This is a genomic window from Methanonatronarchaeum thermophilum, assembly GCF_002153915.1.
Lineage (GTDB): Archaea > Halobacteriota > Methanonatronarchaeia > Methanonatronarchaeales > Methanonatronarchaeaceae > Methanonatronarchaeum > Methanonatronarchaeum thermophilum.
On the sequence record NZ_MRZU01000003.1, the window covers coordinates 322501 to 380171 of the forward strand.

Consider the following 57671-nt stretch of genomic DNA (forward strand, 5'->3'; position numbering starts at 1 on the left):
CGATGTCTCTTGTTAGGTCTCCGTCCCATATGCTTGGGATTCTGTATTCTTGTGCTTGTAGTGGGTTTGGTAGGTGTCTTATTACCATGTTTAGTACGACGCGGTGTAGTGGTGCTTTTTTGTGTAGTTCGACGTGTTCTTGTTTTTTAGCGTGTTGTATTAGGTCGTTGAATGTTATTCCTGTTTGTTCCATGTATGGTAGGCTGAGTGCCCAGTTGTATAGTGCTGAGCCGAATGCGACGCTTCCGTCGTTTACGTTTACTTTCCATTCTTTTGCTCTTTCTTCGTCTTCGATCATTCCGGTTATGTGGTCGTTTACTTCTTTTATTACGGAGACGAATTTTTTCTGCATTTCGTCGGCGGATAGTTCGAGTTCGTTTATTAGTCTGTCTATTTTGTTTATGAAGAGTGTTGGTTTTACGTTTTCTTTTATTGATTGTCTTAGGACGGTTTCTGTTTGTGGCATGCATCCTTCTACTGCGTCTACGACTACGACTGCTCCGTCGACTGCTCTCATTGCTCTTGTTACGTCTCCTCCGAAGTCTACGTGGCCTGGTGTGTCGATTAGGTTTATTAGGTATTCTCCGTCATCGAAGTCGTGGACCATGGATACGTTTGCTGCGTCTATTGTGATTCCTCTTTCTTGTTCTTCTTCGTCGAAGTCCATGAAGAGTTGTTCGCCGGCGAGTTCTTCTGATATCATACCTGCTCCAGCGAGTAGGTTGTCTGTTAGTGTTGTTTTTCCGTGGTCTATGTGGGCTACTATTCCTATGTTTCGTATTCTTTCTCTGTTGTCCATTAATCGCTTTACTTTCTGTACCATTTTTTCTTTTCTTCCCATTGTTTTCACCGTTTTTTTGTTTTTATCTGGCTGCTTTTGCGACTCTTTCTTTTTCTTCTTTTTTCTTGACTGCGTAGCTTGACATGTCTTGGTTGGATGCTTTGATTATTTCGTCTGCCAGGGATGCTACTATTCCTTGGTCTTTTTTGAATGAGGATTTTTTTGCGCCGTCTGCTATTAGTGTTAGTGATACGTTTACTCTTCTTTGGGAGGATACGTCTATTGGTTTTTGTATTGATATTCCTCCTTGTTTTAGTCGTACTGTTTCTTCTCTTGGTCCTGCGTTTTCTATTGCGTGTACGAGTAGTTGAACTGGGTTTTCTCCTGTTTCGCTGTGTATTTTTTCGAATGCTTCTTTGACTATTTTGAATGCTTTGTTTTTCTTTCCTGTGTTTTCGTGGCTTCTCATCATTTTGTTTATTAGTTGTTCTACTATTGGTATGTCTGATTTGAATTTGTCGTTTGCTTTTCTACCGCCTGAGTGTGGGAGAACTACTTCGTCGAGGTTTATGTATCTCTCTAGTCCTTCGTCTGTTACTTCTACCTCTGTGAGGTCGTACTTTCCAAATAGCTTTGTCATGTGGTTTACCTCATTGGTTTTTCTTTGTTTCCTCTAACGAGTTCTTCGAGTGAGACGCCGTTTACTTTTATTACTTTGAATCGTACGCCGGGGATGTCTCCCATTGAACGGCCCATTCGACCGCCTATTCCTTCTATCAGTACTTCGTCGTGTTCATCTATGAATGAGATTGCGTTGTCTCCTGGACAGAAGGCTGTTAGTTGTCTTCCGTTTTTTACGAGTTGTACTCTTACACATTTTCTTATTGCTGAGTTTGGTTGTTTGGCTTCGATTCCTACTTTTTCGATTACGATTCCTGTTCCTTGTGGTGCTCCTTCTAGAGGATCTGCTTTTTCGTCTAGGTTTAATACTCTTCTTTGGTAATCTTTATCGCTCCATCTATGTTTCTGTCGGTCTTTTTTTAGTTTTCTAGCTGCATACATTCCTTTACCCATTTTATCACGTTAGTTTAGTTTTGTCTTTAAGGCTCAATCTTAATGTACTGTAGAATCAAGATAGCTTTTCAGTTTATTGTGATTAGAACCTAAAATATCTTTTGACTCTTAGGTGTTTTGGTTCTTTTTTCCTTTTGTTAGGTTGTTTGAACCAATTTTATTTCCAAACGGTTTTTTGTGGTTGTTTGCTTGTTTTTGTTGTGTTTTTTGTTTGGTTTTTGAGTCTTGTTTTTTTATAGTAATATTATGTCGTTTATGTTGTAGTGTCTGTCTGCTAGTAGTTTGGCTTTTTCGATGTTTCTACCGTTTTTGCCGATTACTAGTCCTTTTTTGCTTTCTTTGACTTCGATTTCTGCTTTTTTGCCTTCTTCTCCGTTTACTATCTCTATTTCTTCGACTTCGGCTGGTGATAAAGCGTTTTCGATGAATGGTGCGGGGTTTTCTGCGTATTCTACTACTTCTACTCTTTTTCCTACTGTTTCTCTGAATCTTTTTATGTTTCTTCCGCCTTTACCTATTGCTAGTCCCATTTCGCCTTGGTTTACTACGAATATTACTCTATCGTTTTCTTCGTCTACGTAGCAATCTCTTGCTCCTGCTCCTGTTAGGCTTTCAAACAATGCTATGTATCTTATTTCGTCTGATGATAGTTTTACTTCACTCATTTATCTCACCAGTGAGTTCTTGGACTCCTAGTATTCTTGATTTTCCGGGGTCTATTATTGATAATGCGGCTACAGAGTGTGGTCTGCCGCATAATGCCCCTAATTCATAATTAGATGTGTTTAATTCGATTATTTTAATTCCTTTTTCTTTCGCGAGCTGGGTTATCTCTATGTCTATGTTTTTTGGGCAGTTGTTTGCCGTTATTATCAGCTCTGCTGTTTCTTCTTCTAGTGTTTTTATTGTTTCATTTGACCCTATTTTCACTTTTCCTGTGTGTATAGCGTCTTCAATAGCTTTTTCAAAATCCAAAATTTAACCCTCCATTGATTCCATTTCTAAGTCTACTACGCCAGTTCCAAGTTCTATTGGCTGGCCAACTATTACATTTTCAGGTATTCCCTTAAGTTCATCTGACTGTCCTTTTTTGCCGGCGTTTAAAAGGTGTTTTACTGTTACTTCGAATGCTGCTCTTGCGAGTACGCTTTCTTTGTCTCCGCTTACTCCGTGTCTTCCGATCTGTTTGAGTCTTCCGGTGGTTGTCATTACGTCGGCTACTAACATTATATGTCTTACGTTTACTTCTAGTCCTTGTTCTCTCAATGTATCCATTGCTTCGTTTATTAGGGCTTGTCTTGCTGCTTCTATCCCTAATGCGTTGTTTATTTCGTGTACGTCGTTTGTTTTTGTTTTTTGTGAGTCTACTCCATCGAGTTTTAGTACTTGTTTGAATGCGGATCCTTCTGTGTATACTGTGTATTCGTCGTCTTCTTTTCTTATTATTGCTCGTTTTATGCCGTCTATTCCTGCTACTTTGATTTCTTTGAGTTGTTCTACTGCTCTGAGTAGTTCTCTGTATGATGATTTTTTGGTTCTTATGACGATTTTTTTGTTTTCTTTTGTTACGTCTAGGTTTATTTCTGATTCTATTATTTCTACTACTTGGTCTTCTGTGAGGTCTCTTCGGTCTAGCATTGTTTCGTCTAGTTTGAGTGTGATTTTCATTTGTGATGGGTTTGGCTCGATTTCGGCGATGTTTTTGATTTTTGTTTCTTCTATTTTCCATCCGATTTTTCGGGCTTTGTTTCTGTCTTTGGCGTATTCTTCCTCTAGTTTAACGGTCATCATTGGGCTGGATGGTGTTTTTCTTGCATCGACGATCTCTATCAGTCTTGGTAGTCCGAGTGTTACGTTGATTTCTGCGACACCTGCGTAGTGGAATGTTCGCATTGTCATCTGTGTTCCTGGTTCTCCGATTGATTGTGCTGCGACTGTTCCGACGGGTTCTCCATAGTCTACTTGTTTTTCTTGGTATTGTTGTAATGCTTTTTCTAGTACTTTTTCGAGTTCGCTGTCTGTTAAGTTGTTTTCTATGGCTTTTTCGTTTATTTCGTGGAGTATTTTGGGGGGGAGTTTTCCGTCGTATTTTTTTATTGGTTCTTTGGTCATTTCTCTGCCTCCATTTTTACTTCATCTATTATTCCTTCTATGTCTACTGGGTCGCCTCTAAAGCTTTTGCTTGGGTCTACTCCGTCTTCTCCGTATTCGAATTGTATTATGTCGTCTGAGGTGTTTCTCACTGTTCCGTCTTCGCTGATTTTTAGGTCTTGTAGTGAGTTTATTAGTCTTCTTTGCATGTATCCTGATTGGGCTGTTCTTACAGCTGTGTCTACGAGTCCTTCTCTTCCACCCATTGCGTGCATGAAGAATTCTGTTGGGGATAAACCGTCTTTGTAGCTTGAGTATACGAATCCACGTGCTGTTGCTCCAAGGTCGTCTCTTTCGAATGCGGATAGTGTTCTTTTTTCGTATCCTCTGTTTATTCGTTCTCCACGCACTGATTGTTGTCCTACGGAAGCTGTCATTTGTGTGAGGTTAAGCATACTTCCTCTAGCTCCTGATACGGCCATCACAACGCCTGCGTTATCCATTCCGAGGTGTTGTTCTGCGACTTTCCCTGTTTTGTCTCTTGCGTTTCCTAGTGTTTGCATGATTTTCATTTCGAGTGTTTCTTCTATTGATCGGCCTGGTATTGGTTCTAGTTCTCCTCTTTCGTATGTGTCGACTAGTTTATCAACTTCTTCTTCGGCTTTTTCTACGATTCTTTCTATCTGGTCTTCTGCTTCTTTTGGTAGGTCTTCATCGTCTATTCCGATCGAGAAACCGAATTTTGTTATCGATCGTATTGCTAGTCTTGTTACGTCGTTTAGGAATTTTAGGGCTCTATCGCTGCCGTAGTCTCTTACTACTCTGTCTAGTATTACTCCGCTGAATGCTCCGAATGCTTTTTCGTCTATTACTCCTGATTTTAGTTCGCCGTTTTCTATTTTGATGTATGCTTCGTTTTCGCATTCTATTTGTTTGCATTCATTGCAGTTTTCGCATAACTCGCCTCGGTATTTTAGGCTGAGGTCGTTGGGTAGTACTTGGCTGAATATCTGTTTTCCTGTCCAGTATTCTTCTCCGTTTTCTTTTGTCTGTGGTTCTGGGAGGCTGTATATGTCTGCCATTCTGAGTAGTTCTATTGCGTCGTCTTTGTCGAGGTGTGTTCCTTTTCTTGTAAGCATGAATGACCCTGTTATGTGGTCGTGGATTCCTCCTATGATTGGTGCTCCGAATCTGGGTGATATTAGGTGTTCTTGCACTTCCATTAGGACTTCTGCTTCGGCTCTTGCTTCTTCTCCTTGAAGTACGTGTAGGTTCATTTCGTCTCCGTCGAAGTCTGCGTTGTATGGTGGGCAGACGCATAGGTTTATTCTGAATGTTTTCCCTGGCATTACTCGTACTCGATGTCCCATTATACTCATTCTGTGTAGTGATGGCTGTCTGTTGAACAATACGATGTCACCGTTTTTTAGGTGTCGGTCTACTTTCCAACCTACCTCTACTTTTTCGGCGACCATCTCTTTGTTTTCTTCTGTGATTTTTTGTTTTCGTCCGTCGAGTCTTTTTACGTAGTTTGCTCCTGGGTGTGTTTGGGATCCACGGAGTATGGTTTCTCTCATTTTTTCGATGTTTCTCTCTGTCACTTCTATAGGTATTGTCATTTCTTTTGCTATCTGTGTTGGTACTCCGAGTTCGTTTACCGATATGTTCGGGTCGGGTGATATTACTGTTCGTGCGCTGAAGTTGACTCGTTTTCCTGAGAGGTTGTTTCGGAATCTTCCTTCTTTTCCTTTTAGTCTCTGGCTGAGTGTTTTTAGTGGTCTTCCTGATCTGTGTCTTGCTGGTGGTATTCCTGAGACCTCGTTGTCGATGAATGTTGTTACGTGGTATTGTATTAACTCCCATAGGTCTTCTATTACGAGTTGTGGTGCTCCTGCTTCTCGGTTTTCTTGGAATCTCTGGTTTATTCTGAGTATGTCCACCAGTTTGTGTGTTATGTCGTCTTCGGATCTCTGTCCTGATTCGAGTGTTATTGATGGTCTTATTGTTACGGGTGGTACTGGCAGTACTTCTAGAACCATCCATTCTGGTCTGGCGCTTTCAGGGTCTATGTCCAGTACTTTTACGTCTTCGTCAGGTATTTTTTCGAGCCATTCTCTTATGTCTGAGGGGGTTAGTTTTTCTCCGTCTTCGTAGAATGTTGTTGGTTTTTCGAATTTTATTTTGTTTTGTTCTCGACCACATTTCTGGCATTCTTTTGTTTTTCTTGCTTCTCGTATTGCTTTTCGAACGATTTTTTTTACCGGCTCGTTCATCTCCTTCATTTGTTTAAGTTCTTTGACTATGGTTTGTTTTTCTTTATCTGTTAGTAGGAGTGTTCCGCATTCACGGCATGTTACTCTTAATAGTCTCCTTAGGTCTCTTGCATAACCACTGTGGATTACGGGTGCTGCGAGTTCAATTCGACCGAAATGGCCTGGACATTCACCTGGCCGTCCTCCACATGTTTTGCATTCTAATCCGGGGTCTATAACTCCTAACCGCCGGTCCATCAATCCCATTTCGATGGGATATCCATCATCATCGTATGTATCGGGGGTGATGATTTTGGTGACGCTCATTTTTCTTATTTCTTCTGGGGATAGTATGCCAAAATTAACACTTCTAATACGTTTAAGCGGGGTGTGCATTTCTAAAAACTCCTTTATATTTTGTCTTCCAGTGTTAGCCGGGGCATTATGCCCATGCTTTTTATTTCGTCTAGTAGGACTTTGAATCCGTAACTTAGTTCTACTTTTGACATTGTGACGTCTTCACCGCATACTGGACAGTATGACATGTTTCTTTTTTTGTCGAAAACGGCTATGTGTCCACATTCTTCGCATACCAACTCTATTACTCGGTCTGATTCGTCTAGTAATCTGTCTTTTAGGGCCATTGATGCTCCATGCGCTATTAAGCAGTCTCTCTCCATCTCTCCGAACCTGAGTCCTCCTTCTCTTGCCCTTCCTTCTGTTGGTTGTCGTGTTAGGACTTGTACTGGTCCTCTTGACCTTGCGTGGATTTTTCCTGAAACCATGTGGTATAGTTTTTCGTAGAAGATTGCTCCGGTGAATATGTTTGCTTTTATTCTTTTTCCTGTTCGTCCGTCGTATAATGCTTCTTTTCCTGTGTGGCTGAATCCGTTTTCCATTAGTTGTTCTCGTAGTTCGTCTTCTGTTTCACCGCTGAATGCGGTTCCATCTACTTTTTCTCCTCTTAGAGAGGCTACTTTACCTCCTATCATCTCGAGAACGTGTCCTACTGTCATTCTGCTTGGTATTGCGTGTGGATTTACTATTAGGTCTGGAACGATTCCTTGTTCTGTGAATGGCATGTCTTTTTGTGGGACTATTTTCCCTATGACTCCTTTCTGTCCGTGTCTTGATGCGAATTTGTCACCTAGTTCAGGTATTCTTTCGTCTCTTACTCTTACTTTTGCTAGTCTGAGTCCTTCTTCTGTTTCTGTTAGTATTACTGTGTCGACAACTCCTTTCTCGTTGGATCTCATTGTTTCGCTGGTTTCTTTTCGTTTTTGTGGTGACAAACCGAGTTCTGTTGGTTCTTCAAGGAATCTTGGTGGTGATGTCATTCCTATTAGGACGTCGTTTGGCCCTACTTCTGTTTCAGGGTTCACTAATCCGTCTTCGTCTAGGTGTTTGTATGCTTCTTCTCCCCGGGCACCCCTTACTTCTGGGTCTGGTATTTCGAACCTGTTTCTTTGTCCTCCGGGATATCTTCTTTCTTCACCTTCGTACATTCTATAGAAATGGCTTCTTCCAAGGCCTCTCTCTACTGAATTCCTATTAAATATGATTGAGTCTTCTATGTTGTATCCACCGTATGAGAGTACGGCTACTATGAAGTTTTCTCCTGCCGGCCTTCTGTCGTAATCGATGTGCTCCATGACTCGTGTTTTCACCAATGGCATTTGTGGGTAGCTTAGTAGGTGGGCTCTTGTGTCTGATCTTAGTCTGAAGTTTGATTGGGGTAGTCCTAAAACCTGTTTTACCATACCTGCACCCATTGTGTTTCTTGGTGATGCGTTGTATTCGGGGTATGGTAGCATCGATGCGGATATTCCGAGTATGAGTGCGGGGTCTATCTCTAGGTGGGTGTGTTTTTCTGTTATCTCTTCAGGTTCTATTGCTACTAAACAGTCTTCTTCCTCTTCAGCATCTATGTATTCGATTACTCCTTCTTTTAGTAGGTCTTCCCACTCGTAATCTTCGTTTTTAATTCCTTTTATGTGTTCTTCGGTTATTGCGGGCTCTCCATCGTTTACAACTATCAATGGACGTCGTGCCCGACCTGAATCTGATCTTATTATTATTTCGTTTGTTTCTTCTTGATATGAAACATTAACATCTTCTGGAACCTCGTTGTTACGTCTTTTCTGCCTGAAGTTCTCAACGAACTTCTGGGGTTCATCGTGTGTGCCTACGAGGCTTCCGTTTAGAAATACTTTTGCGCCTTCCATTTAGATCCTCTCTTTAGCTTCTCTCTATTCTGTTTAGTCCTAGGTCTGACAGGGCGTTTTGTATTCTGTCTTCTGGTGCCCCGCTTGTTAGTTCTACGGACATTGCGTAGTTGTTTACCAATCCACAGTTAGGTCCTTCTGGTGTTTCGTTTGGACATATACGTCCCCAGTGTGTTGGATGTAGGTCTCTTGCTTCGAAGTGGGGTTGTGACCTTGATAGTGGTGATACCACTCTTCTTAGGTGTGCAAGTGTTGACATGTGGTCTGTTCTGTCGAGTAGTTGGGAAACACCTGTTCTACCTCCTACCCACTCCCCTGTCGCCATTGCGCTCTGTAGTCTTTGGGAGAGGACATCTGGACGTACCGATGTTTTTACTCTTAGTTCTCGGTTTCTGGTGTTTGCCCGCTCTAATTGATACTTAACGTCTTTTACAAGCCGGTTTAAACTGACTCTGAATAGGTCTTCCATTAAGTCTCCGGCGAGTTTTAGTTTTTTATTACTGTGGTGGTCCTTGTCGTCTTCATCTCTTCTTCCCAAAGCGAGTTCATAACAGGATTCAGCCATACGACCAAGGTAATGTGCTTTCATTATTCGGTCTTCCGGTTCTTTACCAATGTGTGGCAGTAGGTAGTGTTCCAATACATAGTTCGCTCTACGTATCCTGTACTCCTTCGCTTGGCCTGCTGCAACTCTCTTACCTATAACCGATATTGCTTCATCTTTATCCTCAACATCGGCTTCCTCGAGGTTTTCAAACATATACTTAACTATTTCAGAGTCTTGTGAAACAGCTTTAGATATCTGTTGATCTGTTTCCATTCCAAGCGCTTTCATTAAAGTTATGAAGTTTATTCTACCTGAAAGTCCTGGGAAAGATACTTCGAGTAATCCCTCTCGGTTTCTCTCAACTATTATAAGAGCTCTATATCCTTCTTTTTTAGAAAAAGTCTTAGCAACCTCTATTTCATCGCCATACCTATCGTTTTTCTCAACGATAATCCTGTTAGGAGCAAGGTCTTCAAGTGTAACGAGAACTCTTTCAGACCCATTAATTATAAAGTAACCTCCAGGGTCAAGCGAATCTTCACCTTTCTCTATCAACTCTTCTTCATCTAAACCATGTAGGTTGCATTTTTTAGACCTCAACATGATGGGGAGCGCCCCTACCTCAACCCACTCAGCCTTTTTCTCCTCTTCGTTTTCAACAGGAATCATCTCAAGCTTAATCGGTGCCGAGTAAGTTATGTTCCGTATTCTCGCTTCAGTCGGGAACAACTTACTAGTTGAGCCATCCGCCTCCCGAACAATAGGGTTTTCAACCTTTATCTGACCAAGCCTAACATTGAAACAACTGATTTCTTCATCTTCAATATCAGTCTCAATAACTGCTTGTTCATCAATAATTCTCTGAAGTCTGTTTTCTAGAAAATCATTAAAAGACTCTATATGATGGCTAGCAATGCTTTTCTCATCTAAATACGCTTCAGTTAGTTCTGTAAAGCTCAAAATATATCTCCCCCTATCTCTTCATCTACAACAAGACGGTATAAAATAGCCTTACCCGCAGTAGGACTGTCTCTAGTAATTCTCAAAATATCTCCCGATTTAGCCCCAATCTCCTTAACAACAGGGTCGGATTTCAGGATTTTAGGAAGTTTTTTGGCATCGATATCATGTTTTTCTAAGATTTCCTGGGCTTCCTCTTCAGGAACAATCTCATGCCTAGGAACTAGGTCGTGATCCATAACGTTGTATTTTTTACCCATAGTATCCACTCATCTCAAGTTTATTCAATAATAACAATACAAATAGCAAGTTAAGCGGGCTCGAGGGGATTTGAACCCCTGACCGTCTGGTTAAAAGCCAGACGCTCTGCCGAGCTGAGCTACGAGCCCATCTATAAATTCGGACCAACCTTTCAAAACAAGATGGCTTTCCAAACAATACATTCAACACAAAACTAGGCCTTAGCATGCAACCTCAAACTTTTGTTTTATCCAATATTAAAACTTCCTATATTTGAGTGACCTAGAGCCCTATATAACTATCCCATACCAACCAACCTCACAAACAACCAAAACCACACACAAACAAAGGACATAACCACTAATTCTTTGTATAATATAATAATTACGGTTAAACAACCAAAAAAACCCAAAAACCACCCACCAAATAACTCTTATAAACCAATCTAACCTAAAAACCAAACCAAACATCATTGATATGAAATCCAAACAACCAGACCTGGTGTTTTATAAGACACATTTTCAATACAAAATAAAACTCCTTACGGAAGTGCGAGGAGAAAGCCCCGCCCTTCAGGGCAGGGAGGATGTCAAATTCCATCCAACCCAGTTAGGAATAGATCCGAGAAATACATTTTGACTACATCCATTCATTCTTTTCTGGGGTTGATAGACTAAATGGTGAAGCTTCAACACCGATCCTATATGTGCTTAAACTTATTTACCCACCTTCTATCTATACCTTCAATATTTAGATTTTAGTTAAGTGCTAGAATGAGAAAAAAAGGTATGGACTGAAGAACAAAAACACTTGTTGATGTCGATATGTGTATAGCTGTACCTGGGAAGGTTGTTGAGATTGATGGAAATGAAGCAACGGTTGAGTTCGAAGGTGTAGAGAGGACTGTTAGGATAGATTTCTTGGATGATGTAGAGGTCGGTGACTACGTTCTTAACCATGTAGGGCAAGCTATCCAGGTCTTACCTGAAGAAGAAGCCGAAGAAAGACTAAAACTATTTAGGGAATACCTCGATTCATATGAAGAGGCTGCCGAACAAAAATAATTTCATTTAATTACTATTTATCTGTTATTCGTTAGGTATCTGGGTTTTAGTTTTGTATTTTAAGAACTGGTTTGATAAAAATGGATTCAAAGAAGGAGTTAGCAAAGAGTTTTTCGAATAAAATAGATGATAAATGCCCTAAAGATGGTTTAAAAGCTCTTCATGTATGTGGAACTCATGAACAATCAATATTGAAACATGGTTTGCGTTCAATAATACCAGGGAGGTTGGAGCTTAAAATGGGGCCTGGATGCCCTGTATGTGTAACGCCTGCGAAAGAAATCGATGAAGCAATCTGGCTCGCTGAAAACGATGTGACTATAGCGACTTTTGGAGACATGCTTCGTGTTCCAGGTACCGATAAAAGTCTTTTCGATGCTAGGTCTAAGGGACATGATGTTAGGATGGTATATAGTATTGAAGAAGCAATCAAGATTTCAAATGAAGTAGATGAGGTTGTTTTCTTTGGGATAGGTTTTGAAACAACAGCACCTTCTAATGCAGCAGCCGTTTTAAATGGCCTACCAAACAATTTCTCTATTCTGACTTCACATAGGTTGATACCTCCAGCAATGGAGGCTCTGCTTAATATAGAAGGAGTTGATTTTGATGGGTTTATAGCTCCAGGACACGTATCAACGATAATAGGAACAAAAAGCTACAACGTGTTCTCACAAAAATATGGGATGCCCGTAGTAGTATCTGGTTTTGAAGCCCTTGACATATTATATGCCTTATTGAAATTAACTGAACAGGTTGACGCCAACACCTCTAAAGTTGAAAATGCATATGAACGGGCGGTTAACGAAGAAGGAAATCCAAAAGCACTTGAAATGTTGGATAAAGTCTTTAAAACAATAGATGCAGATTGGAGAGGTATAGGGACAATACCCGGCTCTGGCCTTGAAATTAAAGATGAATATAGTCGATACGATGCTAGAGTGAAGTATGATATTGATATAGAAGATTCAAGAGACATACATCCGGGATGTATGTGCCACCTAATATTGACAGCCAGAGGCAAACCAACCGACTGTAGTCTTTTCGCAAAAGAATGTACACCACAAGACCCACGAGGTCCTTGCATGGTAAGTCGTGAAGGGGAATGCAATATTTGGTATAAATATGGTGGTAAAGATAGGGAATCAAAAGATTGAGGAAAAGAGGTTATTAAATGCATGAATTCAGTGTAGCTGAAGCTATAGTTGAAAAAACACTTGAGATAGCGGATCGGGAGAAAGCAGAATCTGTAGAAAAAATAACTATCCAGAAAGGAGATCTAGCACACATAAACAACGAACAACTGATCTTCTGCATAAATGCAATCAAAGAAAAGATTGAGATGTTGGACAAAGTTGAAGTTGAAATCAAGACAGTAAATGTAACTATAAACTGTAGTTGTGGATATTCAGGTGAAGTAGAACCAAAAGACCACATAACCGACATAATAATGGCTTTAAACTGTCCTGAATGTGGAAAACCAGATCCCGAGATAAAAGAAGGACGCGAGATAACTATAGAGAACATTGAGATAAAAAAATAAATAAACCTAATGTTGAAAGGTGGTCTAAAATGACTGTAAACAAAAAACAAGAGAACAAAATAACAATAGAACATGGGGCTGGAGGCCAAGTAATGGACAGCCTCATCAAAAACATAATATTAAAACACACCGACAAAAAAAATGGAGGTATAGGGCTCCACGACCTAGATGACGGTGCCTCAATACCTCACAACAATGAAAACATAGTTATAACGACCGATAGTCACGTGGTGAGACCTATTTTCTTTCCTGGAGGCGACATAGGGCGGCTAGCAGTTTCAGGAACTATAAACGACCTATCAGTGATGGGTGCGAAACCAATAGCCCTCACCTCTGCATTAATACTAGAAGAAGGACTTGAAATCGAGGTTGTTGAAAAAACAATCAACTCACTATTCAAAACCGCACAAGAAGCCGAAGTAGACATCGTAACCGGTGACACAAAAGTTATGGAAGCAGGGGAACTGGACAAAATAATTATAAACACAACAGGAATCGGCTACACCAACCACCCAATAAGTGATAGCGGATTAAAACCAGGTGATAAAATAATACTAACAGGTTCGGTTGGAAACCACGGATTATCCATATTAAGCCATCGAGAAGGATTCAACTTTAAATCAAACATAAAATCCGACGTCAAACCCATAAACAAAATAATAGACAAAGCACTTGAAATCGGTGGTGTCACAGCAATGAAAGACCCAACCAGAGGTGGACTATCGAAATCTATCAACGAAATGGCCTCCAAAGCCAACGTAAACATCGAATTAAAAGAAAATAAAATACCAATAAAAAAAGAAGTAAAATCAGCATCTGAAATACTCGGTATAGACCCCATGTCCGTAGCCAACGAAGGAATAGCAATAATAGGTGTAAAACCCGAAAAAGCAAATGAAATCCTTGAAAAACTCAAAAAAATAGATGGTGCAAAAGATACAGCAGTAATAGGAACTGTTAAAGAAGGAAAAGGCAAGGTAACACTAGAAACAACGATAGGTGGAAAAAGGTATATCGAACCTCCAGCAGGCGACCCAATACCAAGAGTCTGCTAAAACAAAAACCAGTCTACAGAAAAAATAGATTTACCAATAAAAAATAAAAAAACGTGATGGGATTTATATCTTTTAATAAATCCCTGTCTTCTTTTTAAAGTTCTTGTTTTGTTAACGCCATTACATCCGAGGGTTTTTTACTTACATTACCCATTTTAACGCCAACCAATCTTTTCACTTTTCTATCTGAGCATATGTCAAGTAATCTTTGTGTTATAACTCCATCGAAAATAACTGTTTTTACCGAACCATTTCCTTCTTTTATGCTTTTCGCTAGATCTCTAACTGCAACCTCTGAAATGACCTGCGAGTTCCCATCCAACATCTTTGCTTTAAGGGTACCTTCCACCGATTGTAATGTTTCGTCATAAAGCTCCCGAATTGTCTGAGGTTCTTGTTCAGTTTCAATTGTTTCAGTGGTTTGTTCTGCGTTATCTTCGTAATCAACATCTTCCTGTTTTTTTTCTTGCTCTTTCTGACTTGCCTTAGTTTTCAGTTTATTTTTACTTTTCTTCGCTTTCTGAAGACCTTTTTTAGCTTTCTGAAGTATCTTACTTCTTTTACCGTTGTTTTGTTTCGACAACTTTCTTTGCACTTCAGTTTTCTGTTTTTCTTCAATCTCATTCAGTTCTGGTTCATCCAACTCCGGTTCATCCAACTCCGGTTCATCCTGTTCTGGTGGTTTTTCTTTGGCGCTGTCTTTTGGTGTTTTGGATTTTTTACTGAGTCTGATTTCTTTTTTGATTTGTGAAACAGGTTTTTTCTTTCTTAGCGCTTCGAGAACTTCGCTGTGGTCTAGTTCTTCTACTTGTTTTCCGTCAGGCGCTCTAGCTACATAATCGATTTTAGCTCTCTGTAACAGTTCTTTTAGGATTAGGTCTCCTCCTCGATCTCCATCTAGGAATGCTGTTACTGTTTTGTTTCTGCATATGTCTTCAATTTGATCTGGCATATCGGTGCCTTCGATTGCTATTGAGTTTTTTATGCCAAAATCTAGTAGGTTTAGAACATCAGACCTTCCTTCAACAATCAGTATTGCGTCTGAAGACCTTACATTTGGACCTGAATTTAAGCCTTTGTATGTGGTTATTCCAGTTTCCCCGAAAGACCTTTTCACTGTTTTAGCTATCTCTTCGTCTTCCATCTCGGTCTCTTCGAACATATTGGAAAGTATTTCTTTAGCCCTATCGACGATTCTATCTCTTTTTGTCTCCCTTACATCTTCTACGTCCGTTACACGTATGTTTGCTTTACACGGGCCTATTCTTTCTATTGTTTCTAGTGAGGCTGCTAGTATGGCTGTCTCTATTTTGTTTAGGCTTGAAGGTATCAATACTTCCCCGTTAGACCTTCCATCATTCGAACTGATATCAACCTTTATTCTACCTACTTTACCTCCTTTCTGAAGCTCCCTCAAGTCTGAACTATCACCTATCAAACCCTCCGTTTGGCCAAATATCGCGCCAACAACGTCTGGCTTCTCTACAACTCCATTTGCTTTGATTTGAGCATGAATTAAGTATTTTGCTTCTCCAAAATTTTGCATAAGAATTCCTCCTGATAGTGGGAATTAAAGATAGAATTGATCTATTTCGGTATCTATTTCGGTTCTTATTAACCGATTCACAACCTATAAATGAATAATTAAAACATTTTTTGATTTGAAACATAACTCCCACAACTGGTTATAGATAACTTCTATAAAAATATAAAATATTTGTAGTTTAATATGAAACCCAGTATTTAAAAATTAGATGAATAGGAGGTCTTTGAAATATAAAAAACAAAAAATAAAGAAGAAAATTTAAAAATCTCATATATCACAAAGTTTTTGATTAGGCTTAAAACCTACTAAACCATAGATAATTACCTAAACACTGTGGATATCTAATTCCTGTATATCTAAAACCTAATATCTAAAACGCGGTGTTATTGGAGTTTAGTTTTCAATCGGTTATGGTTTTATGTATAGGTCGTATGGATATTTTTTGGTTTAGTTTTTGTGTTTTTCTATTTCTTGGTGGATGAGGTCTATAACTTTATCTATTGATTTTTCAACCTCTGGTGATAGGTCCATTGTTACTTCTGTTCTATCGACATATCCTACCTCTATTCCGAATATAGTTATTTCGGGTACGCTTCCTAGTTCGTCTGCGACCTTTAGGGCGTCTATGAAATCTAGGTCGTGAGCTGAGATATTGATTTTGCCTATGTCTTTCACTTCATCGACGTTTAGTTTACTGACCTCTCCTTTTTCTCCACCGAAATTTAATGCATCTATCACGATCAGCCTTTCATATCTATCCAGTATGTTGAGTAGACCGAAACCTGCAGTGCCTCCGTCGATAACATCTACATTTTCTGGTACTTTATTATCCAGTCGCTGTACAACTCTTATTCCGACGCCATCGTCGCCTAAAATTAAGTTACCTAAACCCAGTATTGCTATGTCCACCATTTTAACGAACCTAAACCTATTAATTGTAATAAACACTAATCATCTGGATTTAACAAATAGTTTTTTTATTTTTTTCATGTCAAGAAGACCCTTTCCTCACTAACGAAGTGAGTTAGGGAGGGGTAGTTGACTTATTTTAGAGTGTATCTGGAGTTATTTAGTTGGTGTGGTTTATTTGTATGTAACCAACCAGGGGTCGGGTGGCCTGTGGAACTCTCGCTGTTCCCTTTTAGAAAAATAATGTTGGTTAAAAAAGTGGTTTAAAAAGTGTGTTGTGGGTTATCTCCGTTTGGAGATAACCTTTTTTTGTTTATTTTTTTATTTCGGTGTATGATTTTTTGTTTGGGTCTTCGGTTCCACGGTAGAACATTGCTTTTACGTATTCCCAGGCTCTTGGGTCTGCAAGGTTTATCCATGCGTGGTATATTACTTCGAAGACGAAGTACCATGCTGCTAGTACGTGGAGTGTTCGGGCTACTCCTAATGCTGATTGGGTTGGTGCTAGAGTTCCTATTACTGCCAGTGTTAGAGCGTCGAGCCATTCTACAATTGGTGTTAGTATTCCGAATTCTTGTATTGTTGGGGCCCACATTGAAATTCCTGTTAGGAATACTATCAAGATGAAGATTGCTTCTATCATGATGAATGGTTTCCAGAATGGGGCGTGCATTGTTTCGTGTTTTTTTTCTTTTTCGTTGTATACGCTGAATGGTTCGTAATCTGATTTTCCGACATAGTTTAGAAGTGTTTTCTTCATTCTACGTAGGTCATCTCGATTTATTAGGTATGCACCGATTTTTCCTTCAAATAAGTGAAGTAGTATGTTGTACACCAACAATACCCAAGCGAATAATAGTACTACTGCAAGCCATAGGTGGAATTCTCTGAACCATGCGATACCGAAATCACCGATTAATGGGTCTAGCCATCGGGAGCCATAATAGATTACGAATCCTGTTATGATTAACAGGACTACAGATAGCATGTGGAGCCAGTGTTGGATGATCTCGTTTACACCGTATCGGTGTATTAAATCTCCTTTTTCATCAGACATTTAGGTCCTCCATACATCAAACTTATTATTGTTTCCATCTGGACCTATTGTGTGGACGGCGCATGCTATACATGGGTCGAATGACCTTATGGTGTGCATCATTTGAACTGGGTTTTCTGGTATCTCTGGGAGTCCTCCCCATTTGTCTGGCCCTATGCTTTGTATTGCTTTTTCGTATGGGCCTTGTAATCCATCTTGGCATCTTGGGGTCATGTTCCATGTTGTTGGGACGACTGCTTGATAGTGTTCGACTTTGCCGTTGCTGTCGGTTCGTATGTAATGTGTTAATGCGCCTCTTGGTGGTTCGAATAGGCCTAATCCTTCGCTGTCTTTGCCGTTGCTCCAATCTGGTTCTTCGTAGAAGTTTCCGTCTAGGTCTACTGATGTGACCCATTCTAGTAGTTTAGGTACGAATAGTACTAGGTTGTGTATTCGTGCGACCATTCTTGTGAATGTGTTTACTGGGAATGCATCGATTTCTTCCCATTCGTCGCTTGTTGCTATTGATGTGATCAGTCCTGTAGGGTCTCCTATAACCATTCTTGCTAGGGGTCCTACTTCAACTGTTCTCATTTCACCGTTTAGTTCATATCGTGGTGCTTTGGACCAAGAGTATTTTTCGTCTGGGTCCCATACTCCGAAGTCTTCATCTTCAAGGTCTGTTAGTGGTTCGGTTAATCCTTCTGATGGATGGCCTCCGGTGTCGTCTTCGTAGAATGCACGGCTTACGTCTTCTGTTATCTGGTCTGTGTCTACTTCTTGTATCCCTGCATCCATGTCTTGTAGGTCGAATATTCCACTTTCAATCCAGCTTTCGTCGTATTCTTCATATCCTTCAAAGCTCATTAGTAGGTCGTCGGTTACTCCATATCTATGCATCTGGAGGTTTGTACCGCCTTGTAGGTCGTTTAAAGCTCCGTATTTTAGGAACAATGGTACGTCTCCCAGTCCTTCTGTTCCTTTTTGATCTTCTAGTTCGTTTATCCATTCTAGGATATCTGCGAGGGGTGTGTCACTTTCTCCCCATTCTTGTACTAGATCGTACCATGTTTCCCAGCTTACTGGGTCTCGTGGTCTTCCTAATGCGTATTGTTCTACGAAATCTACTACCTGTCCCCATGATGCGGCTATTTTTGATATATCGTTGCTGTCAGGTTTTGAGGCTATTCCTCCAGGAACGAATGTTCTTGGGTGTGGTGCTATTCCGTTTATGATTCCTACTACTTGTGCGATGTGTTTTCTTGTTTCAACTGCTTTTAGGTATGATTCTCCTGGTCCGAGTGGGTCGTTTATTGCTGGGAATCTTTTTTTCAATTCGTTTTTAAGTGTGTTGTCAGGGATTAATCCGTTGTCTCCAACGTATCTTGGGTTTGCTAGGTCTGGTAGTTGCAGCGCGTACACGATTTCGGCATGGTCTTCGACGTTTTGTGCCCCGTTTGAGATATCTCTCATCAATGCTCCTTGTTCTGGTGGCTGAACTTCATATATTTCTTCTAGTGCTCGTGTAGCTGCTTCGGCGTGTGCAAGATGGCATACTCCGCAGATGCGGCTCATTATATGTATTGCGTCCACTGGGTCGTGGCCTTTTATTATGTTTTCAAAACCTCTGAATAATGTTCCTGAGCTGTATGCAGAGTCGTCTAATACATTTCCATCATCATCTACTTCTGCTCGAATTTTAAGGTGGCCTTCTATTCTTGTGAATGGATCAATTACAACTTCTTTTGACATGTTTTAAACCTCTTTTCTGTTTATTCTTGTTCTTTTTCTCCCATCGCAACTCTTCTTATAGCGTGGGCAGCTATACCAACCGCTGTAACTGCTCCGGCAACTTTAACGAAGTCATTTAAATCGAATCCAAGCAATGATGGTAGTCTCTGAACAGGTTCACGGAAGGGTTGGAATGCTTCTGGGAAATCTGGTTCTGTACAGGCTACACATGGCCCCAGAGCCTGCATACAGTAGGTTGTTCCTCTATGCCATTTCTCTTTAGGACAGTTAGCATATGTTACAGGTGCTTTACAACCAATCTTCCATAAACATCCTTCTTCACCGTATGTTTCGGCGAAAACACCGTTTCCATAGAAACCTCGGAGTGTACAGTAATCGTGTTCAATTGTTCCATAGATATCAAGTGGCCTATGGTAGTCATCCACCCAACCTCCAATGTCTTCAGGTGCTGGAAGTTTATCTAACAATGCTGCTACAACAACGGTCATAAGCCAATGTGGGTGTACTGGACAGCCTGGTACATTGACAACTGGATATCCTAGTTGGGATTCGTAGTCTTCTCCTAAAAAACCACCCAGTTTTTTTCCATCGAACTGTAACCCAACTGCTCCTGTGTTTCCTCCTTCAGCTCCAGGTATTCCACCCCAACAGGCACACGCACCCAAAGCTATTGATATCTGTGCATTTTCCGCAACTTTTTCTAGTTTGTCTATAAATGCTTCACCATCTGACCTACAGTAGTTGCCGTTCATTGCTTCTTGAACAGAACCTTCCAGTATCAAGATATACTCTTCTTCTTCCTCTAAAATCTGATCAAGAGCATAGTTAGCGTTGTATTCCTCTTCAACCGGCTCACCATCTACAGTAATACCAAATTGATATCCAATCGTTTCGTGATATCCTAAATCTACATTATAATCTCCTATACCCATTATTGCTTGAGCAACTGTTGGTTCTTCCGAGTTTAGGAATGAGATTGTACATCCTGTACAGTCTGCCCCTTGTAGCCAAACTACTTTAGGTGTTGCTTCATCATTTATAGCTTCAACGATATCCGTACTGTAGTGCCCTATAAAAGTGGCAGCTCCTGTTAAAGCAGCTAGTTTTAAAAACGAACGCCTACTTATATCCATTAAATCTATGTTTTCAAGGTTAATACCATCTTCATCTTCGACTTTGTGATTCACTAACTGAGAATCAATGTCCTCTTTCATTTTTAGAAATACCTCCCTAAATAATTATACATAGTTTCCCCATACAAAATATCTGAAAAGATATTAAATACCTTACGGTTATTATAGAAAGAATTTTATTAAAAATAAGGGTTAGCATAGTTTAATTGAACAAATTAAAAACTACAATAACTTTAAAAACGAATCTTAAGTTTATAAAAAAAATTATTTAAAACAATTAGATATAAATAAAAAATAAGTTGAGGAAGGTGTTTTCTGATTCCTCCATTTAAAGAACTGGCCGGTATTCACCGAAATAGTTGATTGGCGTCAATAGGTTTTGGCTATTAGTATTTTGTTTTCACCTGCTTCACCACATTTTATGCAACTATCGGTTGCTTCGCTGTCGACTACAGAACCTAGTATATCTGCAGATAGTTCTTCTTCAAGTTCCTTTCCGCAGGTTTTTTTGCCACACCAATCAGCAATGACCGCTCCACCATCCGAAAGTGATTTAACTCCTTCGTTAGTTGTTTCTATCTCCCTCACGTTTTCGTTGAAGTTATCTTGTGCTTTCTTAGCAATCTCCCTATCTATCTTTTTAAATTCGTCTTCGACATTTTCAACAGGGTTTTCAAGGCTTTTTTGTTTTTTATCTCCACTGTTTCTTCTAACAAGTGTCATCACTTCGTTTTCAAGGTCTCTTGGACCTATTTCAATCCTAAGTGGTGTTCCTTTCAACTCCCATTTATAGAATTTCTTTCCAGGCCTATCCTCTGATTCATCTATCTCAACCCGTATGCCCGCGCTATCCAGCTCTCTCTTCACATCTCTACAGGTTTGAAGGATCTCTTCTTCATCTTCATCACTGAATATTATTGGGATAACCACTACTTGGGTTGGAGCGTATTTTGGAGGGAATATTAAACCTGTATTGTCTCCATGAACACCTATTACTGCAGCCACACATCGCGCACTGATTCCAAAACAGGTTTGATGAACATACTGTTGTTCTCCCTCTTCATCTTCATACTGGACATCAAATGTTTTAGAGAAGTTTGTTCCAAGGTTATGTATCGTTCCTATCTGAAGGGCTTTACCATCAGGCATCAACGTATCGAAAGCTATAGTGTATTCAGAACCAGGGAATTTATCCCAAGAAGGTCTTTTACTCACAAAATACGGTATGCCTAAACTATCAAAAAAACTACTATATATCTCTATCGACTCTTCTATCTGCTTTCTAGCTTCCTCCGGTCCTTTATGAGCTGTATGAGCTTCTTTAAAACTACTGATCTCTCTTTCCCTTATCAAAGGTCTTGTGTGTTTTGTTTCATACCTAAACGTATTAACTATCTGATATATCTTAAACGGGAGGTCTGTATGCGACCGTATCCATTCAGCAAACAATGGATACATAGCGGTTTCAGAAGTAGGTCTCAACGCCAACGGTTCATCAAGCTCGTTTTTACCAGCCCGATCTATCCAAAAAACCTCTTCTTCAAAACTAGCTACGTGTTCAGATTCTTTTTGAAGATTAGCCTCCGGAATCAACAAGGGAAACCTAACTTCATCATGACCCGTCCCCTCATGTAACCTTTTAAGTTCATCATACACAAGGTTTCTAAGCTTAAAGCCAAAGGGATGCCAAGTATAAAGCCCTTTAACCGGATACCTAACATCTACAATATTCGCTTTCTTTAAAATCTCGTTATACCAATTGCTGAAACTTGATTTTTTATCGATTTCACCAGCCATTTTCTCACTCGATAGGTATTATAGTCAATTATTAAAAAAAGATTTGCAAAACAAATAAAAAAAACATCTAAAAAAACCTTAACCCCGAAAACAAAAATTGTATATTTTCTAAACAAAAAAAGAAATCAAAAAAAAAGAAATAAAATATTACTGGATCATGCCAGAAAAAAACCAGTTCTTAACACAAATCACCAACTCAAATTAAAAAGTTAATTCAATAACTATTTGTACATTCCAATTTCAGGTTTTGAAGTTAAATTATTTATTTGTCTACTAAACAAAAAGCATCGCGAGTTCCCCCTACTGTGGGAGGGTGGTATGTCCAGGTCGGGGAGCGTACCCCACCCAACCTCATCCCGCTCGCTCGCCAATCAGGGAGCGCTAACGCACGGCTTAGGGGAACATAAAAGGCTCCAGACCACCGCACCCGAAGCTGTTTACTTTCTTAAACACCCAACGTCAATCTTAATGTATTTCTTATAGCTGGTGCTAATCCAAGAACGAGTATAGCAAGCAATACTAATGTTTTTAGTTCAACATCCTCTTCTTTACCTTCTTTAAAAACTGAGTCAACCAACCAGATAACCGTTAATATCACAAGTATTTTAAGAGGAAACATTACTCCGGCTGTCCCTGTTAATTCAATCAGGTAGGCGGGCAACACATGTTTTTCTGTTGCCCCTAACCTTTCAATTCCAACAAAGGTTGATGAAGCATCGAATATATGTGACCCGAAAATCAGTAGGTACATGTTGTCGAGCAGTATTTTATAGTTAGCCCATCTTGCGATTATATACGCTAATCCAGTTATTGTTAAAGTAACTACAATAATCTCAAAAGGTATCGAAAGCCTAGTGTGTTGTGAGCCGACCGCTATATACGATAGATATATAGTTAAAAATAAAGCTAAAATACAGCCAACAATGAAGACCGTTTTGTTTTGTGAACCTTCTATAAACTCTTTTTTACGAGAAAAAGAAACAACAACCAACACTAAAAGTGTTATAAAAGCAACTAAAAAATAAATCAATGGAGTTATCAATAGATAGTTCAAAGGTTCATGTACGACACCTGCATCTTCAACCACCCTCAATCCAGAGCCAATGAAAATAAAAGGAACCAAAGAATAAATAAAACCCCTATCAAGCTTAATTTCAAGTTTCTGCAGTATTTTTAAGGATATGAAGAGAAATATTACTAACAAAATAGCCCAAGTGATGGTGTTTACAGGGTTATACCCTGCATCCTGAACTATCGGCTGGATATAATAGTTATCAATGAATTCAAGTATTCTATCTATCATTAGTACACCTATCGTATATTGTTGATTCGCCTATATTGTAATTGTGTTGAGTGATATTGGATGTTATCTGAGAAATCAAAGTCAATGAAATTACCTCGGAATGTTCTTATCGGACATAAAGTTATAGAGCGCTCCGGGGAGTTATGTCAAGGTTTAGGGTTGAAAGGAAGAGTTATAGTAGCCACAGGCCCTAAAACACGTAAAGTGGCTGGACAATGGACTGCCGACACACTAGAAGAAAATGGTTATGAACCAAGCATCATTGAAATTCAGAAAGCCAGCCATTCAGAAGTTGATGAAGTTGTTAAGATAGGGAAAAATCTTGAAGTAGATTTTATCATAGGTGTAGGAGGGGGTAAAGTAATAGATGTAGCTAAAGTAGCTTCATCAAAAATAGGAACCCCATTTATAAGTGTTCCAACAGCTGCCTCCCACGATGGAATTGCATCAGGCCGAGCAAGCATTATTGATGGTGAGGACAAAGTTTCAGTAGAATCTACACCACCAAACGGAATAATCGCCGACACATACATACTCGCAGAAGCCCCCTGGAAACTAACTTGCGCAGGATGTGCAGACATCATATCCAATTACACCGCAATTAAAGACTGGGAGCTTGCAAGAAAACTTAGAAACGACGAATACAGTAGTTACGCAGCAGCATTATCTAAAATGACTGCCGAAGAACTCGCTGCAAACAGAGATTCAATAAAAAAAGGCCTTGAAGAGTCCGCTTGGATAGTTGTAAAAAGCTTAATATCTTCAGGAGTAGCTATGAGCATAGCCGGTTCATCACGACCAGCTTCAGGAGCTGAACACAAATTCAGCCACATGCTCGATAGGATCGCACCAAACCCAGCGTTACATGGAGAACAATGTGGTGTAGGCTCAATAATGATGATGTACCTTCATGGAGGCGACTGGAAAGACCTTAAATACATCCTAAAAGAAATCGGTGCTCCTGTAAATGCTAAAGAACTCAACATAAAACCTGAAACCATAATAAAAGCATTAACAAAAGCACATAAAATACGTCCAGAAAGATACACCATACTGGGCAATGAAGGCTTAACAGAAGAAGCCGCAAAAAAACTAGCAGAAGAAACTGAGGTGATTTAAATTACAGACAAAGTTAAAAGAAAAGTCACATTATCCGGAGCAAGGACATCAAAAATAGGAAACGAATTCGTTTTTCTAGGTCCAACCCCTGAATGTGAAAACTGTGACCTAAAAAACACTTGCATGAATCTTAAAGAAGGAAGAAAATACAGAGTAGTAAACATAAAAGGAGAAAAAACAAGAGAATGCCCACTACACGATCAAGGAGTAAAAGTCGTAGAAGTAATCGAATCCCCAATAATAATGGCAATACAAAGCGACAAAGCATTCAAAAGTTCAAACCTAAAATACAAACCAATAAACTGCGATAGACTCGAATGCAAAATGTACAAAGTATGCAACCCCGAAGGAATCGAAGAAGGAGAAAAATTCAAAATCAAAGAAATAATCGGCGACCTACCAGGAAACTGCGAACAAGAAATAGACCTAAAACTCATAGAAGCCAAAGTACAAACAAACCAGAAATAAAAAAAACAAACATAAAAAAACAAAATAGAAAATAGTTACCACTTATTTTTAAAAAAAAACGTTGGAGATAGAAAATATGGAAGAAGGAGATTTTGTAAAAATAAACTACACAGGAAAGATCGAGGACAACATTGTATTTGACACTACATCTGAAGAAGTAGCAGAAGAAAACAACCTAGACCTAGATGTAAGTTATGGCGCCAAAACCATCATACTAGGAGCCGGCCACATGGTCGATGGATTAGAACAAGCATTATTCGATGCAGAAATCGGAGAAGAAAACAAAGTCGAAGTACCACCAGAACTAGGTTTTGGAGAAAGAAAAGACGAGTTAGTCCGAAGCTTCCCAAAAAGAGAATTCGAAAAAAAATACCAACAAAACCCACAAAAGGGAATGCAGGTTGAAATCGAAGGAAGAAAAGGAGTAGTAATCAGTGTAGTTGGAGGAAAAGTAAGAGTAGACTTCAATCACCCACTAGCCGGAGAAACACTAAACTACGAATACACAGTAGAAGAAATAATCGAAGAAGACGAAGAAAAAATAAAAGCACTAATCTCACTGTTTGTAGACAACCTAACCGCCGACGAATTCGACCTAACACTCGATGAAGAAGTAGAAATAAAGGTACCAAGACACGCCAACTACAACATGATGTGGATATACTCAAAACCAAGAATAGTCGAAAACATCATCGAATACATGGATTACGACAAAGTGCGACTTATAGAAGAATACACCGACGAACAAGAAAACCTAGAAAACATAATGGACACCGAAGAACCAACAGAAATAAAAGAAGAAATAAAAGAAGAACAACAGAAATAAAAAAACAAAAAAAGGGGTTAACCCCCCTTTTCACTAAAAAACCTAAACCACATAAATCCAAAAATACTCTCCAAACCTATTTCATAATTGATTCTAAATGCCCAACAAAAACAAAAACATAGAAGTAGAGATAAAAGCAGAAATCAAAACCCCCATAAAAAATCTAGAAGAAAAAATACTAGAACACGGAAGTTATGTCAACACCCAAACACAGAAAGACATATACTTCAACCATCCATCACGAGACTTCGCACAAACAGATGAAGCCCTAAGAATAAGAAAAACCAACAACAAAACATACCTCACCTACAAAGGAACCAAACTAGATAAAGTAAGCAAAAGCCGAGAAGAAATAGAAACTCCAATATCAAACTACAGTAAACACAAAAAAATACTAACCAAACTGGGTTTCAAACCAGTAGAAGAAATCAAAAAAACCAGAAAAAAATACAAAATAAACCAATACAAAATACTAATAGACAAAATCGACGAACTAGGAACCTACATCGAAATAGAAACAGAAACAACACCAAACCAATACAAAAAATCACTAGAAGGCGCAAAAAAACATATAAAAAAACTAGGATTCACCGAAAAAGACTACATCCAAAAATCATACCTAGAGATGAAACTAGAGAAAACAGAACAGTGAACTACCTCTACCTTACCAATTTGCGTTCGTGAGGAAGGGGTTTCAACGAAGTTAGAATTACAGCTTCTCAAGTTGAGGAAACTGAATTTATTGGTATAAGCTTCATTCTGTAACTCGAATTCTATCCTTTTTCCCTCCAGAAAGACACAAAAACATGTTCAAGTGTAATAAGACTGGTGACATACTCCCCTCCCTAAAGGAAGAGGGTCTTAGCCCTGTTTTAAGATAAATTAGAACAGCGAAGGAAAAACCAAAGAAAAACTGGAAGACCCGCCTTCAGGTCAAGGAGGATGTCACTTAATCACTAATAAAATCGACATTTATTTCATCGTTTATTTCAACTATAGCTGCATTTCCATCTCTAATGGCTCCAGGATTAACAACCATTGTTTCACCCACATATGCTGTTCCTCTGGCTTCATGTATATGGCCTGATAGAACCAGCCTTGGTTTAAATTTCTCAACAATCTTTCTAACACCCTCGCTTCCTGCATGAACTCCAGAAGTTAAGTCTACGGTTTTTTGTGGGGGTGAATGACTTATCAAAACCGTTTCACCTTCTTCAAGTTTACTGAATATGTTGTTGAGAACTTCATAGATTTCATCTTCTTCTAACTCTCGTGGTGTATCAAAAGGAGTAGGGTTTGAACCACCTATTCCTACAAAAAACAAACCATTTTTTTTAACCCAGTCTTGGTCAACAGATTCAACCTGACTGTCTAAAACAATTTTTATTTCATCTGGATCACAGTTACCAGGAACTCCGATTACTACTTCAAAACGAGTTTTAAGTAGTTTTAAAATCTCTACCGCTTTTTGAGACGGTCCAAAATCAGTTATATCTCCTAAAACTGTAACTAAGTCAACTTCATCTACTTTATCGACAACTTTCTCAAGTTTACTTATTTTGCCGTGAATATCAGAGATTACAAGCATCTTCATAATAAAAACACTCCTAAACTTCTAGTTTATATTGTCAAGTTTAATTATTAGATACAAACCTAAATACCTATTTTATTAAACAAATCAAGTATTCAAACTTAAATGGTTTATCTATAATTTGTTTTTTATTGTTTTTTTCTTTAAACTATATGAGCGTGTTTATCTGAAATTTTTTTATACAATTAGGGCGAAGACATTTCCTCTTTAAGAAGAGAACACAGCCCAATATTTTTTTTAAACAACTATACACATACCTCATCAAATGTCGAGTTCACGACAAACCCTAAATAAAGATAGTTTCAAACCTTCAAAACCTCCAAATACAAGCCAATTGCCAACAAAAAACCAATAACCATCAACAACATGCCTACTATTCACATACTCCCCGCTCTGAAGGACAGGGCTTCCAGAGAAGGTTGTTGATTTAACCTAAACCTTATTCTCTATGGTGTTGACACAACACCACTACTCTCCACCCCCAATTTGGTTTCAAGCATACCCATACCTGCCTTTTTTAGTCCATACTTGTTGTTTTGTGGACACGTTTTGATCAAGCAATAGTCTACTGCTACTTAAAAATTTATTTTTGGCTATTATATCTATAGGGCTTGTATCCCCTCCCTAGGAAAAGGGGTCTTAGCCCTGTTTTAAGATAATTCACTAATCATAGAACAAAAAAGAATGAATGGAATGGAAAGCTTCATACTTTAAATCGAGGCGAAAGTCATTTTGGTATCATTCCATCTAGCCAGCTTTCAATCATTTGTACTAGTACTTTTGAGAAACCTGTTTTCTGGCTCCATATAGCTGATTCATATTCTGGTTGATGAATTTCTTTTTTTTGGTTTATTACGCTGAGTAATGTTGTATCGCCATCTGCGACTACAACTCTTCCTCCGGTGTCTTTTCTTTGGATGTTTTTGGGGGTTTTGACTAGTTTTATGTTTTTGTTTCCGTTGAATTTGGTAGGGGATTCTTGGTTATTGGTTAATATGTTTATTTTTACTCCTTCTTTGCTTTTTTCTTTTGTTTTTTCTATTATTTCTTCGCTAAAAAGGTTTTCTCTAGATATGCTTATTATTATGTATTCTCTGGCGTCTTGTATGATCTCGATTATTCTTCTGGTTACTGTTTCATATCCGTGTATTGTCCAGACGTCTTCTTTTTCTTCAGTTTCGTCAAAAAGGTCCGACTGGACATTTTCTACGTATGATAGGGCTGTTTGTTTTTTATGTTTGAATTCTTGGTCTAGTTTTTTTTCGGCTTCATCTATGCCTACTGGCCGGAATTTCATTGGTTTCGATCTCTGTATCTCTATCAATCCTTTTTTTTCAAGTTGTTCAGCTGCTCCGTATATCTGTGACCTTGGTACGTCTGAAACTCGGTATATTTCTCTTGCGGTTCCTCTGCCGAGTCTATGTAGTGCTATGAATGTTTTTGCTTCATAACTCGATAAACCTAGGTCTTCAAGGTTTTTTATGGCTTTATTTTTGTCAATTTTTGTTTTAGGTAGATTAGACATCTTATACACCTTTTTTAACTATTATTTTAAGTTATACATTGTTTTTAGTTTTGTTTTTCGGGTTTTTTGGGTTTTGTATATTTTTTTATTAATTCTTGGGGGTTCTCTGTTTTTACGTATAGACTCCATATTTTTATTAGGCTTGGAAGTACTATCACGCTTGCTAGGAATGCGTAAAATATTGAGAGTGCTGCTACCAATCCGAACTCTCTTAATGGAGGTATGATGGAGAAGATCAATACTCCAAAGCCTGACATTGTGGTTGCAGCGCTACCTAATAACGCGCCTCCTGTTCCTAAGACTGTTTCGTTAATGGCATCATCGACTTCTCTATCTCTCTCTTTTGTTTCTATATTGAATCTCTCTGTTATGTGGATACTGTACGCTACTCCTAGACCGATTGTTAGGCTTGTTATTGTGCCGGTTATTACATTGAATGGTATGTCAAGTAGGTACATCGTTCCTAATATCCATGCAACCGCTAGTAGGACCGGTAGTGTTGTAATTAATCCTAATATAGCGCTTCCTGAGGTATATCGGTAGAATGTCATGAGGAAAATTATCACTCCGATCAATGCTATTGCTAGTCCTTCAAAAACTGTTCCTAATACTTCATCCTGTATTGTGTACATTACGATTGGTGTTCCAGTTGCTGTTACTTCAACATCGTCTATGTAGTTGAATGATGCTATTTCTCTCATTTCTTCAGTGATTTTTTTATCTGTGGCTTCGCCTAAAACTGAAACTGTGATTAACGCGGCTTTATAGTCGTCTCCTACTTTATGGATTACCTCTGATGCTAAGTCGTCTTCAACTTCAAATAGCTTGTCGTAAACGGTTGTTACGTTTGTATCTGGAATTCCATCTCCAGTGGTATCTGCTTTATGATAGGTTTGATTGAAAGATTCATTTGTATCTTTGACATCCTGCATTACGGTTAGAGGGCTTTTGATTTCTGGTTCACCATCTGGCCTGATAAAAGTTACTTCGGATTCTTCGATTAATTCCTTAGATTCGTTAAGCATCAATAGGAACTGGGGGTGTGTTGTATTTCCCTCATAAAGAATTTCTGCGTTTTGACCTGCACGCATGAAGTTCTGGTTTATATATTCAACGGCTTCTTTTGTGTGATATGAATCTTCATCTAAGAATATAGAAACCAGAGCTGAATCATCATCTGGAAGGAAGTCTTCTTCTTCGAAGGTTGTGTCAACTTGTAAAGCACCTACGACTCCAACTCCGGCTAGAAAGATTGCTAAAACAACTATGGTTGTATATTTCTCTCTTGATAGTTTGGCGCCGTATCCAAGGATTTTTGTTAGAAAGCCTCCCCCTTTACCGAAAGCCTTGAGGTCACGGTTTTTTCCTTTAGATTCAAGATAACTATCTACCTCAACTTTTATTGCGGGAATAAAAGCTCCAAATATGATTAATGCTGAAAAAATTCCGAATGCGTTAACAATTCCGAATTCACGGACCGGTGGTATATCGCTTGTTAGGTTTGCAAGAAAACCTATTGCAGCGGTTATTGTAACAAGAGTTAAAGCAAAAACCACAGCGGATATAGCTGTTTTCATAGATAAACTGATTTCTTCTTCCTCTGAATCAAATAGGTCGCGTAAAATTGGTATTGAAAGTAATATACTGCCTAAAAAACTCACATCTTTACTGCTTTTCTCTCTCTGTTCACGATAACGCATAAAGACATGGATGGCGTAATCGATACCTAAACCTATCATTAATGCAGGTACTGCTACAAACATCTGATTAAACTTGATTCCAGATATCCCTACGAAACCTAATGTCCACACGATTATTAGGCCTATACCAAACATCCCTAACAAAATGTCGATAAAGTCACGATATACCATTATAAGTAAACCAAAAACCAAGAGGATGGCTAATGGCCCTATTATGGATAAAGTGTCCTCCATTGCTCTGTCGATTTCCTCATTAATTAAGGAGCCTGATAATACGAGTACATCTTCATCGGTTTCTTCTTCGGCAATATTTTTTATCTCTAACTGAACATCTTCTATACTTTCAAAACCATATAGGTCTTCGAGATAGCCATTGTCTTTTACCTGTATTATCATCATACGGGATTCGGATTCTAAACTCCCTTCAACATAATCTTTTGGAAGAAGCTCGTTGATTTCTTCAAAATCCCCATCAGCATCTAAAACGGATTCTAAAGCATCGTAGAACTCATCATCACTCATATTTTCAACGATTTCTATCTGGTTTTCTATGGACTTTGTATGTATATCGGCAATACCTTCTTCTAGTAAATCTATCTCTTCTTGAAGTTTGTCGATTTGAGTTCCTGTTTTATTCAGGTTTTCCTGCAGTTGCTCGGCTTCATTGAGTTGATTTGAAAACGTTTCATTTAGTTGTTCAAGCTCCTCGGATTGGTCAACTATTTTTGGTATCTCATCAGATAGATAAAAAATAACTTCACCGTTAAAGAGAGTTATTCTACCCTCTCTAACTTCGTTTTCAAAATCACTAAGCAACCCCTCTTCATCGATATCAACGGTGGTAACAACTTGACCATCTACAAACTCAGTTTCTATTTGAATGTAATCTTCAAGTTCTTCCATCTCTTCTTCTAAGTCCTGAAGTGTTGGATTATGTACTTCAACTACCTTAATTGAATCAAGGTCCTCTTCAAAAGCCGTTTCAAATTCACTCCAAGAATCATCGACATTTTGGCCTGAATCTTTGATGATATCCAGAGAACTTTCGATTGTATCTATAGAATCACTAATATTCGCTGTATGATTTTCTACCGCGGCATCATTCCCATTATTTAAGTCTTGTGTTTCATTGATTTTTGTATTGTTGTCCTCAATTTTATCGAGGTATTCTTGGGTTAGTTGATAGTTTTCGTCTGTACGGTTTTCTGGATCTGTAAATTTCTGTACAACGTCATTCAGTTTTTCTGAAAGGTTTGTGATGTTTTCAGTTGCGTTTACTATGTTATCATCGTTTTCGGGAATTTTTTCTATTTGTGTTGCGTTGTTGTTGATGTTTTGTTGTTTTAGTTCGATTGTATCGATGTTTTGATGGATAGTGGTTTCATTTGTTATTATTGAGTTGATTATGGGTGTTATTTTATTTACAAAATCTTCGATGTAGGGTTCATTGAAGTTTATTTCTGGTTCTTGTGTGGTTTCGTTTATTTTGATTTCTTTTATTTCTTTATATTCTTCTATCGAGTCGATTGTATTGTTTATTTCTTCATTTAGTTCTTTTAGTTCATCGGTTGTGTCATTGAGGTTTTCTGTTTTGTTTTCAAGTTTGGTCATGTTTTCATCTAGTTGGTCGGTCATTGAGGCTAGTTCGTCGTATTTTTTGTCTAGTGTTTCAGTTTTGTTTTCAAGTTCGGTGTGGATTGGTATGAAGTTGGCTATGTCTGTAATCCCATTTTTTTCTATGCTTTGGTTTATTGCGTAGTTTTCTTGTATTTTTTTCTGGAGTTGTAGTGAGTTTTCTAGTGAATCTCTTGTCAGTACGTTATCTCCTTTGAAAACTAGCTGCATTGTTTCTATGTCTTCATCGTTTGTGTTGGCGGTGGTCATGTTTTCAGATATGTATGTCATTTTCTCTGTTTCTTTGTTGTCAACTTCGAACTCGTCTATGTCTGTTGTCATCTCGATGTTTAGTGCTCCTACGGCCATTATGAGGCTGATTATAAGTAGGACTATGATTACGGTTTTTCTCTGGTTTATTATGAAGTCGGTGATGTCGTCTTTTCTGACCATGAGGTTTCAAGAAAAAATTCTTCCTGTTGATATATAATTACTTCCATGTATGTTATTATTTTAATAACAACACAACAATTTGTTTTGTATTGCATTGCAGATTGAGATATTCTATCAGGTTTGATGGAAAGACATTTAAAAATAAAGAGATAAAGGATTTCGGTAATTTATGATAATAATTGTTAATAATCATGGCCAGTTTACTCATTTGATACATAGGTCTCTCAGAGATATTGGTGTAGAAAACAAGTTGGTTCCCAACACGATACCAATTGGCGAACTATTGGATTTAAATCCATCTGGAGTTATCCTAAGTGGTGGACCTGATATAGAGAAAACTGGAAATTGTAAAGAGATTATCAGAGATCTTGATGTGCCTTTATTAGGTATTTGTCTTGGCCACCAGGTTATTGCTGAAGCCTTAGGTGGAGAGGTTGTTTCCGGTAATTCTGGAGGTTACGCCGAAGTTGATGTTGAAATTTTGAAGAAAGATGGTATCTTTAGTGGTTTAGGTGATAAAACGGTGCTTTGGGCCTCACATTCCGATGAGGTTTCTAAGCTTCCTGCCGGTTTTGAGGTTACTGCGAGTTCTGATGTTTGTGATATTGAGGGGATGGCGCATACCAAGAAACCTATTTATGGTGTTCAAGGGCACCCTGAGGTTGCTCACTCTCCCGATGGGATACAGATATTAAAGAATTTTGTTGAATTATGCAGAGATTATTGATTAATACGGTTTTTATCTATGTACTTTCAGTAAAACTTATATATATAACAACGTTAACTTCAATCGTTGGTCAAGAGTTGCTCAATCCAAATACCTAACCAAAAACTTAATAAATAATAATGATGAATCGGTTGTTGTATACATAAATCTTACATAAAGAATTATGATCTAATAAATATTTTTTCTCTTTAACCGGAGAAGGAGAGGGAATCTATTTTCATTCCCCCTTTCACACCTCTCCTTCCTCCAATATCTAAAAAACCAACAAACTTTCTTAATAAACTAAACACAAAACTAAATAACCTATACCTAATTTTTGATTTTGAATAGGAATTAATAAGATTTTCTATTTGGTGTTTATAAGTTTTTACTCTATTTAGGTTCAAGTTTTTTTAGATTGTTCTATTGAATTCTAGTGATTCGATTCCTTTGGTTTGTTCTTCGATTATAATTTCTATAACTAAACCAGCTGTTTTTGATGTAATTTTTTTACAATGCATGATGTGGGCTCTATTGTATGTTTTATAGAACTTTTCTGTGATTTCATAGCACTCAGTGGATCCAAATTGTTTTATAAATCTATCTGGTAGTTGGTTGAATATTTTATAGATTCCTTTATCTCCAATTCGATCGTTTTTAGTGGCATTTATTGGTTGGTCGTAACCGTATAATAAAGAGAGTGCCATTGTTCCACCACTTATGGCTCCACACATAGAGCCATGTTTCCCTACTCCTTCCCCAAACCCAGTTGCTAATTTGACTATACATTTTGGTAGGGCTATCTCATAATTAAATTCCGTTTTTAAGATTTCAATAGTTGTTTCAAAAACAGATTCTGCGCAGTTGTAGCCATGCATGTATTTTTTCATGGCTTTTTTTTCAGCTTTTTTTATTATCTGTTTCTTTTTGTGTTTATCTATATCTTTGATTTTTAAGTTGGGTCTATCCATGTTTACCTACTGGTTTATTAAGAAAAAGTTATGAATTTTTATTTAGATTTTCCATGTAGGGATTGTGTTAAGTGTGGTTTTAGGGGTTTTAACCTGAAAATTTTGTTTTATGTGATTTTTTCAGCTTTGTTTTTGTGAATAATCAGTGTATGTTCAGCTTGAGATACTTTGCTGTTTTCTTTGTCGTATAGGGGTGCGTAGCTTCTTAGAGCTCCTTTTTGTGTTAGTTTTTTTAGAGTGTAATCTAGTTTTTTGTGGTTCTGGTTTTGAAGCCATCTTTTGGCGAACGGTAGTGTTTTATATTGTTTTTTTATTGTTTTGAGTAGTTTTCGAGCTCTTCTGTTTCTTGTTTTTGTTTTTTTGTTTTTTAGGCTGTATATTTCAGAGCTTCCTCGTTCTCTTACTCTTCCAGATCCGTTTGTTGCGAATGGTTCGATTGCGATTACCTGGCCTTCTTTGAGTTTATGATTGTTGTTGGTTTTTACGTTTGGTATTGATGGGTTGACATGTGTGTTCCATTGATTTAGACCATGGCCTGTTAGGTTTACTACGGGCTGGAGGTCTTGCTTTTTTATTTCGTATTCTATTGCACTACTTATCTCGTTTATTGGTGTTCCTGCTCCGTTATCTGCGATTTCGATAGCTTTTTGTAATGCTTGTTCGGTTGCTTTAACTATTTTTTCGTTGTCTCCAAAGTCTAGTGTGAATGCTGAGTCAGCTATGTACCCGTTTATATGTACGCCAATATCTATTTTTACAAGATCCCCTTTTTGTATTTTTGTTTGGTCCTGGTAAGTAGGTGTGTAGTGCGCTGCTAGGTTGTTAATAGATATGTTGCATGGGAATGCGGGTTTACCGCCTTTATCTTTTATTTTGTTTTCTATGGTTTCAGCTATTTCTATTACTGGACTGTTGATTTTGATTGTTGGTTTGATTTCTTTTTTAACTTCTCTGAGTATTTTTCCGGCTTCTCTAGTTTTTTTGTGGTTGTCGTTTGCCATTTTATTTCTTTTTATGGTTTAGTTTTATTCTTCTGTTTCTTGTTCAGATGAGAAGATTTCTGTTAGTTCTTGATCGCCTTTTTCTGTTACTTTCAAGTTTATTTGTGTGATTTCATCGCTTAATTGGTTTCCTCTTACTGTTTTTCTTTTTCTTTGACCGTCTCTTGTTGGATTGAATCCTTGTCCACCGCTTACTAATACTTTTTTCCGTGCTGGACCTTGTATGTCTCTACGCATTGGTATGCCGTCAGAATCACTTCCTCCAGTTATTTTTAGTTTGTATCCAGTTAATCCGAGTTGTTCTCCATTAATCTCTTGCCCTATCTGTTTACCTATAAGAGTGTTGCCTTCGGTTCCACTGATTTCTTTTTGATATGTCTTTCCATTTTCGGGGTTTGATATTACGAGTTTAAATTCTACCATTTTTTCACCTTTTTTTATCAGGTTGCTGTTTCCTGAAATCTTAAATACAAATGCTAAATGAAATATTATTAGATTAAGTTAGATTAGATTAAGTTAGGTTATGTTAGATTAGATTAGTTTGGTTTGGGTTTGGTTTAGATTGCCCAAAATTTGTTTTGTTTTCGTTTTATTTCTGTGATTTCTTGGAATGTTTGTTTTTCTGGTTCGGTTAGTTTGTCTTTTAGTTCTTTTTCTATTATTTTTGCGTGTTTTTCTGGTATGTCAACGTATAGTATGTCTCCTTCTTCTATTTGTCTGCCGACTGTTGGGCCTGATATGGATACTGCTACTTCTTTGCCGGCTTCTGCTTTGTTGGCTTTTTCTCCTCTGTCTTGTATTTCTTTTAGTTCGCCGATTGGTTGTCCGTTTTTTTTCATTAGTCTGTATCCTGGTCGTATGTTGCTGTGTACTTTTACTCCGACGATTGCTGGGTTGTTTTGTCTGAATGTGTGGTCTGGTAGTAGTTCGATTTTTCCGGGGCGTATGATTTTTTCGAGTCTTTGTTTTTCTCTTTTTTGTTTGATTTCTTGGACCCATTCTTCGTATTTTTCTATTAGTCTGTAGATTACTTTGCTTGTGAATATTTCTACGTCTTTGTTTTTTGCGTGTTTTTTTGCTTCTGGTATTGTGTTTACGTCGAATGCTAGTATTACTCGGTCTAGTTTTTCTTCGATTGTTTCTGCTTCTACTACGTCTCTTTTTGAGACGTCGCCTATTGTTGCTTTTCGTATGTTTATGTTTGATTCTTTTAGGTCTTTTACGATTGCTTCTAGGGATCCGATGGTGTCTGCTTTTACGATTACGCCGCTTGTTTCTGTTTCGATTAGTATTTCGTTGACTTGGGATTGCATTTCTTGTTTTATTTTTTGTTCGTTTTGGTTGTTTATTACTTGGAATGGATATCCTGCAAATACGTTGTCTAGGTTTGGGGCGACGATTTTTATTCCGGATGCTGCGTCTACTTTTTGGGCTTTTTGGAATTTTTGTCCGGTTTCTCTGATTTCTTGGGTTGGTTTGGGTTTTAGTAGGCTTCTGATTTTTGTTTTTATTGGGTTTTGGTGGCTTCCGATTAGTATTTGGTCTCCTACGTTGATGACTCCGTCGTAGAGGATTACGTCTATTGTTTTGCCGAGTCCTTTTTCTTCTTTTACTTCGAGTACTGTTCCTTTTCCTGGTTTTTGTGTTTCGACTATTAGGTTTTGTTGGAAGTATTGTTGTGCGACTCCGACTAATACCATTAGTAGGTCTGGTATTCCTTCTCCGGTTTTGGCGCTTATGGGTATTATTCCTACTGTGTTGCTGTAGTCTTTTACTCGGTCGAATCTTTCTGATTGGAATCCTGCTTCGTGTAGGTTTCCTACTATTTCGTAGATTTTTTCTTCGAGTTTGGTTTGGGTTTTGTTTTTTTGTTTGGTTATGGATTTTTGGAATGGGCTGTTTTGTGTTGTTTGCCATCCGGGTATTTTGTCTATTTTGTTTAGTGCGACTACGAATGGGGTTTTGTATCTTTTTAGTATGTCTAGTGCTTCTTCTGTTTGTGGTTGGAATCCGTCTGTTGCGTCAACGACTAGTACTGCTATGTCGGCGAGGGATCCTCCTCTTGATCTTAGTGATGTGAATGCGTGGTGTCCTGGTGTGTCTATAAAAAGTAGTCCTGGGACTTTGAAGTCTTCTTTATTTAGAAGTGGTCCACATAGGTTGTCTATTATGTCTATTGGTATTTCTGTTGCACCTATGTGTTGGGTTATTGCTCCTGATTCTCTTTCAGCAACTGTTGACCCACGTATTTTATCTAGTGTTGTTGTTTTACCGTGGTCGACGTGTCCTAGCATACAGACGATTGGCGTTCTTATGTTTTCCATTATTAGGGCCTCTATTTATGTTTATATTCTGTGTTTGCTGTTTTCACTGTCTTCGTTGGTGTTGTGTTTTGGTTTGATGTTGGGTTCTGTTGTTTTTTGGTGGGTTTTTTAGTGGTAGGGGGCGATTTCGTCTATTAGGTCTTGGTGTGCGATGAATATGCGTCGGCAGCAGTATCGTTCTATGTTGAGGTCGTCGAGTATTTCTCCTGGGTCTTCGTTGTTTTCTCTTCTTTCTTTGAATTCTTCCCATGAGCTTGCTATGACTTTTCCGCAGGTGAAGCATCTGACTGGTATCATCATTTGGTGTTCACCTGTATGATTTTTGTCTTCGGGCTCTTGCTCCTCTTCCACCGGCTTTCTTTCTTTCTTTTTGTCTTGGGTCGTCTATTAGGAAGCTTCTGTCTCTTTCTAGGAATGCTTGTTTTAGTTCGTCGTCTTCTGTGTATTTTACTAGTCCTTTTGCTATTGCTGTTTTTGCTGCGTCTGCTTGGCCGGAGATTCCTCCGCCTTCTACTTTGATTTTTATGTCTATGTTTTCGGCTTTTTCGCCTGCTATTAGTAGTGGTTCTTGTATTCTTAGTCTTCTTAGTTCGGGTTCTATTATTTCGAGTGGTTTGTGGTTTAGGTATACTTTTCCCTCACCTTCTTTGAGGGTTGCTCTAGCTATTGCGTTTTTTCTTTTTCCGCTTGATTGTACAATTTTATCCATTTTAAGACCAACCTAGGTATTTGCTGATGTCTTCTATTCTTAAGTAGTTGTTTCCTCTTAATTCGTTTATGTATTTGATTTCGAGGTTATTGAATTCGGTGTTTTCGTATTCTACTGGTATTCCCATGTTTACTTCGATGTTTTTTAGTGCTTTTTTACCGCTGGGTTTTTTGGGGAGCATGCTTTTTATTGTTCTTTTGACGATTCTGTCTGGTGTTCTTGGGTAGTGTGGTCCCCAGTCTTTGCTTCCTCTGTCGTATCTTTCTTTGTATTTTTGGTAGATTTGTTCTTTGTTTCCTGTTACTGCTATTTTTTCTGCGTTGACTATGATGATTTCTTCTCCGTCTAATGCTCTTTGTGATACTTCTGTTGCGAGTCTTCCTAGTATTGCGCCATCGGCATCTATGATTTTCATTTTGTTCACCTCGTTGTTTATTTTATGATTTTTATTTCTGTTCCGGAGGGGTTTTGTTCCATCAGTTCTGTGATTGTTATCGGTTTGGCTCCGGCTCTTTCGAGTTTTTCTTTTGCTGTTTGGGAGAATTTGATTGCGGCGATTGTTAGTTCTTTGTTTATTTTTCCTGCTCCTAGGACTTTTCCTGGGACTATTATTTGTTCTCCGTTTTCGGCGTGTCTTTCTATTTTGCTTAGGTTGACTTCTGCGTAGCTTTTTTGGGGTTTTTCTAGTCTTTTAGCTATGTCTCTCCAGATTTTGGTTTCGTTTTCTCTTGATTTCTTTTTAAGTTCTTCTATTAGGTTTAAGATACTTGGATTTTTGTTTTTAATCATAATATCATCTTGATAGTGTTTTTTATTCCGGATTTCCCGTTTTTTGGTTCGGGATTGACCCGGGTTTTTGTTTTTAGTATTCTTGGAGTTCTTTTTCGTTGAAATATAGGTTTAGTTCTCTTTCTGCGTTTTCTGGGGAGTCTGCTGCATGCACTATGTTTTCGCTGATTTCTAATCCATAATCGCCTCTTATTGTGCCGGGTTTGGCTTCGCTGGGGTCTGTGGCTCCTATTAGGTTTCTTGTTACTGAGACTGCGTTTTGACCTTCTATTGCCATGGCTACTATGGGTTTTGACGTTATGTATTCTATTAGTTCGTTGAAGAAGTCTTTGTTTTTGTGTTCTTCGTAATGTTTTTCTGCTTTTTCTCTGTCGAGCCATATCATTTTGAGGCCGACTATTTTCAGGTTTTTGTCTTCGATTCTTTTGATTACTTCGCCGACGAGTCCTCTCTTTACTCCATCTGGTTTTACGGCTAGGAATGTTCGCATTTAATCACCGGCTGCCCACTCTGTGTCTTTTGATTTTCTACCTAGCTTTACCATGTTTTTCTCGCATTTTGAGGAGCAGAAGTAGTATACTCGACCTGAGTTCTGTATGTGCATCTTGCCTCGTCCAGGTGGTATTGAGTCGTTACAGAAACTGCATTCTCGGTCTTTTACCAACTTTATCACCTTGCTGATATGTCTTTTGCTTCTCTGGATGTGTCGATTAGCATTAGTATGTCGCCTTCTCGGACTGGTCCCATTACGTTCCGAGTGATTATTCGGCCCTTGTTGTTGTCTCTTAGGATCCGGCATTTTACTTGTACTGCTTCTCCGTGCATGCCGGTTCTTTCAAGGACCTCTATAACCTCTGCGGGTGTTGCTTGGTCATCCGTCATTTTTATCAAATATTTTTTGTGTTTTGTTTTTTATTTATTCGTTACGTCCGGTTTTTTTGCCGGGATGTGGTGTTTTGTTTTATTCCTTGAGTTCGTCTGTTTTTTCTGAAATTTCTTTTATTAGGTCTTTGGCTTCACCACTGTCTACTATTGCTACGGATGCTGAAGCTACGTTGTTTAGACCTGCTGCTGCTCCGAGGTCGTTTTGGCTTGATACGTATACGAATGGTACTTCGTTTTCTTCTGCCAGTATTGGTAGGTGTGCTACTATCTCTTCTGGCTCTACGTCTTCTGCTATTACTGCTAGCTCGGATAAACCGCTTTCTAGCGATTTGGTTACTTCGTTTGTGCCTTTAGAAATCTTTCCTGTGTTCTTTGCTATTTCTACTGCTTCTAACGCTTTGTCGGATATCTCTTGTGGAACATCAAATTTAACATATACCTTGGACATTAGATTACCTCCTTTAGACAAATTGTCATCATAATTCATCGGTTGCTTACATTTTCGTCGCCGTACCGAGATAGATTTGGTATGGCGCCGACAAAAATGCACTTTCAACCTTATTGAACCTTTTGCCTATTAACTTATTTGGGCTATTTTTGTTTTTGCCCAGAGGACCTTAGAATAAGGATCAAGTTAATGGAAAAGGATTTAGGTTGCTTTAACCGATCCACACAACTCATATCTCCAGAAATATATACTTCTTTCGGTGGTGTTGGGTGTTTTTTGTTTTATTGGTTGGTTATCGATGTGCGTAACATGCTTTGTATGGGTTTTTTTGGTCTATTCTTACGAATCCGTATCTTTCAAACTGTATGGTTTGGTTTGGTTTTAGTTTTTTTATTGTTTTTTCTGCAACGCCTTTTTCTGTTTTTCCTTGTTTATCTATTTTGATTGGTATGTTGTCTTGTGTTGTCCATTGTATTATTTGGGCGCCTTCTTGCAGTACTTTTAGGCTGTTTCCAATGTATTTTGCGGTTCCTTGGCCCGTTATTTTTATGTTGTATAGGTCTTTTAGCCGTATTATGTCGTCTTTTTGCATTTTGTCTGCGTCTTTTTGAGGTATTAGTATTTTTGGGTTTTTTGGTACGTTTATCTGTCTGGTTTCTTCTCTGTCTGGATGTATGGGTGGTGTTGCGGTGTATTGTTCTGCGTTTTCTATTTTTATCTCTGTTGGGTTTGGTACGAAGAAATATCTGTCTGCTTTTTTGTCTATTATTTTTCTGTTTTCTGCGTATAGGGTGGTCCAACTGAATTTTGAGTTTACTTCAGATACTCCTAGTGCTTTCATTGATTCTCTGATTGCTTTGGGTTGTATGCCTCTTTTTTTGAGTGCTTTTAATGTGCCTAGTCTTGTGTCGTTCCAGCCTGTGTATTTTCCTTCATCTATTCCTTTTTTTATGTTTCTTGTTGATAGTTCGACTCCTTCTATTGAGAGTGTGCCGTGGTGTATGTATTCTGGTTTTTCCCAGTTGAAGTAATCGAAAATGAATTCTTGTCTTATTTTGTTTGGTATGTGGTCTTTGCCTCTGATTATGTGGGATATGTTCATTAGGTGGTCATCGATGGCGACTGAGAAGTTCATTAGTGGGTATGCATTGTATCTGTCTCCGTATACTGGGTGTTTTTGGTCTACTACTCTGAATGCTGGCCATTCTCTTATTGCTGGGTCTGGATGGTTGAGGTGTGTTTTTATTCGAACTGCGACCTCTCCTTCTTTGTATCTGCCTTCGAGCATTTTGTTCCAGAGTTCAAGGTTTTTTTCTGGGGTTTGGTCTCTGCATTCGCAGGCTATTCCTTTTTTCTTGAGTTTACGGAATTGTTCCGCTGGACATCTGCATACGTATGCTTTGTTCATTTCGATTAGTTGTTCTGCGTATTCGTAGTATGTTTCTATTCTCTCGCCTTGGATGATTTTTTCGTCTACATCGATCTCTAGGTATTGTATGTCTTCTTCTATCATTTCGTATGCTGGTGGGTATACTCTTTTTGGGTCTGTGTCTTCGATTCTTAGTATAAATTTTCCGTTGTATTTTTCTACGTATTCGTCGTTCAGTATCGCTGCTCTTGCGTGCCCTAGGTGTAGGGGTCCGCTTGGGTTTGGTGCGAACCTCATTCTCACTTTGTCTGTGTTACCTGGGAGGTCGGGTAGGGCTTGTTCTTCTTTTATTTCTTCTTCTTGGAGCATTTCTGGAGCGATTTCTTGTAGTTTTTTTCGTTGTTCTTCTATTGACATCTGGTTGATTTCTTTAACGATTTTTTGGACTGTTTTTTTTACTTCTTTTGCCTGGTTTCTGAGGTCTTCACGTTCACCCATGACCTTGCTCATAACGGCTCCAGTGTTTGCTTCCCCGTCATAGTCTAATGCGTTTGCAAGTGTGTATTTTTTGATTTCTTTTTCCATTTCAGTCCACCAGGGTTTTTATCCTAAAACTAGTTCTTGGCCGTTTCTGAGTATGTGTACGTCTTCGCTGAAGCAATATCCCATGCTTTCAGCTAGTTCTGCATATGCACTGTTCAGGTTTAGGTCTCCGTGTGCCGGGATTATGTGGTCGGGTTGAACCATGTCGATTAGGTCGTAGTTGTCTTGTTTTGAGCCGTGACCTGATACGTGTACGTTTTTGAAGAGTCTGGCGCCTTGCATGTTTAGTTTGGTTTCTAGTGAGTATCTGTTTGCTCTTGTTAAGGGGTTTGGTATTACTTTTGCTGAGAATACTATGTGGTCTCTTTCTTTTATTTTGAGCGGTAGTGTGCCGTCTGCCAGTCTTGTTAGAGTTGCTCCTGGCTCTCCTTGGTGGCCTGTGCAGATGATTAGGTAGTTTTCTCGACCTTCTTTTTTGATTTTTCTTAGTATTTGGTCTCTTCCTTGTGGGCTTCCGTATATACCTACGTTGTCGGGTAGTGTTACTATCCCCATCTCTTCGGCGGTTCCTGTGTATCTTTCCATCGACCTTCCTAGTAGGACTGGTCTTCTGTTCATTTCTTCTGCGGCTTCTACTATTGATTTGATTCTTGCTATGTGTGAGGAAAATGTGGTTACGAATACGCCTACGTCTTCGTTTTCTGCTTCGTGTAGGGTGTCCCAAACCATTTCTCGGGCGATTGATTCGGAGGGTGTTTTTCCTTCGTCTTGTATGTTTGTTGAATCTACTATTGCTGCTACTACGTTTTCGTCGCTTAGTTCTTTGAGTCGTTTTACGTCTGTTTCTTCTCCGAGAACTGGCCTTCTGTCGAGTTTGAAGTCTAGTCCGTATAGTATAGCTCCTTTTGGGGTGTGTATCACTGGTAGTACACAATCTGGTATGCTGTGTTGGGTTCTAATGAATTCGAGTTCTATGTCTGGGCTGAGTAGGTAGTGTTGTCCGGATTCTAGTTCGTAGACCGGGTTGTCTACTTTGAATTTTACTTCGGATCGGATTTCTTTTTTTATTATTTCGGCTGTGAATGGGGTTGCTATTATTGGTGCGTCGTATCTGTGTGCTAGTTTTGATATTGCTCCGACGTGGTCTAGATGGCCGTGTGAACATACTATGCCTACTACGTTGCCGTTGAAGCTGTTAAGGATTGTGTCATCTGGGATCGCGCCTATATCTATTAGGTCGAGTGAGTGCATTCTCTCTGTCTGGGTTTCTTCGTGTATCTGAACTCTGTCGAGGTTTAGACCCATGTCAAAGATTACCATTTCGTTTCCTACTCGAACGGCAGTCATGTTTTTTCCAACTTCTTCGTATCCTCCAACTGCTTTAATTCCTATATCCATGTTTTTATCTCCTTTATTGTTTTTTATTTCGTTTTGGTCAATTTTTTTAGAAAACCCTTCATTGCTTTTTATTTCAATTCTGGGTAGTTATCATCACTTCTGACTAATTTTTTATTAAAAATCTATCTAAAAACTTTTATTTCTTTTTAAATCAAATATAAAGGTTTTTTCATATTTATCGTGACTTGTTAAATGTTTTTTAGATAATTAAATCTCTAAGATTGTTTTTATTTCGTATTACTGTTTTACTAAAGTTGTTATTTTATAAACACCTAAAATCTTTTCTAGAGTTTTATAAAGATGTTTAGTGGTGTAATCAACACTACAACTAAAGCAAATCAGATAGTGTTTTCTAGCTGCAATTTGTAACCCAATTAGGGTTTTTTTATTTGCTGTTATAGTGATCTTGATTCCTTCCATTCTCTGGTTTTACCTGTAATCACTATTGGTGTTTCTTTGAGCTCTGAAATGTTTTTAGAGCCTGTTAAGAACATCGCTATTTTTAATTCTTCTTTTAATCTGTTTAGGTAGTTTGTTACTTGATCTATGTTTTCAGTTGCTGGTTTCACTAAAGGCAATGCCACTCCAGCTACATCTGCATCTAAAGCTATACTTTTGGCGATATCTATTCCAGATCTAACTCCACCGCTGGCCATAACCGGTATATCCACATCTAACTCAAGTAAACTTGAAACGGTTGGTATACCCCAGCCACTGAAAGTTTGACCTAAACTTTCTTTGAACCGATTCCCTTCATTTCTAGCTCTTATGCTTTCAATTATTGTCCAATCTGTTCCTCCAAGCCCTGCTACATCTATTGCATCAACACCTGCGTCTTCAAGCAACCTACCTACAGGTCTTGATATACCAGCACCGGTTTCTTTAACCATCACAGGGATATCGAGTTCGTTGGAGAGTTTTTCTATAGAGTTTATAACTCCATCACTATCGGTATCCCCTTCTAACTGAATAGCTTCTTGCAGAAAATTAAGGTGTATACAAAATACATCTGCATCGATCATGTCTATAGCTTGGTTTGCTTCATCAACACCATATCCCTCTACTAGTTGAGGAGCCCCTAAATTAGCTATTTTAAGAGCGTTTGGAGCAGATTCAGCTACAACTTCCAATGAACCTGCTAACGAACCATCCTCTATAGCTGCTCTTTGACTACCAACACCGATTCCTACATTCAATCTCTCAGCAGCCAAAGCAAGTCGACGGTTAACATCCCTCAATTTAGGATGTCCTCCAGTTATCGCTGGTATTACAAATGGAAAATCAAGTTCTTTACCTAAAAAAACTGTAGTTGTATCTACTGAATCCTTATCAACCTCAGGTAACGCTCTATGCAAAAGAGAAACATCTTCAAAACCAGTAGCACTGGACTCAACATCATACTTTTTACTAACATAGAGATGTTCTAGTTTTCTATCTGTTATTTTCATCATTGACCTCTATAGATATCAAGATTTAGGAAGGTGTCTTCTCGATAACTTAGATAATATTTTAAACATTCATAGATTTTTTAGTTGACCCTGTATGGAGTTGATTTAACAGAAATCTAATCCGTGTTTAGGTTAATTGTCTTCAAATATATTTTAATTTTAAGACCTACTAACAAGCTTCCCTGTATATATGACTTTAAACAATAATTTACTTTTGTACAAAAAACATCGAAAACTACTTGATCTCGGTTCCAACTTTCCGGCCTTTAAGGAAATCTAGGATGGCTCCTGGTTTTGTTGCATCGAATATGTATGCTGGTTTTTTCAGTTCTATAAGTTCTTGAACTTTATTCTTCATCCCACCTGTTACATCTATTGAATCGGATTCATTTAGGTATTTTTTATGTTTTTCTCTAAAATACATGATTTTTTCACCTTTATCGTTGATTACAGGTGTGTTTGTCGCCATACCCACTCTATCTACCTCTATTTTACTGTTTTTAGCTATAAAAGATATTATTTTGTCACCAGAGAGGACTGCCCCACCATACTCAGTGTCCATTACCATATCTCCATGCAGTATTGGTACAGATTTTTGTTGATAGGCTAATTCGAGAGTTTCTAACTGAAACTCCTTTATATCACTTTTCTCAGTAATAACAAAAGAAGATGGATGGATCGTTGTGGTTGGAACGCCTTTATCATTTAGAGTGTTTACAAAAAAACTATTAAGCTCTTTGACCGACCTTCTGACCTCTTCAAATGCAATCAATCTTTCATTCCACCCACCTACAAACCTATCCTCACCTATTTTATTTAGGCCATGTTTTTTTACAATTGGATGGCCGTATGAACCTGCTCCATGAACCAAAACAAGCCCGTTGGGAAATTCAGAGATTTCATTTGCGATCCTTTTTACATTCTTTTTATTGATAGATTTATATCGATCTTTATTGGTAATTATGCTTCCACCAATCTTCAACAACTTCATTCTCGAAGAACCCCGTTTTCTGTTATCTTAGTTTTGTATGCTTTAAATCCATTTGCTTCAATGGCGGTTGCAATTTTATCAGGGTCTTCTCCAATAGCTATCACACATCCACCGCCTCCTGCACCTGTTGTTTTCGCTCCCCACGCACCAGCATTACGTGCAACATAAGCGATTTGATTTAAATCCTCAGTACCAACTCCTAAACAATCTAACAACCCATGATTCACATTCATCAACCTACCTAACCCACTATAATCATTATCATCCAGCTTTTGAAGCCCTTGATACGTTATCTCACCTATAGAGTTTATCACGGGCTCTATAACACTTGGGTAATCTTCTTTAAGACGACTAACCTTCTCAACCAAAACACCTGTTGGACCTTCTTTTCCAGTATCTCCTATAACTACTGGAAGGTCTAACGACCTTATTTTCTCCAATTTTTCACCAGTTTCTACCCAAGTTAGCCCACCCATACTCGAAGTAAACGTGTCACAAGGACTGGCTCTTTTCTGAACATTCATCTCAACTTTATATCCAATCTCAGCTATCTCTTCAAGATCAAGATCTAAATCAAGTAAGGTAGAAAGAGTTTTTATTGAAGCGATGGTCACAGCTGCAGAAGACCCTAAACCTCCACCAATAGGTAGGTCAGTTTTTATATCCATATCAAAACCAATCTCACCACTAATATCTCCATCATAAATTGATTGAATCTCACTTATAACCTCGAAAACATAATGTAGTGGTTTTAACGTTCTTTCACCAGGACTTAATTCAACCTCACCATCACCAGCTATCTCAACAGACACATCCTTAAAAAAAAGGTCGTTTGAAGAAATCTTAATTAAACCATCACTTCTTTCAATAACTTCAACAGTTACCCGTTTATCTATAGCACAAGCTAACGCAGGTTCACCATAAACTACCGCATGTTCACCAAATAAATATATTTTTCCTGGAGCAGAACACCTAATCATAAAACCACAGTGTTTAAACCACCCTATTTGTAAAAGATACCTCTATATTATTTTTTTGAAATTATAACAATATCGAACAAAAAATTATACTATAAACGCTTAATCCCTTAAACACTTAATGCTAATTAAAAATAGGTTCTATCCACCACCCAAAAAAATGAGAGAACGATGCAATTCAACATAACTAAAATAAATATAAAAATCGATAAAAATTGATAAAAAACTGTTATTATTTGAATGCTATCGCCGCATACCCTACTACCTGGGTTTCGTCTCCAGTTGTTTCTGCACTGGTGGTGTATTCGATTAGGTTTCCCTGCATTTTTTTAGCTTTTGCAATCTCCATTGCTGTTGCTATAGGTCCATATCCACATATTGATATGTTCTCTTTTCGTATCGTTTTATAGAACTCAGTTGTATCTTGTTTCAATATTTGATCAATGGCTTTTTTATCCTTTTTTTGTGCAGAACTTTTAGATTCATAATGTGTGAAATCACTGCTACAAACCAAAGCTACATCATTGTTTTCCAGTATATCGACTAGTTTATCAGCTATCTCAACAACGGTCTCCTTATCCTGCAAACCCATAGATATTGGAAGTATACTAAAATCTTCATGGTAGTACTGGAGAAATGGAATTTGAACTTCTATTGAATGTTCTTGTTCATGTGCAATCGAGTCGTAAACCGCAATATCCATCAGTTGGTCCCCAATATCGGTATCAACCTCTACATCACCTAAGGGAGTTTTCCAGTTTTCTCTTGAAAGTGATAAAGCAGCTCCACGACCATGATGGTCAGGCCCTATAATTATGTAGGTATCTGCTTCCTTCAAACAAGAAATCGCTTTACCAGCAACCTTACCTGAATATCTAATTCCTGCGTGTGGAGATATAACTATAGATGCATTCTTTAAATCAGGCTTGATAATGCCTTCGATAAAATCGATCAATCCATCCTTAGAAGATGGATAAAAAGTACCGGAAACTGCTGGTTTTCTCATACCGATTAAAAACTATGAACTGCAACAACAAAGATTTTTCCATACACAAAAAAACAAAACTCATTTTAAAGATAGAAACATTTTATGCAATGTTTGTTTGATCATTGGTTGAAAAATAGGAACTTTAAACAATCTACCTTATCTAACTGCCTGTTCAGCTAACTAGCTTTGGGTTCATAGTATTTAGGGGTTTTGATTTCCCACGGGTTTGTGGCCCGTGGTGGTTTTTTTATAAAAACTGTTTTTGTTTTTTTTAGATTTCTGTTTCGAAGTCTGCTGGTTCGTATTTGAATTTGTCTTGTTCGCTTAGTCTTCCTTGGCTTTTTACTGTTTCTCTTGCTAGTAGCCAGTATACCATTGCGAGTGATTTTCGTCCTTTGTTGTTTACAGGTATTACGAGGTCTACGTTTGAGACCATGTTGTTTGTGTCGCATAATGCTATTACTGGTATTCCTGATGTGTTTGCTTCGTTTAGGGCTTGTTGATCCCCTATTGGGTCTGTTGCTACGACTACCTCTGGTTCTGTGTAGACTTCTAGGTTGGGGTTTGTGAGTGTTCCGGGTATCATTCGGTCTACTATTGCTTTTCCACCTACTATTTTTGCAAACATTTCTGCTGGTCTTTTTCCGTATTCTCTTGCTGATACTGCGATTATTTTTTCTGGGTCGAACATCGATAGGAAGTTTGCTGCGGTTTTTATTCTTTGGTCTGTTTTTTCTATATCAAATATGTACAGACCGTCATCTCTGGCTTGGTATATAAAGTCTTCCATGTCTCTTGATTTGTTCTGTGTACCGATGTGCACTCCTGTTTTAAAGTAATCTTCAGTAGGAATCAATGTTTCTGTTTCTTCTAATATGTCTTGGGTTTCCAATTTAACACCTCATGTATTTTTTAGTCTCCAGTTATTGCTACTGGTATGTTTCCATTTTCTTCAATTCTAATCAATTCATTTAGTTTGGCGGTTCTCTCGCCACCTATAGCTCCTGTTTTTATTATTTCGGAGCATGCTACAGCTATGTGGGCTATTGCAGAATCTGTTGTTTCTCCGGATCTATGTGAAACGGCTGTGTAGCAGTTGTTTTTTTCAGCAACTTCTATTGCTTTTAATGTATCTTTTAATGTGCCGATCTGGTTTGGTTTGATTAAAACCGTGTTTGCAGCTCCAATCTCCATTCCTCTTTGTATTCTTTCTTTGTTCGTTGTGAATATATCGTCTCCACAGATCAAGGATTTGTCACCGATTTTCTTGGTTAGCTTACTGAAACCTTCGAAGTCATTTTCATCTAATGGGTCCTCAACATAATAAAGGTCGTAATCATTTATTAATTGGGTTATGAACTCTATTTGGCTTTCGGTATCTCGATCGTTATCTCTTCTATATTTGTATACTGATCCATCCCACATCTCGCTTGCCGCGACATCAAGAGACGTCTTGATTTCAAAACCAACTTTATCGCTGATTTTGCCTATCGCTTTCTGTAGAATTTCTAGAGCTGCTTCAGTAGTTAAAGGAGCCACCCACCCTAACTCATCTCCTTTTCCACCACCAAAACTAGGAATTTCTTTAGATAATATCCTACCAACTTCATGGTGAACTAGTGCATTTGCGAAAACAGCTTGCTGACCTGATGGTGGATTAACTGGAATGGTTAAAAACTCTTGAATCTCAGTTGCTCCTTCACCGGCGTGTTCACCACCCTCGATTATATTGCCCAGTGGTAATGGAATACTTGGATTAGAGCCTGTTAAAACAGATATATATTCATATAAAAACATTCCTTCATTCTTAGCAGCCGCTTTAGCCGTAGCTATAGACACAGCTGTCGAGGCGTTACTGCCTAAACGGCTGAAGTTTTCAGTACCATCGATTTCCTTCAATAACGAATCAATTTCAAATTGCTCGGTAGGGTCTCGACCTAACAACCGGGGTTTAACTTCATTATCGATTAAATCCATCGACTTGTCTACTCCACCTTCTGGTAAAGCAACCGCTTCATGTTCACCGACACTCGCACCACTTGGAGAAGAAAACCTACCTACAACCCCACCTAAATCAACTTCCACCTCAATAGTCTCCTCACCACGACTGTTCAATAGTTTCCGAGTTCGAATGTCTTTTATTTCGCCCTTCATGTTGCTTGATCCTGCTCCTGACTTTTCTCCATAACCATAACGCCTGAAATAAATTAACTCTTTTGTACTAAATCAAAAATACATAAACATACTGCAAAAAACAAATAAAGATGAAATGGAGAGAAAATTAAGCTGAGCCTTTCTGGCCCTCCATATATTCATCTAAACTACCAAAATAATGATTACGTTTCTTAGTCTTATCGCGCACCGTAAGAGGAATCACACCTTCCTCAAGCTCCTTTCTAGCTATATCAATCGACTCCATCTGTTCATCAGCCTCTGTAAGAACTGGCGCTCCCAAAGATATCTGTAGAGCTCTAGCCCCAATAACCCTAGCTTTTTCAAACTTCGTGTATTTCAAAACGATGACACCTCACAAAAAAACAAAACATTCAGCCAAAATAGTTACACCTATAACAATAAAAACCTTTCCATACAGAAACAGCTCCTCCACCAAAAAAACATAAAAGCAGAAGTTAAATTGAAAACCAAATTAATAAAACAAACCCCGATTGAATGGCCTGTTATTGAAACTGAAATCAAAACAAGCATTATAGTTTCACATAAAAGGGTCGATCAAGCTTTCAATGAAGCTACCAAACAAATGGTCAAAGCAATATCAAACGATCTAAATACTAGTTGGGAGGAAGGATAATTTCTCTATAGCCTCAAAATCGATCTGGAAGTGAGTCAGTTTGTGGATCCAAAAAAACAGTTAGGAACATCATACCTAAGAAAAACCTGCCTACAAATAAACTACTGGAAGCGCTAAACCATTAAAAACACCTAAATAAATAATAAACAGAAATAAGTATCTTAATCGTCATTTAAGATGAAAAGGAGTTACAAACATGGTTGAACTAAAAGATTGGTACAAATATTTATGGCTATTAGGCTTCTTAGGAATACTAGGTTTTCTAACAGATAATTTGGCCTACTACGGGTTCTTAGGATTTTTTGGACTCGTTTCATTTAGATACTCTAAACCAGCTCAAGTAGACCTCAATAGGTCAACTAGAAATGCATTTGTAGTCGCATTGATTATATTCGCTACCTTCACACCCTACGTTGTATTAGTTGATGTACCGGAACTCTTAATATCTGGATATGCATTGACCTTTACATTAATGATAATCGTTTTTATACTTTCAACGATGTATTACGATAAAAAAGGATGAAATACTATCTAAAATCTATGACACGGCTAAATCTATACAATTAATCTTTAATCTATGGTGGTAGTGGTTAAAAATGGACTGAACCTTGGAAGTTGATTTAATCGTGAAGAAGATATTGACCTCTCCATTGTAGAAAAATGTTTATAGCGTTTTGCATTAACAAACGAACTGAATTTCTTTCCTTTTAAAACATGGAGCCGTATCTATATGTCTTTAAGGTTGCATAGTGGAAAAAAATTTAACATTAACGGGAAGATGTTTTAAAAGGGATTATATACGCAAACAACCTATACGCAAACAACCACAGGTCGGGTGGCCGGTGGAACTCTCGCTGTTCCCTTTTAGAATACGAATGTTTTTTTTTATTTTCATTTTTTCGAGTATTTTTTGTATAGATATGAAATTAGGGTAATGAATGCGATTATTAGTATTATTCCGGCATATTGGTCGATTATTAACATTTGGAATATTGTGTCAGCGAAATATGCTATCATGAAGCTGCCTATTAACCCACCTAATAGTATTGCTAACCAGACGTTTCTAGGTTTCATTCCTATTATCCTACCGATAATTGATGCACTTACAGCCCCTGAACCTTGGAAAGGTATCATTACAACCACTATTAGGCCTGTGAATGCGAAACGCCGTATCCAATTTCTTTTTTGCAGAATCTTCTCTCCCCTGGATTCAATTAGCCTTATATATCCACCGACCAATGGTATTTTTTTAGCTAAATCGAAGTTCCAGACTATAAATAATCCAACTACTGCTTCTACAAACGCTACCGATCCAGCGACAACTATTGGATGAAGACCTGCAGCAATTCCAGCTGGTATAACAGACTCTTTACCTAAAGGAGGGAATAAATATGCTGCCATAACTGGATAGACCTTCTCCCATTCTAGAAAAACATAAACAAATGCTATGTATACAGTTGCAATGGCGAAGGGAAATGTAAATTTAAACAATAACACCCAAAATTGGGGGTCTTCCAACCTATCCTGAAAACTCCAAAACAAATTAATTAGTTTTTCCAAACGACCCATCTAAAACACTGCTGCATTATATACTTGAATAGGGAGTTAAATAGTGTTATTAATATAAATAGTTTATAAGTAGTTACTTTAATCGGTAGGAACTTAATTTAGGTTTATAGTTGAATTTTTTATGGTTTGTTGTTTAGGTTGGGTGTTTTGGTTGTAGGGGTTTGGTGTGTTGAGTCAAAAAACCTTTGTCTTTATAAATCTAGTTTTATTGGGTCTGTTCTTGGAGATGGATTAAATCACTGGGGAAAAAGATATATCCGATATTGAAAATGATATCATCGAGATATATGGTAAGAGGGGTGAAAAAGCAGTTCAAGGAGTTAGAAAGAACTCTGTTAAAAAATATAGGGATTTCTGGGTTGTTGTAGGTAGTCAAGACCACATCGTCATAAACGAATCCTTTTGCGATTGCGAAGATTATTTATACGAAGTATCTTCAATAAAATCCGACATAGACTATTGTTGGCACGCACTTGCAGTCAAAATAGCAAAAAAAACAGGTATTTACAACGAAATAGACGCTTGGTACCACGAAATCAAAGACCTGCTGTAAAACCCTCCTTTATCTAAATAGGAGATTTTTTATGTCTAAATCAAGATAAAAATACAAAATCTATAGGTTTATGTTTTTAATGTGGAAAATATATGTTTGTTTTTTGTTGGGTTTGTGGGTACATTAATTTGGTAAATCAGGTTAATTATATACTTGATATGGTTGGTAGTTTATGGTTAGGATAATTTCTTTTGATGCTGATGGAACTTTATTCCGGGTTGATATTTTAAAGAGGTTTTGGTTTCAAGAAATCCCAAGGTTGTATGCGGAAAAACATTCTATTGGATTGGATTTAGCTGTTAAGGAGGTTAAGGATAGTTATAGGGAAGTTGGTCCAAGCGATGTTAGGTGGTATCTACCTAAATATTGGTTCGATCGTTTTGGGCTTAAAAAATCTCCTAGAGATGTGATTCAAGATATAAGTCATGAGGTTTCGTTGTATGGTGATGCTAGAGATGCTTTAATCGGTCTTTCGGATGATTTTTATTTGATAGTTGTTTCTAATTCACCTAGAGAAATTCTTGAAACTCAGGTAGGTAGGATACCTAACTACTTTGATTCTGTCTATAGTTCAGTTTCCGATTTTGATAGGGTTAAAGATGATGTTGAGACATATAGGTTGGTTTGTCGGGATTTAGATGTAGATCCAAGTGAAATTCTTCATATTGGAGATAATAGAGAACATGACTTTGAAGTTCCCAGAAAAATAGGAATAAACGCTTTACATCTAGATAGGTATACTGAGAATGAAAAAGAGAACAGAATAGACAACTTAAGAGATTTGACAAAACCATCATACCTAAAAAAATTCAACGTAAAGGGAGTCCCCCAAAAAAATAAATAAAATAAAATAAGGTATAGTTTTTTTACCTACTGATTCTTCTAGCTATTTCTCTTAAAAATGAACCTGAAGCTTGTTTTAAGAAAAGGGATAATGGTGTTTTTATCAACTCTATTTCTGTCTCTCCAGATTTAACTGCTTCAAATATACTCTCTATAGATTTATCACAATCTAATTTAGTGACTCCACGACCTACCATCTCTGGAATATGAGAATCGCTTCCTGCTACAACTGCAATCCCATTCTTCTTTGTATATCTTTTAGCTCTAGCATTAGCTATACCGGTTACATACCTCGAGTTGTAGACTTCAATTGCATCAACTTTATCTTTAAGTTTATCTATTTTCTTACCAATCCCATGTCTATATCTGTGGAATAAATGTGGAACTATAATGAATGCATTTTCTTTTTTAGCTATTTCAATCGTTTTTTCTACGGATAAACCCGGCTCTATAGTTTCATTTATTCCTAAAACAATTAGGTGTCCATCTTTTGTTGTAACTTCAACCCCTGGAATCACTATGAGGTCTTTGTTTTCACATAACTTCTGGCCTTCAAGATTTCCTTCAATCCGATCGTGGTCGGTAATCGCTATCGCATCGAGTTCTTGTTTTTCTGCAGACTCGATAATTTCCTCAATTGTTCCTGCAGCATCCTCTGAATACTCTGAGTGCACATGAAAGTCTATTCTAATATCTCTCACCTAATACATATTGGTATAAAATATCTCGATATCTCTACTAAATTTAAGTTAAAATTGTCTTGAATAGTTCAACAATATACTTTTTTTGAATTGAATACTCTAGAACACTTCACTTTAATTTTTTTGTTAGTTTTTGTGTTTTTTAGTTTAGTTTGTGGGAATAGTTTTTATGTTGTTTATTTATACATATTTATTGATGTTTTTTGAAAGAATAGTTTCTGAGGGTTTGGCGCATTATTCATATGTTGTTGGAGATGGAGGAGAAGCTGTTGTTATAGACCCTAGGCGAGATGTGTCTGTTTATTTTGATTTATGTCTTGAGTATGATTCTAGAATTAAGTTTGTTCTTGAGACTCATCGTAATGAGGATTATGTTGTTGGGTCTAGAGAGATTTTTGATCGTTGTGATGCTACTGTTTTTCATGCAGATAGTCAGTTAAATTATCGATATGGTCGTGATGTGGTTGAAGGTGATGAGTTTTGGGTTGGAGATCTTTTGATTAAGGCAATTAAAACTCCTGGACATACTCCTGGTAGTATTAGTTATTTGTTGTATGATCATGATAGTGAGCCGTGGGTTGTTTTTTCTGGGGATGTTTTATTAGCTGGTGATGTTGGCCGAACCGATTTTTTGGGTTTTGAGATGGTTGAGGAGATGTCTGGGATTCTTTATGATTCGATTTTTGATAAGTTGTTGCCTTTAGGTGATGGGGTTATTGTCTGTCCTGCACATGGAGCGGGTTCTGCATGTGGTGCGTCTATTTCTGAGAGAGATTGGACAACTATAGGTATCGAAAAGCAGAGGAATCCAATGCTTCAGGTTGAAGATAAAGATGAATTTATTGATAAGGCGAGTAGGATGCTTAAAAAGCCACCTTATTTTAGTAGAATGGAGGAAATTAATTTAAATCCACCTGTATTGAAACGACTGCCAACTCCAACTCCCCTTGGGTCAAAAGAGTTTAGGGAGCGTTTAAATGGCTCTCAAATACTCGATACGAGAAGTGAGTTGGAATTTGGATCTGCTCATATAGATGGTTCTCTTTCAATTATGTCCAACAACGTATCTCGTTTTGCAGGTTGGTTTTTAAACTATGAGGAACCTGTTTTATTGGTTACAAAGGATGTTTGTAGTGATGTTGAAAAGCTTGTGAGATTGGGTTTTGATAACATTCAGGGATATCTGGCTGGCGGAGTATTGGATTGGCATACTTCGGGGTTCCTAACTGAATCGATTGATACTTTAACTGTTCATGAGCTATGTAGGTTGATTGATACCGGGGATGTTGAGTATATATTGGATGTTAGAAGTCAAGGAGAGTTGAAGAGTAAAGGTGTGATTGAGGATTCAATCCATACCGAGTTGGAGGAACTTCCTAATAATTTAAATCGAGTTCCAAAGGATGGTGAGGTTTTTATTTTCTGTGGTAGTGGCATTCGGTCGATGACGGCTGCAAGTATTTTAAAAAAGAATGGTTTTAGTAAGTTAAATGTAGTGTTGGGTGGGCTTGCTGGCTGGTCTTCTAGAACTATGGATATTTTATAAACCTATTAAAACTGTGTCGTAGTGATTTTTAGGTTTATAATATGTCTGAAATGGTTTTTAAAATAAAAATGTTGGGGGTTTGAGGATTAACGTTTTTATGCGTTTTTCCTTTCTGCCCTTGCTAGATCTCCATTCCCATCTATATAATAAATATATTTGCTGTAGTCTGGCTCTATATCTGTGTTTTTTATCTCTTCTCTCTCCGGGTTATCCATCTTTCCGCCACCACGATTCATTTTTGACCGAAATACACTAAGCGTACCATCTACATTTTTAGCGTAGTAGAGCCATCCACTTTCCTTCTCTATATCCAGTTCCTCTAATTTTTCTCCCAAAATATACACCTCATTCAACCAGTGGGTAGGTATAACCTAAATATGTTTCGGTGTTTTTTACAAAGATTTATAAGTTTACGGATAATATTCGGTTTGAAATGGTTATTCCGGAGATTTCACCAGAGTATGTGACTGGAAAAATAATAGATTTTATAGAAAAAGAAGTTAAGAAATCTGGATGTACTGGTGTAGTTATTGGTTTAAGTGGTGGCCTTGATTCAACCGTAGTAGCATATCTATGCTCTAGACTAGATGATTTAGATGTCTTAGGAATTTCTTTACCAGTTATATCTAGTAACATTGATGCAAAAAAGATTGCTCGAGATATAGACATTAGGTTTAAAGAGATTGTGTTGCACGAAATCTTGGACTCTATATCCTCTTCTATACCGAAAGATGTCTGGAGACAGGATAAACTCGCCAAAGGCAATTTAGTCGCGCGAACCAGAATGTCCTTGTTATATTACCACTCAAATATAAATAACATGCTTGTTATGGGTACAGGTAACAAAAGCGAGTGGTATATAGGGTATTTCACTAAATATGGTGATGGAGCTGCAGATATAAGGCCAATTGGAGACCTATATAAAACACAGGTAAGGCAGTTGGCCAGGTATTTAGAGGTTCCTGAAAACATAATTAAAAAAGAACCAACCGCTGGTCTATGGAGTGGACAGACAGATAAAAATGAGATAGGTATGGATTATAATACGCTTGATAAAATTATTTATGGAGTCGAAGAAGGTCGTTCAATAAATGATATAGCTATTTCAAGCGATATAAACGTCGATTTAGTTAAAAAAGTGTTGAAGATGCATAAAAATACTGTTCACAAAAGAAATATGCCTCCAATCTGCAGGCTATAGACACTATACTCCATTATTTTTTGTTTTACAGGTCATCACTATAGCGTTATCACCATTTGAATAGTAGTTCTCAACTACCTTTGATTTCTCGAAACCTACTGCTTTGTAGAATCTGATTGCTGTTTTATTGGTTATTCTAACATGACACCATACTTCAGAGAGCTCTTTTTTGACCTTATCTATCAATGTGGATCCAACACCCATTCTTGTGTACTCAGGATGTACGCCGAATATTGAAATATATCCATTCCGTCTAAAAATTATAAAACCTATCACGAAACCATTTAGTTTTGCGACG

The 57671-nt window shown here is 37.9% G+C and carries 60 protein-coding genes and 1 tRNA gene (2 of these 61 only partly in view); 15 read left to right on the forward strand and 46 right to left on the reverse strand.

Annotation, left to right across the window (positions count from 1 at the left end):
• From AMET1_RS02910 to AMET1_RS02960, 11 genes are all read right to left on the reverse strand, one after another.
• On the reverse strand, positions 1-841 hold the start of the coding sequence (locus AMET1_RS02910; RefSeq protein WP_086636983.1) for an elongation factor EF-2. Its footprint begins 1337 nt before the window's first position; 841 of the gene's 2178 nt are visible here — the first part of the coding sequence; it begins with the start codon at positions 839-841; its stop codon lies off the left edge, out of view.
• 22 nt (positions 842-863) lie between these two features.
• A complete protein-coding gene (locus AMET1_RS02915) occupies positions 864-1421 on the reverse strand; it encodes a 30S ribosomal protein S7 (RefSeq protein ID WP_086636984.1) in 558 nt (185 codons plus the stop codon).
• 5 nt (positions 1422-1426) lie between these two features.
• Complete coding sequence (locus tag AMET1_RS02920; protein ID WP_086636985.1) at positions 1427-1855, reverse strand: 30S ribosomal protein S12; 429 nt, start codon at positions 1853-1855, stop codon at positions 1427-1429.
• A gap of 233 nt (positions 1856-2088) precedes the next feature.
• Positions 2089-2520, reverse strand: a complete 432-nt coding sequence (locus tag AMET1_RS02925) for a NusA-like transcription termination signal-binding factor (RefSeq protein ID WP_086636986.1) — start codon at positions 2518-2520, stop codon at positions 2089-2091.
• The gene (locus tag AMET1_RS02930; protein ID WP_161490736.1) at positions 2513-2830 is read right to left on the reverse strand and encodes a 50S ribosomal protein L30e; all 318 of its coding nucleotides are present in this window, start codon (positions 2828-2830) and stop codon (positions 2513-2515) included. Before AMET1_RS02930 ends, AMET1_RS02925 begins: the two co-directional genes overlap by 8 nt.
• Positions 2831-2833: 3 nt before the next feature.
• Positions 2834-3967, reverse strand: a complete 1134-nt coding sequence (rpoA2, locus tag AMET1_RS02935; protein ID WP_086636988.1) for a DNA-directed RNA polymerase subunit A'' — start codon at positions 3965-3967, stop codon at positions 2834-2836.
• Positions 3964-6594, reverse strand: a complete 2631-nt coding sequence (locus AMET1_RS02940; protein ID WP_086636989.1) for a DNA-directed RNA polymerase subunit A' — start codon at positions 6592-6594, stop codon at positions 3964-3966. Before AMET1_RS02940 ends, rpoA2 begins: the two co-directional genes overlap by 4 nt.
• Positions 6595-6608: 14 nt before the next feature.
• Positions 6609-8423, reverse strand: coding sequence for a DNA-directed RNA polymerase subunit B (rpoB, locus tag AMET1_RS02945; protein ID WP_086636990.1), 1815 nt, complete (start codon positions 8421-8423; stop codon positions 6609-6611).
• 13 nt (positions 8424-8436) lie between these two features.
• A complete protein-coding gene (locus AMET1_RS02950) occupies positions 8437-9933 on the reverse strand; it encodes a DNA-directed RNA polymerase subunit B'' (RefSeq protein ID WP_394334875.1) in 1497 nt (498 codons plus the stop codon).
• Positions 9927-10190 carry a DNA-directed RNA polymerase subunit H gene (locus AMET1_RS02955; RefSeq protein ID WP_086636992.1) on the reverse strand — a complete coding sequence of 88 codons (264 nt, stop codon included), beginning with the start codon at positions 10188-10190 and terminating at the stop codon, positions 9927-9929. Before AMET1_RS02955 ends, AMET1_RS02950 begins: the two co-directional genes overlap by 7 nt.
• Positions 10191-10245: 55 nt before the next feature.
• Positions 10246-10319, reverse strand: a tRNA-Lys gene (locus tag AMET1_RS02960).
• A gap of 675 nt (positions 10320-10994) precedes the next feature.
• Here AMET1_RS02960 and AMET1_RS02965 point away from each other — a divergent pair.
• The 4 genes from AMET1_RS02965 to hypE all read left to right on the forward strand — a co-directional run bounded on the left by AMET1_RS02965 (position 10995) and on the right by hypE (position 13832).
• A complete protein-coding gene (locus AMET1_RS02965; RefSeq protein ID WP_086636993.1) occupies positions 10995-11234 on the forward strand; it encodes a HypC/HybG/HupF family hydrogenase formation chaperone in 240 nt (79 codons plus the stop codon).
• Between the two features lie 80 nt (positions 11235-11314).
• Positions 11315-12391: a hydrogenase formation protein HypD gene (gene hypD / locus AMET1_RS02970; protein WP_086636994.1), complete on the forward strand. Its 1077-nt coding sequence runs from the start codon at positions 11315-11317 to the stop codon at positions 12389-12391.
• A gap of 17 nt (positions 12392-12408) precedes the next feature.
• Positions 12409-12777, forward strand: coding sequence for a hydrogenase maturation nickel metallochaperone HypA/HybF (locus AMET1_RS02975; RefSeq protein WP_086636995.1), 369 nt, complete (start codon positions 12409-12411; stop codon positions 12775-12777).
• A 29-nt stretch (positions 12778-12806) separates the two neighbouring features.
• Positions 12807-13832, forward strand: coding sequence for a hydrogenase expression/formation protein HypE (gene hypE / locus AMET1_RS02980; protein ID WP_086636996.1), 1026 nt, complete (start codon positions 12807-12809; stop codon positions 13830-13832).
• A 94-nt stretch (positions 13833-13926) separates the two neighbouring features.
• Here the strand turns inward: hypE and dnaG are convergent, their stop codons facing one another.
• The 7 genes from dnaG to AMET1_RS03015 form a co-directional block, all read right to left on the reverse strand.
• Positions 13927-15378 (reverse strand): DNA primase DnaG, encoded by a 1452-nt coding sequence (gene dnaG, locus AMET1_RS02985; protein WP_086636997.1) that lies wholly within the window; start codon positions 15376-15378, stop codon positions 13927-13929.
• 447 nt (positions 15379-15825) lie between these two features.
• Positions 15826-16290, reverse strand: a complete 465-nt coding sequence (locus tag AMET1_RS02990; RefSeq protein WP_086636998.1) for a hydrogenase maturation protease — start codon at positions 16288-16290, stop codon at positions 15826-15828.
• A 310-nt stretch (positions 16291-16600) separates the two neighbouring features.
• On the reverse strand, positions 16601-17344 hold the full coding sequence (locus AMET1_RS02995; RefSeq protein WP_086636999.1) for a cytochrome b/b6 domain-containing protein: 744 nt from the start codon (positions 17342-17344) through the stop codon (positions 16601-16603).
• The gene (locus AMET1_RS03000) at positions 17345-19075 is read right to left on the reverse strand and encodes a nickel-dependent hydrogenase large subunit (protein WP_086637000.1); all 1731 of its coding nucleotides are present in this window, start codon (positions 19073-19075) and stop codon (positions 17345-17347) included.
• A gap of 20 nt (positions 19076-19095) precedes the next feature.
• Positions 19096-20289 (reverse strand): hydrogenase small subunit, encoded by a 1194-nt coding sequence (locus AMET1_RS03005; protein ID WP_086637001.1) that lies wholly within the window; start codon positions 20287-20289, stop codon positions 19096-19098.
• A 288-nt stretch (positions 20290-20577) separates the two neighbouring features.
• Positions 20578-22005 (reverse strand): proline--tRNA ligase, encoded by a 1428-nt coding sequence (proS, locus tag AMET1_RS03010; RefSeq protein WP_086637002.1) that lies wholly within the window; start codon positions 22003-22005, stop codon positions 20578-20580.
• A 445-nt stretch (positions 22006-22450) separates the two neighbouring features.
• Complete coding sequence (locus tag AMET1_RS03015; protein WP_086637003.1) at positions 22451-23308, reverse strand: DUF63 family protein; 858 nt, start codon at positions 23306-23308, stop codon at positions 22451-22453.
• Between the two features lie 60 nt (positions 23309-23368).
• On the opposite strand from AMET1_RS03015, the gene AMET1_RS03020 reads away from it, so the two are divergent.
• From AMET1_RS03020 to cyaB, 4 genes are all read left to right on the forward strand, one after another.
• Positions 23369-24427 carry an NAD(P)-dependent glycerol-1-phosphate dehydrogenase gene (locus AMET1_RS03020; protein WP_201721250.1) on the forward strand — a complete coding sequence of 353 codons (1059 nt, stop codon included), beginning with the start codon at positions 23369-23371 and terminating at the stop codon, positions 24425-24427.
• A complete protein-coding gene (locus AMET1_RS03025) occupies positions 24428-24895 on the forward strand; it encodes a UPF0179 family protein (protein WP_086637005.1) in 468 nt (155 codons plus the stop codon).
• 76 nt (positions 24896-24971) lie between these two features.
• Positions 24972-25721: an FKBP-type peptidyl-prolyl cis-trans isomerase gene (locus AMET1_RS03030; protein ID WP_086637006.1), complete on the forward strand. Its 750-nt coding sequence runs from the start codon at positions 24972-24974 to the stop codon at positions 25719-25721.
• A 97-nt stretch (positions 25722-25818) separates the two neighbouring features.
• Entirely contained in the window at positions 25819-26373 is a 555-nt protein-coding gene (cyaB, locus tag AMET1_RS03035) for a class IV adenylate cyclase (protein ID WP_086637007.1), read from the forward strand.
• Positions 26374-26670: 297 nt separating this feature from the next.
• Here the strand turns inward: cyaB and AMET1_RS03040 are convergent, their stop codons facing one another.
• From AMET1_RS03040 to AMET1_RS03050, 3 genes are all read right to left on the reverse strand, one after another.
• Complete coding sequence (locus AMET1_RS03040; protein WP_086637008.1) at positions 26671-27315, reverse strand: metallophosphoesterase; 645 nt, start codon at positions 27313-27315, stop codon at positions 26671-26673.
• A 724-nt stretch (positions 27316-28039) separates the two neighbouring features.
• Positions 28040-28837 (reverse strand): TrmB family transcriptional regulator, encoded by a 798-nt coding sequence (locus AMET1_RS03045; RefSeq protein ID WP_086637009.1) that lies wholly within the window; start codon positions 28835-28837, stop codon positions 28040-28042.
• A 44-nt stretch (positions 28838-28881) separates the two neighbouring features.
• A complete protein-coding gene (locus AMET1_RS03050; protein WP_086637010.1) occupies positions 28882-32604 on the reverse strand; it encodes an MMPL family transporter in 3723 nt (1240 codons plus the stop codon).
• A gap of 169 nt (positions 32605-32773) precedes the next feature.
• Here AMET1_RS03050 and AMET1_RS03055 point away from each other — a divergent pair, with 169 nt between their 5' ends.
• Positions 32774-33331, forward strand: coding sequence for a GMP synthase subunit A (locus AMET1_RS03055; RefSeq protein ID WP_086637011.1), 558 nt, complete (start codon positions 32774-32776; stop codon positions 33329-33331).
• 392 nt (positions 33332-33723) lie between these two features.
• On the opposite strand, the gene AMET1_RS03060 is transcribed toward AMET1_RS03055, so the two are convergent.
• The 21 genes from AMET1_RS03060 to AMET1_RS03165 form a co-directional block, all read right to left on the reverse strand.
• Entirely contained in the window at positions 33724-34281 is a 558-nt protein-coding gene (locus AMET1_RS03060; RefSeq protein ID WP_086637012.1) for a C-GCAxxG-C-C family protein, read from the reverse strand.
• 107 nt (positions 34282-34388) lie between these two features.
• On the reverse strand, positions 34389-35282 hold the full coding sequence (gene map / locus AMET1_RS03065; protein ID WP_086637013.1) for a type II methionyl aminopeptidase: 894 nt from the start codon (positions 35280-35282) through the stop codon (positions 34389-34391).
• A gap of 24 nt (positions 35283-35306) precedes the next feature.
• Complete coding sequence (locus AMET1_RS03070) at positions 35307-35705, reverse strand: 30S ribosomal protein S6e (protein WP_086637014.1); 399 nt, start codon at positions 35703-35705, stop codon at positions 35307-35309.
• Between the two features lie 134 nt (positions 35706-35839).
• Entirely contained in the window at positions 35840-37606 is a 1767-nt protein-coding gene (gene infB, locus AMET1_RS03075) for a translation initiation factor IF-2 (protein WP_086637015.1), read from the reverse strand.
• Positions 37607-37714: 108 nt separating this feature from the next.
• Positions 37715-37903, reverse strand: a complete 189-nt coding sequence (locus tag AMET1_RS03080; RefSeq protein ID WP_394334876.1) for a DNA-directed RNA polymerase subunit N — start codon at positions 37901-37903, stop codon at positions 37715-37717.
• A 10-nt stretch (positions 37904-37913) separates the two neighbouring features.
• Entirely contained in the window at positions 37914-38315 is a 402-nt protein-coding gene (locus tag AMET1_RS03085; protein WP_086637017.1) for a 30S ribosomal protein S9, read from the reverse strand.
• Between the two features lies 1 nt (position 38316).
• Positions 38317-38730: a 50S ribosomal protein L13 gene (locus AMET1_RS03090; RefSeq protein WP_086637018.1), complete on the reverse strand. Its 414-nt coding sequence runs from the start codon at positions 38728-38730 to the stop codon at positions 38317-38319.
• 17 nt (positions 38731-38747) lie between these two features.
• Positions 38748-39104, reverse strand: coding sequence for a 50S ribosomal protein L18e (locus AMET1_RS03095; protein ID WP_236629424.1), 357 nt, complete (start codon positions 39102-39104; stop codon positions 38748-38750).
• A 73-nt stretch (positions 39105-39177) separates the two neighbouring features.
• The gene (gene ndk / locus AMET1_RS03100) at positions 39178-39594 is read right to left on the reverse strand and encodes a nucleoside-diphosphate kinase (RefSeq protein ID WP_086637020.1); all 417 of its coding nucleotides are present in this window, start codon (positions 39592-39594) and stop codon (positions 39178-39180) included.
• The gene (locus AMET1_RS03105; protein WP_086637021.1) at positions 39595-39768 is read right to left on the reverse strand and encodes a 50S ribosomal protein L24e; all 174 of its coding nucleotides are present in this window, start codon (positions 39766-39768) and stop codon (positions 39595-39597) included. It lies immediately after the preceding gene.
• Between the two features lie 5 nt (positions 39769-39773).
• Positions 39774-39986, reverse strand: a complete 213-nt coding sequence (locus AMET1_RS03110; RefSeq protein WP_086637022.1) for a 30S ribosomal protein S28e — start codon at positions 39984-39986, stop codon at positions 39774-39776.
• 79 nt (positions 39987-40065) lie between these two features.
• Positions 40066-40437, reverse strand: coding sequence for a 50S ribosomal protein L7Ae (gene rpl7ae, locus AMET1_RS03115; RefSeq protein ID WP_201721251.1), 372 nt, complete (start codon positions 40435-40437; stop codon positions 40066-40068).
• 292 nt (positions 40438-40729) lie between these two features.
• Positions 40730-42391: a glutamate--tRNA ligase gene (locus tag AMET1_RS03120; protein WP_086637024.1), complete on the reverse strand. Its 1662-nt coding sequence runs from the start codon at positions 42389-42391 to the stop codon at positions 40730-40732.
• Between the two features lie 18 nt (positions 42392-42409).
• Positions 42410-43747, reverse strand: a complete 1338-nt coding sequence (locus AMET1_RS03125; RefSeq protein WP_086637025.1) for an RNase J family beta-CASP ribonuclease — start codon at positions 43745-43747, stop codon at positions 42410-42412.
• Between the two features lie 395 nt (positions 43748-44142).
• Complete coding sequence (fni, locus tag AMET1_RS03135) at positions 44143-45198, reverse strand: type 2 isopentenyl-diphosphate Delta-isomerase (protein ID WP_086637027.1); 1056 nt, start codon at positions 45196-45198, stop codon at positions 44143-44145.
• Between the two features lie 232 nt (positions 45199-45430).
• Positions 45431-46186, reverse strand: coding sequence for an isopentenyl phosphate kinase (locus AMET1_RS03140; RefSeq protein ID WP_086637028.1), 756 nt, complete (start codon positions 46184-46186; stop codon positions 45431-45433).
• On the reverse strand, positions 46183-47166 hold the full coding sequence (mvk, locus tag AMET1_RS03145) for a mevalonate kinase (protein WP_086637029.1): 984 nt from the start codon (positions 47164-47166) through the stop codon (positions 46183-46185). Before mvk ends, AMET1_RS03140 begins: the two co-directional genes overlap by 4 nt.
• A 229-nt stretch (positions 47167-47395) precedes the next feature.
• Complete coding sequence (locus AMET1_RS03150) at positions 47396-48169, reverse strand: MEMO1 family protein (RefSeq protein WP_086637030.1); 774 nt, start codon at positions 48167-48169, stop codon at positions 47396-47398.
• A 253-nt stretch (positions 48170-48422) separates the two neighbouring features.
• Complete coding sequence (gene rpsB, locus AMET1_RS03155) at positions 48423-49043, reverse strand: 30S ribosomal protein S2 (protein WP_201721253.1); 621 nt, start codon at positions 49041-49043, stop codon at positions 48423-48425.
• Between the two features lie 20 nt (positions 49044-49063).
• Entirely contained in the window at positions 49064-50305 is a 1242-nt protein-coding gene (gene eno / locus AMET1_RS03160; RefSeq protein WP_086637031.1) for a phosphopyruvate hydratase, read from the reverse strand.
• A 127-nt stretch (positions 50306-50432) separates the two neighbouring features.
• Complete coding sequence (locus AMET1_RS03165) at positions 50433-50666, reverse strand: DNA-directed RNA polymerase subunit K (protein ID WP_086637032.1); 234 nt, start codon at positions 50664-50666, stop codon at positions 50433-50435.
• Positions 50667-50786: 120 nt separating this feature from the next.
• On the opposite strand from AMET1_RS03165, the gene AMET1_RS07875 reads away from it, so the two are divergent.
• Both AMET1_RS07875 and AMET1_RS03170 read left to right on the forward strand, forming a co-directional pair.
• Complete coding sequence (locus AMET1_RS07875; protein ID WP_161490737.1) at positions 50787-50960, forward strand: hypothetical protein; 174 nt, start codon at positions 50787-50789, stop codon at positions 50958-50960.
• Positions 50961-51156: 196 nt separating this feature from the next.
• Positions 51157-51483, forward strand: coding sequence for a hypothetical protein (locus AMET1_RS03170; protein ID WP_086637033.1), 327 nt, complete (start codon positions 51157-51159; stop codon positions 51481-51483).
• 368 nt (positions 51484-51851) lie between these two features.
• Here AMET1_RS03170 and AMET1_RS03175 read toward each other — a convergent pair whose 3' ends face one another.
• Positions 51852-52529 carry a small multi-drug export protein gene (locus AMET1_RS03175; RefSeq protein ID WP_086637034.1) on the reverse strand — a complete coding sequence of 226 codons (678 nt, stop codon included), beginning with the start codon at positions 52527-52529 and terminating at the stop codon, positions 51852-51854.
• A gap of 283 nt (positions 52530-52812) precedes the next feature.
• On the opposite strand from AMET1_RS03175, the gene AMET1_RS08130 reads away from it, so the two are divergent.
• Both AMET1_RS08130 and AMET1_RS03185 read left to right on the forward strand, forming a co-directional pair.
• Entirely contained in the window at positions 52813-53082 is a 270-nt protein-coding gene (locus AMET1_RS08130) for an SWIM zinc finger family protein (RefSeq protein ID WP_394334877.1), read from the forward strand.
• 172 nt (positions 53083-53254) lie between these two features.
• A complete protein-coding gene (locus AMET1_RS03185) occupies positions 53255-53926 on the forward strand; it encodes an HAD family hydrolase (RefSeq protein WP_086637035.1) in 672 nt (223 codons plus the stop codon).
• A 22-nt stretch (positions 53927-53948) separates the two neighbouring features.
• Here the strand turns inward: AMET1_RS03185 and AMET1_RS03190 are convergent, their stop codons facing one another.
• Positions 53949-54626 carry a PHP domain-containing protein gene (locus AMET1_RS03190; protein ID WP_086637036.1) on the reverse strand — a complete coding sequence of 226 codons (678 nt, stop codon included), beginning with the start codon at positions 54624-54626 and terminating at the stop codon, positions 53949-53951.
• 196 nt (positions 54627-54822) lie between these two features.
• On the opposite strand from AMET1_RS03190, the gene AMET1_RS03195 reads away from it, so the two are divergent.
• Positions 54823-56172 carry an MBL fold metallo-hydrolase gene (locus AMET1_RS03195; protein WP_086637370.1) on the forward strand — a complete coding sequence of 450 codons (1350 nt, stop codon included), beginning with the start codon at positions 54823-54825 and terminating at the stop codon, positions 56170-56172.
• Positions 56173-56267: 95 nt separating this feature from the next.
• Here the strand turns inward: AMET1_RS03195 and AMET1_RS03200 are convergent, their stop codons facing one another.
• Complete coding sequence (locus tag AMET1_RS03200) at positions 56268-56507, reverse strand: hypothetical protein (protein ID WP_086637037.1); 240 nt, start codon at positions 56505-56507, stop codon at positions 56268-56270.
• A 98-nt stretch (positions 56508-56605) separates the two neighbouring features.
• Between AMET1_RS03200 and AMET1_RS03205 the strand changes: the two genes are divergently transcribed.
• Positions 56606-57373: an NAD+ synthase gene (locus AMET1_RS03205; protein ID WP_236629425.1), complete on the forward strand. Its 768-nt coding sequence runs from the start codon at positions 56606-56608 to the stop codon at positions 57371-57373.
• Positions 57374-57376: 3 nt separating this feature from the next.
• Here the strand turns inward: AMET1_RS03205 and AMET1_RS03210 are convergent, their stop codons facing one another.
• A protein-coding gene (locus AMET1_RS03210) for a GNAT family N-acetyltransferase (RefSeq protein ID WP_086637038.1) crosses the window boundary here: on the reverse strand, positions 57377-57671 show its 3' portion. It continues 203 nt past the right edge of the window; only the last 295 of its 498 coding nucleotides appear in the window; its start codon lies off the right edge, out of view; it ends in the stop codon at positions 57377-57379.

Bases quoted from the DNA above. Each gene is read 5' to 3' on its own strand.
- AMET1_RS02915 (WP_086636984.1), bottom strand. From the start codon at position 1,421: ATGACAAAGCTATTTGGAAAGTACGACCTCACAGAGGTAGAAGTAACA.
- AMET1_RS02920 (WP_086636985.1), bottom strand. From the start codon at position 1,855: ATGGGTAAAGGAATGTATGCAGCTAGAAAACTAAAAAAAGACCGACAG.
- AMET1_RS02925 (WP_086636986.1), bottom strand. From the start codon at position 2,520: ATGAGTGAAGTAAAACTATCATCAGACGAAATAAGATACATAGCATTG.
- rpoA2 (WP_086636988.1), bottom strand. From the start codon at position 3,967: ATGACCAAAGAACCAATAAAAAAATACGACGGAAAACTCCCCCCCAAA.
- AMET1_RS02940 (WP_086636989.1), bottom strand. From the start codon at position 6,594: ATGCACACCCCGCTTAAACGTATTAGAAGTGTTAATTTTGGCATACTA.
- rpoB (WP_086636990.1), bottom strand. From the start codon at position 8,423: ATGGAAGGCGCAAAAGTATTTCTAAACGGAAGCCTCGTAGGCACACAC.
- AMET1_RS02955 (WP_086636992.1), bottom strand. From the start codon at position 10,190: ATGGGTAAAAAATACAACGTTATGGATCACGACCTAGTTCCTAGGCAT.
- AMET1_RS02965 (WP_086636993.1), top strand. From the start codon at position 10,995: ATGTGTATAGCTGTACCTGGGAAGGTTGTTGAGATTGATGGAAATGAA.
- hypD (WP_086636994.1), top strand. From the start codon at position 11,315: ATGGATTCAAAGAAGGAGTTAGCAAAGAGTTTTTCGAATAAAATAGAT.
- AMET1_RS02975 (WP_086636995.1), top strand. From the start codon at position 12,409: ATGCATGAATTCAGTGTAGCTGAAGCTATAGTTGAAAAAACACTTGAG.
- hypE (WP_086636996.1), top strand. From the start codon at position 12,807: ATGACTGTAAACAAAAAACAAGAGAACAAAATAACAATAGAACATGGG.
- dnaG (WP_086636997.1), bottom strand. From the start codon at position 15,378: ATGCAAAATTTTGGAGAAGCAAAATACTTAATTCATGCTCAAATCAAA.
- AMET1_RS02990 (WP_086636998.1), bottom strand. From the start codon at position 16,290: ATGGTGGACATAGCAATACTGGGTTTAGGTAACTTAATTTTAGGCGAC.
- AMET1_RS02995 (WP_086636999.1), bottom strand. From the start codon at position 17,344: ATGTCTGATGAAAAAGGAGATTTAATACACCGATACGGTGTAAACGAG.
- AMET1_RS03000 (WP_086637000.1), bottom strand. From the start codon at position 19,075: ATGTCAAAAGAAGTTGTAATTGATCCATTCACAAGAATAGAAGGCCAC.
- AMET1_RS03005 (WP_086637001.1), bottom strand. From the start codon at position 20,289: ATGAAAGAGGACATTGATTCTCAGTTAGTGAATCACAAAGTCGAAGAT.
- proS (WP_086637002.1), bottom strand. From the start codon at position 22,005: ATGGCTGGTGAAATCGATAAAAAATCAAGTTTCAGCAATTGGTATAAC.
- AMET1_RS03015 (WP_086637003.1), bottom strand. From the start codon at position 23,308: ATGATAGATAGAATACTTGAATTCATTGATAACTATTATATCCAGCCG.
- AMET1_RS03020 (WP_201721250.1), top strand. From the start codon at position 23,369: ATGTTATCTGAGAAATCAAAGTCAATGAAATTACCTCGGAATGTTCTT.
- AMET1_RS03030 (WP_086637006.1), top strand. From the start codon at position 24,972: ATGGAAGAAGGAGATTTTGTAAAAATAAACTACACAGGAAAGATCGAG.
- cyaB (WP_086637007.1), top strand. From the start codon at position 25,819: ATGCCCAACAAAAACAAAAACATAGAAGTAGAGATAAAAGCAGAAATC.
- AMET1_RS03040 (WP_086637008.1), bottom strand. From the start codon at position 27,315: ATGAAGATGCTTGTAATCTCTGATATTCACGGCAAAATAAGTAAACTT.
- AMET1_RS03045 (WP_086637009.1), bottom strand. From the start codon at position 28,837: ATGTCTAATCTACCTAAAACAAAAATTGACAAAAATAAAGCCATAAAA.
- AMET1_RS03050 (WP_086637010.1), bottom strand. From the start codon at position 32,604: ATGGTCAGAAAAGACGACATCACCGACTTCATAATAAACCAGAGAAAA.
- AMET1_RS03055 (WP_086637011.1), top strand. From the start codon at position 32,774: ATGATAATAATTGTTAATAATCATGGCCAGTTTACTCATTTGATACAT.
- AMET1_RS03060 (WP_086637012.1), bottom strand. From the start codon at position 34,281: ATGGATAGACCCAACTTAAAAATCAAAGATATAGATAAACACAAAAAG.
- map (WP_086637013.1), bottom strand. From the start codon at position 35,282: ATGGCAAACGACAACCACAAAAAAACTAGAGAAGCCGGAAAAATACTC.
- AMET1_RS03070 (WP_086637014.1), bottom strand. From the start codon at position 35,705: ATGGTAGAATTTAAACTCGTAATATCAAACCCCGAAAATGGAAAGACA.
- infB (WP_086637015.1), bottom strand. From the start codon at position 37,606: ATGGAAAACATAAGAACGCCAATCGTCTGTATGCTAGGACACGTCGAC.
- AMET1_RS03080 (WP_394334876.1), bottom strand. From the start codon at position 37,903: ATGATACCAGTCAGATGCTTCACCTGCGGAAAAGTCATAGCAAGCTCA.
- AMET1_RS03085 (WP_086637017.1), bottom strand. From the start codon at position 38,315: ATGGATAAAATTGTACAATCAAGCGGAAAAAGAAAAAACGCAATAGCT.
- AMET1_RS03090 (WP_086637018.1), bottom strand. From the start codon at position 38,730: ATGAAAATCATAGATGCCGATGGCGCAATACTAGGAAGACTCGCAACA.
- AMET1_RS03095 (WP_236629424.1), bottom strand. From the start codon at position 39,104: ATGATTAAAAACAAAAATCCAAGTATCTTAAACCTAATAGAAGAACTT.
- ndk (WP_086637020.1), bottom strand. From the start codon at position 39,594: ATGCGAACATTCCTAGCCGTAAAACCAGATGGAGTAAAGAGAGGACTC.
- AMET1_RS03110 (WP_086637022.1), bottom strand. From the start codon at position 39,986: ATGACGGATGACCAAGCAACACCCGCAGAGGTTATAGAGGTCCTTGAA.
- rpl7ae (WP_201721251.1), bottom strand. From the start codon at position 40,437: ATGTCCAAGGTATATGTTAAATTTGATGTTCCACAAGAGATATCCGAC.
- AMET1_RS03120 (WP_086637024.1), bottom strand. From the start codon at position 42,391: ATGGAAAAAGAAATCAAAAAATACACACTTGCAAACGCATTAGACTAT.
- AMET1_RS03125 (WP_086637025.1), bottom strand. From the start codon at position 43,747: ATGGATATAGGAATTAAAGCAGTTGGAGGATACGAAGAAGTTGGAAAA.
- fni (WP_086637027.1), bottom strand. From the start codon at position 45,198: ATGATGAAAATAACAGATAGAAAACTAGAACATCTCTATGTTAGTAAA.
- AMET1_RS03140 (WP_086637028.1), bottom strand. From the start codon at position 46,186: ATGAAGTTGTTGAAGATTGGTGGAAGCATAATTACCAATAAAGATCGA.
- mvk (WP_086637029.1), bottom strand. From the start codon at position 47,166: ATGATTAGGTGTTCTGCTCCAGGAAAAATATATTTATTTGGTGAACAT.
- AMET1_RS03150 (WP_086637030.1), bottom strand. From the start codon at position 48,169: ATGAGAAAACCAGCAGTTTCCGGTACTTTTTATCCATCTTCTAAGGAT.
- eno (WP_086637031.1), bottom strand. From the start codon at position 50,305: ATGAAGGGCGAAATAAAAGACATTCGAACTCGGAAACTATTGAACAGT.
- AMET1_RS03170 (WP_086637033.1), top strand. From the start codon at position 51,157: ATGGTTGAACTAAAAGATTGGTACAAATATTTATGGCTATTAGGCTTC.
- AMET1_RS03175 (WP_086637034.1), bottom strand. From the start codon at position 52,529: ATGGGTCGTTTGGAAAAACTAATTAATTTGTTTTGGAGTTTTCAGGAT.
- AMET1_RS03185 (WP_086637035.1), top strand. From the start codon at position 53,255: ATGGTTAGGATAATTTCTTTTGATGCTGATGGAACTTTATTCCGGGTT.
- AMET1_RS03195 (WP_086637370.1), top strand. From the start codon at position 54,823: ATGTTTTTTGAAAGAATAGTTTCTGAGGGTTTGGCGCATTATTCATAT.
- AMET1_RS03205 (WP_236629425.1), top strand. From the start codon at position 56,606: ATGGTTATTCCGGAGATTTCACCAGAGTATGTGACTGGAAAAATAATA.